This window comes from Flavobacterium kayseriense (assembly GCF_014305095.1).
Taxonomy (GTDB): domain Bacteria; phylum Bacteroidota; class Bacteroidia; order Flavobacteriales; family Flavobacteriaceae; genus Flavobacterium; species Flavobacterium kayseriense.
This window is the reverse complement of sequence record NZ_JACRUI010000006.1, coordinates 57672-115342: the sequence shown is the minus strand read 5'-3', so window position 1 is coordinate 115342 and position 57671 is coordinate 57672. Positions and strand designations below refer to the sequence as shown.

Below are 57671 nucleotides of genomic sequence, written 5' to 3'. Positions count from 1 at the left end.
TGTGGGCTATCCGCAAATTTCAACCAGATGTAATCATCAATCGTTTTGATCATCGTTCCCCAGGAACAACACACGGACACCATACCGCTTCGGCAATTTTAAGTGTTGAGAGTTTTAACTTAGCCAACAACGCTACCGCTTTTCCTGAACAATTAAAATACCTACAACCGTGGCAGCCCAAACGTCAATTTTTCAATACTTCGTGGTGGTTCTATGGAACTCAAGAAAAATTTGATGCAGCCGACAAAATTAGATTAACAACTATTAAAACTGGAACATACTATGCTAACCTTGGAAAATCAAACCAAGAAATTGCTGCATTAAGTCGCTCAAGTCATCAATCACAAGGGTTTGGTAGTACAGGAAGCCGCGGTGAAGATGTTGATTATCTTGAATTATTGAATGGTGATTCCCTAAAAGATAAAGAAAATATATTTGAAGGTATCGATACAAGTTGGAACAGAGTTGCTGGAGGAAAAGCTATTGGAGAACTAATTACGCAAATAGCAGCAAAATATAACTTCGCTGACCCATCAGCTAGTATTCCAGATTTGGCAAAAGCCTACACAATGATACAAGCTTTAAAAGAAGAACATTGGAAAAACATCAAAACCTCCGATATTAAAAAAATCATATCATCTTGCGCAGGTTTGTATCTTGAGGCAGCTTCGACTACTCAAGAAGCAAGTCCTGGAAGTAGCATCCGTATAAAACTTGAAGCAATTAACCGCTCTACAGTTCCAATGAAGCTAGTTAACATTACTACATTGCCTAATCAAAAAACAACGATATTCAATAAAACACTACAAAACAATGCCTTAGAGAATATAAATTTAGATATTCAAATTCCTGATAACAGTTCTTACACACAACCTTATTGGCTAAAAGATAAGGGAACTGTGGGTATGTATGTGGTAAATGATCAACAAAATATTGGAATTCCGGATATCATTAGAGATATAAAAGTGCAATTTACTCTTGATATTAACGGGGTTGAGATTCCTTTTGAACGAACTGTTATCTACAAATACAACGATAATGTAAAAGGAGAAATGTACAACTTTCTGGATATTGTCCCAGAAGTAACAACCGGAATCATTAATAAAGTTGTCTTTTTTAATGCAAACAATAGCAAAGCTATACGAGTGAAAGTAAAAGCGGGTAAAGATAAGGTTGCAGGAGATTTAAAATTAGACCTACCACCAAATTGGATTGTTACTCCTGCATCAATTGGTTTTTCTTTTGAAAAGAAAGATATGGAGCAAATTGTTTCCTTTGAAGTTACACCTCCAAAAACTAATGCTGAAGTAACTGCCAAAGCAATTGCTACTGTTAATAACAACAACCTTGACAAAGAACAAATTATAATTGATTACCCACACATCACCAAACAACAAATTTTAAAATCTGCAGAAGCAAAATTTATAAAATTAGACCTAAAAATTATTGATCAAAAAATAGGTTACATCATGGGTGCTGGTGACGAAGTGCCAGAAAGCTTGGTGCAAATGGGTTACCAAGTAACTATACTTACTCCAGAGGATATTACAGCGGAAAAAATTAAACCTTTAGATGTAATTATTACGGGTATCAGAGCTTACAATGTGCTTCCTAATTTACAAGCAAAACAACAAATCCTTTTTGATTTCATAAAAGAAGGCAAAACAATGATTGTTCAATACAATACTCCAGAAGGAGCTAGCACAGCTAATATAGCACCTTATCCACTAACTATTTCTCGCGATCGCGTAACAGAAGAAAATGCTGAAGTTCGCTTTTTAGCACCAAATCACCCTATATTGAACTATCCGAATAAAATAACAGCTAAAGATTTTGAAGGTTGGACTCAAGAGCAAGGTTTATATTACCCAAATACATTCGACAGCGCCTTTACCCCAATTATATCCTCTAATGACAAAGGAGAAAGCCCTAAAAACGGAGCTCTTTTAGTAGCTCCATACGGTAAAGGATTTTACATTTACACAGGCCTAAGTCTATTTAGAGAACTACCCGAAGGCGTATCTGGTGCGTATCGATTACTATCTAATATGATATCAATACAAAAAAGCGCTACGAACCTAAATAAATAAACAAAGACATAAAATAGTATTATGGAAATTAAAAAAACTAAAATTTGGAAAAAGAACTACACCTTAGTTCTAGTGGCAAATGCCATTTATATATTGGTCTTTTGTTTAATTATGAAACTATACTCCTAACCTATGCAACTATTTGATTGGATTGTACTTATTGTTACCTTATTATTTATTGTAGGTTACGGCTCTTGGAAAACGAAAGGAAGCAAAAATGTAGAAGATTTTATATTAGGAAATAACGAAACGCCATGGTACACCGTTGGTTTATCTGTCATGGCTACGCAAGCCAGTGCGATTACTTTTTTATCTACTCCCGGACAGGCCTATCATGATGGAATGGGCTTTATTCAGTTCTATTTTGGTCTCCCAATAGCCATGATTGTTATTTGTTTGACTTTTATTCCTATTTACCATAAATATAAAGTTTATACTGCTTATGAATACTTGGAGAAAAGATTTGATCTAAAAACAAGGTCACTTGCTGCGATACTTTTCTTGTTTCAGCGAGGTTTAGGAACTGGACTTACAATATATGCACCAGCAATTATTCTATCTGCAATTTTAGGTTGGAATCTTACCTATATGAATATCGTGATTGGTGTTTTGGTTATATTTTATACCTTCTCTGGTGGAACTAAAGCTGTAAACGTAACTCAAAAGCAGCAAATGTTCGTGATTATGTCAGGAATGCTAATTACGTTTTTTCTAATTCTACATTACTTACCTAATGACATGACGTTCAGTAACGCACTTCATATTGCTGGGGCTAATGATAAAATGAACATCGTTAATTTTTCTACAGATCCAGAAGAAAAATATACATTCTGGAGCGGTATTACCGGTGGTTTCTTTTTAGCTTTAGCATACTTTGGTACAGATCAATCGCAAGTAGGACGTTACTTATCTGGAAAATCAGTACGAGAAAGCCAAATGGGTTTGATCATGAATGGTTTGTTAAAAGTGCCTATGCAATTCTTTATTTTGCTAACTGGTGTTATGGTTTTTGTTTTTTTTCAATTTAATCCTGTTCCCTTAAATTTTAATCCTAACAATAAAGTTACTATTGAGAAATCAGCTTATAAAGACGAGTATAATACTTTAGAGAAAAAGCTAGACGCTTTATCCGAGGACAAAAAAGTAATTAATCTTCTATATATCGACCAACTTAATCAAGATTATGACAACCCGATTTTACGAAAGGAGCTAGTCGCATTATCCACAAAAGAAAAAGATTTACGCGATCGAGCTAAAGAAATTATTTTAAAAGCAGATAGCGGCAGTGAGACAAATGACAAAGATTATGTTTTCTTTCACTTTATTTTAAATTACCTCCCTAAAGGATTAATTGGTTTATTATTGGCCGTTATCATGTCGGCAGCAATGTCATCTACAGCGTCGGGATTAAATGCTTTAGCTTCGACTACAGCGATAGACATCTATAAACGAAATTTGAAGGTTGAAAAATCAGACAAACACTATCTCAATGCTACTAAGTTTTTTACTTTATTTTGGGGTGTCGTAGCAATCTTATTTGCATGTATAGGTACCCTCTTTGAAAACCTGATCCAATTAGTTAATATCATTGGTTCTATATTTTACGGTACAGTACTAGGAATTTTCCTTGTTGGTTTCTATGTAAAATACGTGAAAGCTAAGGCCATTTTTTACAGTGCACTGGTGAGTCAAATGACAATTTTTATCATCTATTATTATGCGATCTACATTTATCCTAGTGGTGAAGAAAAACTAGGTTATTTATGGCTCAATTTTATTGGAGCTACCTTAACTATCATTTTATCATCCTTACTTCAATGGACTATATTTAGAACTAAAAAGGAATCAATACTATAAATTATAGGCATAAAAAAAACCAGCTTTACAGCTGGTTTTTTTATTTCTTAATGAGATCTTAACTATTTTTCTTTAGTAAAAAGTATCTTTTGACCATCACTAATAATCATTTCAAATCCTGATTTATCATTATTAAATTGAAATTTAAGTCCTGCTCTTTTGGATTCGAATAAATCTTTTCCGATTGGCTCTAAGCTGAATGTTGGATAATTAGTAATCTCAGCATTTAAAGTACTATTCTTTTCTGAAAAAGTGATTTTCATTGGTGCCTTCGCTGTACTAAATACACCTAAATAACCATCTAATATTAGATCTTTTTCAAGAGTACTAGTAGCAGCCGACCAAACATTATTTGCTTCATTGCTATCAGGGAATGCACGATCTGGATCAAGAGTAATACTTTCTATTTCCTCTGTTGAATTGTGCTTGAAAGTCCATGAAGTGTTTCTCTGCCAGATTTCAACCGGTAATTTCACTCTTTCAACTCCGCCGCTTTTTAATTTAATATCTAAAACCACTGGCATCGGCATTTTTTCAAAATTCTCTACAGTAATAACCACACCTTGTTTTGGATCATTCTTTACATATTTGATTGAATTGATTCCTTGGTCAAAACGCCAGTTGTATTCAAACCAACCTCTCCAAAACCAACTTAAATCTTCTCCTGCAACATTTTCCATCGTTCTAAAGAAATCATCAGGTGTAGGGTGCTTGTATGCCCAACGTTCAACATAAGTGCGGAATGCTAAATCAAAGCGCTCTGCTCCTAAGACTTGTTCACGCAAAATAATCAATCCTGCACTTGGTTTAGAATAACATAACAAACCAATATTAGCCTCCTTCATATTATCAGGAGAACTCATTATTGTCTCTAGCTTAGGATTTGTGTACACTTCGGCCATTCTATGTAAATCAGATGGACCTTCCTTGAACTCTCCGTTATTAAAATCCTTTGAACTTAGGGAGTTGATAAAAGTATTAAACCCTTCGTCCATCCATGCAAATAAACGTTCGTTAGAACCTACAATCATTGGGAACCAATTGTGACCAAATTCATGATCTGTAACTCCCCACAAAGATTCTCCTTTAGCTTCCCATCCACAAAAAACGATTCCTGGATACTCCATACCACCTTCATTACCTGCTACATTTGTTGCTGCAGGATAAGAGTACTCTAACCATCGTTTTGAATAGTTTTCGATAGAATATTTAGTATATTCTGTCGAACGTCCCCAAGCATCATTTCCGTCGCTCTCCACTGGATAAGCAGACAATGCCAATGATTTTTTTCCGCTAGGTAGGTTAATTTTGGCACCATCTAATATAAATGCAGCTGAAGACGCCCACGATAAATCTCTTGCATTTTTTAATTTATAATGCCAAGTTTTTGTAGCTGTAGTAGCTATATTCGCTTTGGCTGCAACCTCTGCCGCAGTACGAATAAGAACCGTTTTATCACTTAATTTAGCTTGTGCTAATCTTGTTTGCTCAGCAGCTGAATATACAGCTGTAGGATTTACCAACTCTCCTGAAGAAACTACTATATGGTTTGCTGGTGCTGTAATATTTACATCAAAATCTCCATATTCCAAATAAAATTCCGAAGCCCCTAAATATGGGTTAGTATTCCATCCGCGTACATCATCATACACACACATACGAGGGTACCACTGAGCAATTGTAAATATTTTTCCATTTTTCGTATCCAAAACACCTGTTCTATCTGAACCTTCTTTTGGAGAGATATAAGAGAAGTCAATTTTTATTTTCACTGATCCACCTTTAGCTTTTAAAACCTCGGGTAAAAAAACTTGCATTCTAGTATCAGATATTACGTATTTGGCGTCACTTTCTGTTACTTTTCCTTTATTCGATGAGAAAATTTTAACCGACTTAATTTTGTGACCTCCGTCAAAAATCTCTCCTCTCGCTCCATTACGACTTCCTGTCATAGGTACAACAGCGTTACCGCGAGAATCGTCTCTGAAAAGATTTTGGTCGACATTCATCCAAACAAACTTCATTTGATCCGGACTATTATTAGTGTAAGTAATAATATCTGTACCAACAATTTCATTGTTAACCTCATTCAATTTTGCTGTTAAAACATAATCAGCTCTATTTTGCCAATATTCAGCACCTGGCTGGCCACTAGCAGATCGAGTTGATGTTCCATTTTTAGAGTAGAAAAATGGAGCAAAAGCATCGTGATAATTGTAATTAGAAATTGGTGTAACCACAGAACTAGCAGGTGTTTGCTGCGCCCACAGGGAAGTAACACCCAATAATAAAGCCATTTGATAAATAGCCTTGAAGCGAAATTTTTTCATAAGTAGAAATGTTTATAAAGCAAATTAACAAAAATTATGCAGCACTAAATTAAATTTTATAAAAGAAGTACAACTAGCTATAAGTTGCTAGAACAATTAGAAAGTTACAAGAAACAGCAATTGATTTACAAAATTAAAAAATATCTTTACCTTATTTAATCAACAAAACTTAAAAACATTCTTTTTGAAAACAACAATAAGCAGCGGTAATTTTAGCGCCTCTATAAATCATTTAGGAGCAGAACTTTTTTCATTAAAAAACACCAAGACCCGTTTAGAATATATCTGGGAAGGAGACACTGCGTTCTGGCCAAAACACTCTCCAATATTATTTCCAATTGTAGGTACTCTAAAAAACAATAGTTACCAGCATAAGGGTTTGAATTATAACTTACCTAGACATGGTTTTGCAAGGGACACTACTTTTGAAGTTCTACACAAAATAGAAAATAGTGTTACTTTCTCGCTTCAATCTTCAATAGAAACTTTAGCGATTTATCCCTTTCAATTCGAGTTACAAATTCAGTACGTACTAAACGCTTCGGAATTAACTTTTAAGTATATCGTCATTAATAAGGAGAATTCGAACTTACCTTTCAGTATTGGAGCTCATCCAGCAGTTGCACTCCCAGGAAATTTTGAGGATTATTCTTTAGCATTTGAAAGAGAAGAAGTACTGACATACAACCTTCTTGAAAATAATTTAATTGTTGACAAAACTTCTATTTTAGTTTCGCAAGACAAAAGTGTTCCGTTAAACTATGAACTATTTAAAAACGATGCCCTAATATTTAAACAACTAGAATCGAAATCTATCACGATTTTAAAAAACAAGCATCCATATGTTAAGATAAAATTCCCTCATTTTCCTCATCTAGGTATCTGGACGAAAATAAATGCCCCTTTCCTATGCATTGAACCTTGGTATGGCTACTCTGATACAGAAAATAGCACAGGGAATCTTTTTGAGAAAGAAGGTATTCAACTGCTGGAACCAAATGCACAGTTTGAAGCTACCTTTTCAATAGAAATACTATAATTCAATTAAAAATGATCAATATAAATTTTAAACTATTTCCTATTCTTGAAACAGAGCGATTAGTTCTTAGACGAGTGGTTTCTACTGACGTAAACGAAATGTTTGTACTACGCTCTGACACCGAAATAATGAAATACATTCCAAGACCACTTGTTACAAATTTACAGGAAGCACTTGATCACATTGCCTCTATAGATTCGAAAATAGAATCATCAGAAGGAATCAACTGGGGAATTACACTTAAAGGAAACAACACTTTAATTGGTGTTGCTGGTTTTTATAAAATAAATGCAGAAAATTATAGAGCTGAAATTGGTTATATTTTGCATCCTACCTATAGTGGCTTAGGATTAGTCTCAGAAGCTGTTAAAAAATTAATCGAATTTGGCTTCAAAACAATGAATTTACATTCGATTGAGGCTGTAATAGCTCCAGAAAATTATGCTTCCGCAAAAGTATTAGAGAAAAATGCCTTTGTACAAGAAGGACTTTTTAAAGAAAATCAATACTTTGAAGGTCGCTTTTTAGACTCGGCTGTATATTCGTTGTTAAGAAAGTAGTAAAAGTCAATTATTTTCTAATTATCAAAAAAGAATTTTTATCCTAATTAGAAATAAAGAACGCACAAAAACTAGTCTTGAAATTTGGTAATTGAATCAACATATAATTCTTCTACCTTTTTTCTAGCCCAATCGGTTTTGCGCAAAAAAGTGAGACTCGATTTCACACTAGGGTTATCATTAAAACATTTTATGCTTATTAATTCGCCTAGGGTATCAAAACCATAATGAGCTACTAATCGTTCTAAAATAAATTTAAGAGTAAGTCCATGCAATGGATCTTTTGAAGCTTGATTTTCCATGGCACAAATTTAAATCAATTTTACAAAAAATAGTGATGATTTATTCATTTGTTCCTACATTTGTATCCTATGCTTAAAACAATCAACATATTAAATAAAAGAGCTCGATTTGATTATGAAATAATCGAGAAATTTACTGCTGGAATAGTATTAGCAGGTACTGAGATCAAATCAATCCGTCTAGGAAAAGCAAATATTACAGAAAGCTTTTGTGAATTTAGCAATAATGAACTTTTTGCCATTAATACCTATATAGAGGAATATGCTTTCGGTAATCAATTCAATCACAAAGCACGCAGCGAACGAAAGTTACTTTTAAATAAACGAGAATTAAAAAGCCTGGCTCGCAGTGTACAAGCCAAAGGGTTAACAATTGTTCCTTTAAAATTATTTACTAATGAAAAAGGAATGGCCAAATTAGAAATTGGTCTATGCCGTGGTAAAAAGACGTATGACAAACGGGAATCTTTAAAAGAGCAAGACACTAAACGAGATATAGACAGAATCAAAAAGGTGTACAACAACTAACATAACAAAGTGCTTTATCTCCTAAAGTACTTTTTTTTCACACCAACTGATGACTAAAATTGTCAAGACGTACTAAAGCATCACTAATGAAGACCTTACTTAAAAATGGCCGGGAACAAAAAGGGCTCAAAACTCGAGAGTTAGCGCAGTTAATGGGAATTGATCAAGCCTTAGTTAGTAAATTTGAAAATGGATCGCGTAAACCTACCAAAGAACAGGTAATTAAATTAGCAGCTATTTTAGAAATAGATTACGAAACAATAATGATTACGTGGCTAAAAGAAAAAATCATTCATGAATTAGGTGATGAAAAATTAGCTCTAGAAGCTCTAATTGAAGCACAAGAGGAAATTAAGAAACTTAGAAACAACTCTTTAAACAGCATATCAAAGCCATTACAAAAACTTTTAGATGAAATCGACTTACTCAAAGCAAAACTTGATACATTTCGTCAATTTGAATCTAATAAAGTCATACAGCTACTCGATTTAGAATTCACTTTTGATAATAATCGTCTGGAAGGCAATACCTTAACTTTTCAAGAAACTGATCTTGTTATCAATAAAGGATTGACTATTGCCGGTAAAACTATGAAAGAGCATTTAGAGGTTATTAACCACGTTGAAGCTATTACTTATGTTAGATCATTGGTAGAAATAAACAGTGCTTTGACAGAAAAAGAGTTACTTTCAATTCATCACCTTTTAGCAAGAGGAATCCAATTAGATGATGTAGGAAAGTATAGAAATACGGAAATTAAAATGGAAACAAATGCCACTTCAGTATGTCATCCTGATCAACTTATAAAGGAAATGGACACCTTTTTTAATTGGTATGACAGTCATAAAAACACAATTCATCCCGTCATTTTAGCAGCGGAAACACATTTAAAGTTGTATCGAATTCAACCGTTTGGCACTAGTAATGGTAAGACTGCGCGCTTAGTACAAAGCTTTATTTTACTGCAGCATGGCTACGTAAACGTAAATAGTAAAGGAGATAACCAAAATGAAACTATCTATGAAAAACTGTTATTTCAAGCAATAAGCACTGATAATAAAGAAGCATTTATATCCTTTATTGCTCAAACAGAGAAAGAATGTTTAGAGCGTTATATTGGTCTAATAGCGCAATAAAAAAATATTCTGATCAATGGTAATGTTTTAATTTTTATCTTCAAGTAAAGGAACAAATCGAAATTCACCTAGTTCATGTTTCTCAAATTGTGTTTCATTCTTGCGAATAAGTAAGGTCATAATTTGAACATCCTCACCCAACGGAATAACGAGCCTACCTCCTATTTTTAATTGCGCCATCAAAGGCTTCGGAATTAAAGGTGCACCCGCAGTAACTATAATACTATCAAATGGCGCATAGGTTGGTAAACCTTTGTATCCATCACCAAAAGTGAGATGCTTAGGTCGGATTCCTAATTTGGGTAATAAAGTTGAAGTTTGTTTAAATAATTCATTCTGCCTTTCGACACTATATACCTTCGCTCCCATTAAGCATAAAACAGCGGTTTGATAACCAGAACCCGTGCCAATTTCTAAAACTTTATCATCTTTTTTAATTTGTAAAAGCTCAGATTGAAAAGCAACAGTATAAGGCTGCGATATAGTTTGCCCCGCTCCTATAGGAAAAGCTTTATCTTGGTAGGCATAATCCTCAAAGCTAGAATTCAAAAACAGATGTCTAGGTATCTTTTTTATTGCCGCTAGCACATTTACATCAGTGATTCCCTTCTGCTGTAAAACACTTACTAATTGATTTCTAAGGCCTTGATGTTTGGATGTGTCTTTCAAAATTAAAATTTTATTTTTTGTAAAATTAGAAGTTAAAATGGCAATAAACAAGTTGCAAAATTCAAATGAACATATTAGCATATTAAAATGGATTTTGGGATTCTAAAAAACAGAAATTTAATTTTAATTGCTATTTTTGTGGAAAGAACATTATTATGCTAAAAATTGGAGTATTAGGTGCTGGTCACTTAGGAAAAATACATTTGCGTTTATTACAACAATCTGAGAAATATGAATTAGTTGGATTTTACGATCCTAATCAAGAGAATGCTGATAAAATAGCAAAAGAATTTGGATACAAACACTTTAGTACGATTGCTACTTTGATTCACGCTGTAGACGTTATTGATATTGTAACACCAACGCTTTCTCATTACAAATGTGCTAAAGTTGCTATCAAGTCAGGCAAGCACGTTTTTATCGAAAAACCGATTTCTAATACGCTTGAGGAAGCCGAAGAAATTATTGCTCTATCAAATGAATACAAGGTAAAAGGCCAGGTAGGACATGTGGAGCGTTTTAATCCCGCTTTCATTGCTTCGAAAGACATGATTGAAAATCCAATGTTTATCGAAACCCATCGACTGGCTGAGTTTAATCCTCGCGGTACCGATGTACCTGTAGTATTAGATTTAATGATACACGATATTGATGTGATTTTAAGCGTGGTAAAATCAAAAGTTAAAAATGTTAGTGCAAGCGGTGTATCCGTTATAAGCGATACACCTGATATAGCAAATGCTCGAATCGAATTCGAAAATGGCTGTGTAGCTAATCTTACTGCCAGCAGAATCTCGATGAAAAATATGCGCAAAACTCGCTTTTTTCAAAAGGATGCGTACATCTCTGTTGATTTCTTAGAGAAAAGATGTGAGGTTGTAAAAATGAAAGATGCTCCAGAAGTTCCTGGTGATTTTGATATGATTTTACAAAATGCAGAAGGTGTTAAAAAACAAATCTATTTCTCGAATCCAGATGTGGAGCAAAATAATGCAATCCTAGATGAATTAGAAACATTTGCTGATGCTATAATAAATGACTCTACCCCTATAGTTACGTTAGAACAAGCAACAGAGGCCTTAAAAGTCGCTTATCAAATTATTGATTGCTTCAAAAAATAATAATCAAATTCGAATTTAAAAGTTAAACGAGAAGACTTTAAAATTAAATATACTTTACATGAAAACAATAGCTGTAATAGGTGCAGGAACAATGGGTAACGGAATTGCTCATACATTTGCACAAAGCGGATTTACCGTTAAATTAATAGATGTTTCAGAAAAATCATTAGATAAAGGAATGGCTACGATTGCCGCAAATCTAGACAGAATGATAACCAAAGGAACCATTACTGCCGAGGACAAAGCAAAAACAATTACAAATATAATAACCTATACTGATATTAAAGATGGTGTTGTAGGAGCTGATTTAGTAGTTGAAGCTGCAACTGAGAACGTGGAGCTTAAGCTAAACATATTCAAGCAGTTGAATGAGGCTTGTTCTCACGAAACTATTTTAGCAACAAATACTTCTTCTATTTCCATTACACAAATTGGAGCTGTAGTATCCTATCCGGAACGTGTTATTGGTATGCACTTTATGAATCCAGTGCCAATTATGAAATTAGTTGAAATCATTCGCGGGTACAATACTAGCGATGAAGTTACTAAAACAATCATGACCCTATCTGAAAAATTAGGAAAAACTCCGGTGGAAGTAAATGACTATCCTGGTTTTGTGGCTAACAGAATTTTGATGCCAATGATTAATGAAGCGATCGAAACCTTATACAACAAAGTAGCTGGTGTTTATGAAATTGATACTGTGATGAAATTAGGAATGGGACACCCAATGGGACCGCTACAATTAGCTGATTTTATTGGTTTAGATGTGTGTTTGGCTATTTTGAATGTAATGTATGATGGTTTCAAAAACCCAAAATATGCCCCTTGTCCTCTACTAGTAAATATGGTTCGTGCTGGTAAACTAGGCGTGAAATCTGGAGAAGGATTTTATGATTATAGCGAAAGTAAAAAAGCGGAAAAAATTTCGAAACAATTTAACTAGTTTAAATACTTTAAAAGCAGCAAGAACAAAAACCATGTTTCTTGCTGCTTTTCTGTTTTTTAAACCAAACCCAATATGGCAAAAATAATTCCTTTTAGAGCAGTTCGTCCTACGCGAGATAAAGTTTGTTTAGTAACCTGCCGTTCTTATGAGGAATATGTAACAGCAGAGTTAGCTGCCCAATTGGATTTTAATCCATTGTCGTTTTTGCATGTCATAAAACCTGCCTACAACAATCAAGAAACGGTAACCTTTGAGAAAAGATACCGCCAAGTACATCAAAAATATCAAGATTTCAAAACTGAGAACATCTTGGTGAAGGATGATCAACCAGCAATTTACATTCATAAAATTGTTACAAAAACACAATCTTACACCGGTATAATAGTTGGAACATCTATTCAAGATTACCGCAACAATACAATTAAAAAGCATGAAGAAACGCTTGCTTTTAGGGTTCGGTTGTTGAAAGAATACATGCATCATTCTGAATTCAATACAGAACCGGTTTTGATGACCTATCCTGATAATAAAGAAATAGAAAGTTGGATTTATAACCAAACTCAGCAATTGGCTGATTTTGAATTTTCGACCACTAAAAAAGAAATTAACTATTTATGGAAAATTGATGATGCTGAACAAATCAAATGGATGCAAAATACTTTTTTGAAAATTGATTCCTTTTACATCGCAGATGGTCACCATCGTTCGGAGGCGGCCCGATTATTATCTGAAGAAAATCCTCAAGATGAGAATAAAGCACATTTATTGAGCTATTTGATCGCCGAAAATACAATTAAGATATATGAATTTAATCGGTTAATTAAGGATTTAAATGGATGGAGTAAAACCGAATTTATTCACAAATTAAGTGAAAAATTCATTGTCGAAAATAAAGATCAACAGCCTTACCAACCTGTTACCAATCATGAATTTGGAATGTATCTTGACAATGAGTTCTATCGCTTACGTCTGCGTGAAAGTGTAGAAAATTCTAACAATGCTTTACAAAACCTAGATACGCAAATCTTATATAGTTCCATTTTACTTCCTATTTTAAATATTGAAGACTTACGAAATGACGAAAGAATCGAGTACCTATCTGGTAAACAGTCCATTTTAGAATTAAAAAAGCAAATTGATGAAGGAGAATTTAAAGTTGGATTTATCCTCTACCCTTCAAACATCAACGAAATAAAAGCATTAGCTGATGCTAATCTGATAATGCCTCCAAAAAGTACGTATATTGAACCTAAGTTTAGAAGCGGAATAGTTATATATGAACTTTAAGCTAAAAACATTTAAAAACAGCATCAAATGACAATAGCAAATAACATCAAAGCAATAAAAGCAACACTTCCTGAAAACGTGACACTTGTTGCCGTATCAAAAACGAAACCTGTTTCGGATCTATTGGAAGCTTATGAAACTGGTCAACGCATTTTTGGCGAGAATAAAATCCAAGAAATGGCTGATAAGTGGGAAGAAATGCCCAAAGATATCCAATGGCATATGATAGGACATGTACAAACGAATAAAGTGAAATACATGGCTCCATTTGTACAACTGATCCATGGCGTTGACAGTCTTAAACTTTTAAAAGAAATCAACAAGCAAGCCGCAAAAAACAACCGCGTGATTGATTGCTTACTACAAATACATATTGCCGAAGAGGAAACGAAGTTTGGTTTAGACCAAGAGGAATTAACTGTCATACTTACTTCTGCTGATCTGCAAGAAATGCACAATATTAAAATTGTGGGAGTAATGGGAATGGCGACTTTCACTGATAATCAAAACCAAATAAAAAAGGAATTTCAGCAACTAAAGAGTATTTTTGATCAAGCAAAGACGCAACAAACTAATAACTGCCATTTGGAAATTCTCTCCATGGGAATGTCAGGAGACTATCCCATAGCAATTGATTGCGGTAGTACTATGATTCGTGTTGGAAGCAGTATATTTGGTGGTAGAAATTAAATAGCGCGGCAAAGCATCAACAGTTAAGCTTTAATTTGAAAATTTAATTCTACCATTACACCCCATTTTAAATAAAACAATTTGTACGCAATATTAGATATAGAAACCACAGGCGGTCAGTTCAACGAAGAAGGAATAACAGAAATCGCCATTTATAAATTTGATGGACACGAGATTGTCGATCAATTTATAAGTCTGGTCAACCCCGAAATTCCAATTCAACCTTTTGTCGTTAAACTAACAGGTATTAATAATGCTATGCTAGTATCTGCTCCTAAATTTTTTGAAGTAGCAAAACGTATCATAGAAATTACCAGTGACTGTATTATTGTAGCACACAATGCCTCCTTTGATTACCGAATTCTGCGAACAGAATTTAGACGATTGGGTTACAATTTTGAAGCTAAAACAATATGCACAGTTGAACTTGCTAAAAAATTAATTCCAGAGCAACCCTCTTACAGCCTTGGAAAACTTGTTCGCGCCTTAGGAATCCCCATGGCAGATAGGCATCGCGCTAGTGGAGATGCTGTTGCGACCGTAAAATTGTTTAAAATGCTTCTTGAAAAAGATGTCGAAAAAACGATCATTTCTGATTATATAAAAACTGAAATTGAAAAGGGAATTTCTCCAAAATTGACTGAGATTATTTCTGGTTTACCGTCTCGAACTGGCGTCTACTATATTCATGACGAAAAAGGAAATCTAATCTACATTGGCAAAAGCCGTAACATAAAAAAAAGACTCAACCAGCATTTTACTGGAACAAATGCTAAATCTAAAAAAATACAAGCACAAGTCTTTCGTGTAACCTACGAGGAAACTGGCAGTGAATTAATAGCATTACTTAAAGAAAGTGAAGAAATAAAGGTCAATAAACCCATATTAAACAGAGCACAACGAAAAAGTATTTTTCAGTGGGCATTGTACTCAGAATTAGATAAAAAGGGATATCTGAATCTTAAATTACAAAAGGCAGATGGACGAAAAAAGGAAATAACTTCGTTTTCGACCTTGCAAGAAGGTAAAAATGCTTTATTTAGAATCACTGCTGAATACAATTTATGTCAAAAGTATACTGGTTTATATCAAACCAACAAAGAATGCTTTCAATACAACATTAAAGAGTGCGATGGTGCTTGCGTAGGAACTGTTTCACCACTAGAATACAACCAAAGAGTAAATGAATTTATCACTAAAAATAGTTTCGAAAATCAAAATATGATTATTGTTGATAAAGGACGTACCATCAATGAACGAAGTGCCGTTTTAATCGAAAACGGAATCTACAAAGGGTATACTTTTTATGATTTAAACTATCAAGTACATAAAATTGATATTTTGAAAACCATCATTATTCACATGCAAAACAACCGTGACGCAAGAAATATCATTCAAAATCAACTTCGAAGAAATAAAATGCATAAGATTATCAAGTTTTAGTACAAATCTAAATTAACTTCTTATGAGTAATATAAAAATGAATTATATCAACTTTAGACGAAAAACACATATCATTATATATGGTACAAATACTAAAGCAGGACGTTTATTTGATTTAATTTTATTAGGCCTAATTCTAATAAGTGTTTTACTTGTTATGATGGAGACTGTGAAAGGTTTTGACAGCAAATACCACGAATCCCTTGTACTCATAGAGTGGATTATCACAGCTTTATTCACGATCGAATACCTGCTTAGAATTTTTAGTATCCAAAAACCTTGGAGCTATATTTTTAGTTTCTATGGCGTGATCGACCTTCTTGCCATTTTGCCAATGTATTTATCATTTTTTTTTATTGGGACAAGCATTTTCTCAGTAGTTCGCGCGCTCCGTTTATTGCGATTATTTAAAATTTTAAACAATCCACAATTCACAAGTCAATCATTACAGCTACGAAAAGCAATTAAGGCCAGTCAAGGTAAAATAGTGGTTTTCATCTATTTTGTATTAATCAGTACCATAATTATAGGTTCTATTATGTACTTAGTCGAGGGAGAGCAAAGTGGTTTTACAAGTATTCCAGCCAGCATCTACTGGACTATCGTCACACTAACTACAGTGGGCTATGGTGATATTTCACCTATCACACCATTAGGACAATTCATAGCGTCTTTTGTAATGATATTAGGTTACGGTATCATCGCAGTTCCCACCGGTATTGTAACTGCTGAAATTGCTAAAAGTGTACATCATAATGATAAAAGTACAGACACCTTAATATGTAAGGGCTGCGGCGCAACTACTAATCCTGAAAAAGCAAATTTTTGCTCCAATTGTGGAGCCTCTTTAAAAATGAATAAAAATTAGAAGCCAATCCAGCTATCCACTTCAACTCCTCCTATTGCAGTTGTATTTCTAGCGCATAAAAGGAGCTCCAATGGACGCTCTTTTACACTTAGAAATACTAACTTGCAATCGTCCGGGGTTTACGCTTTTATCTGGGCTAAAATAAATATGAAATACCTAATTACAATTATCGGACCTACAGCTATCGGAAAAACCACTCTGAGTATTCTCCTAGCAAATCATTACCAATGCGAAATTGTGTCATGTGATAGCCGTCAATTTTTTAGAGAAATGACAATAGGAACTGCGGTTCCCTCTAAAGCTGAGCTTAGCGCTGCCAACCACCATTTTATTCAAAATAAGTCAATTAATGATCCCTACACGGTTGGTGATTTCGAAAAGGAAGCTATCGCTACAATTGACAAATTGTTTCAAACAAACGATTACGTAATTCTGGTAGGAGGTTCTGGACTGTATGTAAATGCAGTATTACAGGGTTTTGATGAATTCCCTGAAATACCAACTTCAGTTCGCGAGCAGGTAACAAAGCAGTACGAAAAACTGGGAATAACCTACTTGCAAGATCAGCTGCGAGCACTCGACCCAGAATATTTTGAAAAAATATCGCTCGAAAATGCACAAACACTTATGAATCCGCAACGAATGATGCGATTTGTAGAAGTTTGTATCGGTTCTGGTAAACCGTACTCTACCTTTTTAAATCAAAAAAAAAACGATCGAAACTTCACTCCTATTCTCATAGGATTGGAAGCAGACAGAAAACTGATGTATGAACGAATTAATCATCGTGTTGACATTATGATGAGTGGAGGTTTATTGCAAGAAGCAAAACAACTATACACCCAAAGAGATCTAAATGCTTTACAAACCGTAGGATATAGAGAACTATTTAGTTATTTTGATAGAGATATAAGCTTAGAATTTGCCATTGAAGAAATAAAGAAAAATACACGCCGATTTGCAAAACGACAACTAACATGGTTCAAACGCGATGAAAAAACAAAATGGTTTGACTTTGAAACCCCTATCCCTAAAATTATTGATTATATCAATAAAACAAGTAAATAAGAACTAATTATTTACTAATCAATCATAGTACTATTTTAAAAAATAACATAATGCCTATAAGTCCAAACTTCAGTTCTGTTTTTAGTAAAGAATGGGAAATCAATTTTACGCAATGCCTACCCAATGGCTACTTAAAATATACTGATCTATGTAATATTTTACAACTTACTGCAGTAGCACACTCTGATGTAGGTGGCATCAGTTTTTCTGATATGCAGGAGTATGATCAAGCTTGGGTATTAAGCAGAATGCGTGTCGAGGTTCAAGCTCTTCCTAAATGGCGTGATGTTATAACCGTAAAAACTTGGATCAATACCTTAGAGAATTCCAGGTCCGTCCGTGCTTTAGAGATGTATATCAATGACGTTAAAATAGTGGGTTGCGAAACGTTCTGGGCAGTCTTTAATACGCAAAAAAGGCGTCCAGAAGCTTTAGCGCTACCTTATGACCATTTTGAACTTTATCCTGAATTAAGAGCTACAACCGAAGGTTTTTCAAAAATAAAATTCAGTTCAGAAAAAGAAATGCTTTTTAATCGTAAAGTAAATCTATCTGATCTCGATATTGTAAATCATGTCAATAATGTCAAATATCTAGAGTGGTGCCTTGATTTAGTAGACACAGACCTACTTTTAAAGCAAAAAATAAAAAGCTTTGAAATGAATTTTTTAAAGGAACTTTCAATTCAAGACCAAGTAATCATTCACGAGAATGAATCAGAAGAAGCAACCGTTTTTAGCATTACAAAAGAGGACAATACTTGTTTTGCATTGCAGTTAAATTGGTAACAAAAAAAAAGTATGAATTTACAAAAAAGCAACCTCTATATAATTCACAAAAAAAAAACAGCTTTAGAAATTTCTAAAGCTGTTTTTGTATTATTTGTTCTTACGACTTGTTTTTTACAACTAATCTAAAACCTTCACCATGAATATTCAGAATTTCTACATCTTCATCTAATTTAAGGTACTTTCTTAATTTAGCGATGTAAACGTCCATACTTCTTGACGTAAAGTAATTATCATCTCTCCAAATTTTTGTTAACGCAAGTTCTCTTGGCATTAAATCATTTTCGTGAAGGATCAACATTTTAAGTAATTCATTCTCTTTTGGAGACAATTTAATAGGCTCTTCACCATTAAAACTCAAGAATCTTAACTTTGAGTTTAAATGGAACTTCCCAATATTAAATTCAAATTGAACCTGCTCTGCTTTTACGTCAGAAGATTTTCTTTGAATAATCGCCTTTATTTTCATTAATAAAACCTCAGAATCAAATGGCTTGTTCAAGTAATCATCAGCTCCCGCCTTGTATCCTTTTAAAACATCCTCTTTCATAGATTTAGCAGTTAAGAAAATAATAGGCACTTCGCTATTTTTCTCTCTGATTTCCTTAGCTAAAGTATATCCATCTTTATAAGGCATCATCACATCAAGAATACACAAGTCATAGGTGTCCTTCTTGAATTTTTCAAAACCTTCCATTCCGTTCTTAGCTAAAACTACTTCAAAATCATTTAGCATTAGGTAATCTTTTAGAACTGCTCCAAAATTAAGATCATCTTCTACTAGTAAAATTTTTTTATTTATATTTTCCATATACTAATTTATTAGTGGTATTTTTATTATAAAGGTACTTCCTTTTCCTTTTTCACTTTCTACATAAACTTGACCGTTATGGTCTTCGACTATTCTTTTTACATACGCTAAACCTAACCCGTGCCCTTTAACGTTGTGTATATCTCCTGTATGCTCTCTATAGAATTTCTCAAAAACTCTTTTCTGAGCAATCTTACTCATTCCTAACCCATTATCTTTAACCTTAATAAGAATCATATCTTTAATATTCTCCGTATAGATGTTAATCTCAGGTGTGTCTGGTGAATATTTAATAGCGTTTTCTAGAATATTTACCAAAACATTGGTAAAATGCACCTCATTAACCAATACCGTCTTACGCAAGGCATCAAAATGAGTGGTAATTTTTCCTTCCCTGTCTTCAAGAATTAAGTTTACATGCTCAATAGCTTCCTCAATAATATCTTCTATATTGCTTGATTCTTTTTCAATATCAAGCTCTTTCTTTTCTAATTTAGAAATTCGTAAAACGTTTTCGACTTGCGCATGCATTCGCTTGTTTTCGTCGCGAATCATCTGTAAATATTTAAACACCTTTTCCTTGTCTTCAATAATCTTAGGGTTCTTAATCGCATCCAACGCAAGATTTATCGTCGCTATAGGTGTTTTGAACTCATGTGTCATATTATTGATAAAATCTGTTTTTATCTCTGATATCTGCCTTTGACGAATTAATTGATTTAAAGCACTAGAATAAGTAATAATAATAATCAAAGTAAAAACTATAGATAATATTGTAATACTCACTAGCTCAGACAATAAGAACTTTTTCTTATGCGGAAAAGTAACTAATAGCTTATATTTCTCATTCCCCTCATTGTCGGTAAAAACAGGAATGGAATAAGTAGCTTCTTTATCATACTTAAATTCATTTGATTTTACTTTGGTGGCAATACCATTGTTGTATATCGCAAATTCAAATTTAGTTTTAACTCCATACTCCTCTAACTCTTTTTTGATAAGCTTTTGTAAAGTCTGATTCGAAACACGCTCTTGTAAAGGCATTGCAGAAGCTATATCTTTAAAGAAAATTTCAAACTGTGCATTATCTAAAATATCTAAATTACCAGATTTCTCAATTTTAACGTCTGGTATAACGTTCTGTTGGATTGCTGACTTATCAATCCCATTATTGTTATAAACCTCTGTTACACGTTTAGCACTGAAGTTTTTAAATCGTTCGCTACTAAATTTTCTGTCAAAAAGCGCTGGTGATATACTATACTCCTCTGATATAATTCCTGACGAATAAACAATTGTTTTATTAGTTCTAGGATTTTTTTGAACGTAGTAAAATTCCATTAAATCTTCCTTCTTAGGAACTTTACCTGTACTATCCTTTATGTGATTGTATCTATCATAAAAACTATAAGCTTCCTGCTTTTGAAGCTTTTCAGATACGTTTCCTATCACGGCCTTAACATGAAACTTAAATTGCTCATCATTATTTTTAAACGACGAGTTGAACCAATATACTTGCACAAGTATAATTCCTATGAGCGATAAGCTCATTAATAAAATAAGTAATCTAAAAAAAAGTTTATTCATCGATTCAAAATTAACATTTTAACAGTATGAATGATAATATATTAACCAAACATTAACATCTACTATTCATTTTGTTTAATCTTCAAAATTTTAAGAATATCCATTACTTTCAATTTACTATCGTCGAGATTAATGTTTTCTATTATAAAATCACTTTTTTTAATTCGCTCATCATCATTCCATTGCGCATTGACTCTACTCATAACTTGTTCTCGAGTTGAATCATCTCTTGCTAAAACTCTTGCTATCCTTGACTCTAGAGGGGCGATCACTGAAATAACATAATCGAATTCTTTGTAGTGACCGCTTTCAAAAAGAATCGCCGACTCGTAAAGCAGCAAGTCTTCACTTTCATGAACATGTACCCATTCTTTAAAATGCTTTTTTACCGCAGGGTGAACAATCGAGTTAAGTTTCACCAACATCGAAGGATCATTAAAAACAATTTCTGCTATTTTCGCTCTATCTAACATTTCATTTTTAAAAACTGTTTTGCCAAATAGCTCAAAAATTTCCTTTTTAATTTCTTTACTATCCATTAACGACTTTGCCTCTAAATCTGCAATGTAAATTGGAACTCCCTCTGATGCAAAGAATTTTGCAATCGTGGTTTTGCCGCTTCCTATTCCGCCTGTTAAACCTATTATCTTTGCCATCTTATACTTTAAAAAATAATTCCGGAAATGCCTCCTGCGGCTTTTGTTTAAAAATAATAATTTTAAAAAAGGATTCTATAAAACCAGTCCCGTACCCATAAAATTGTTTCCACACGGCAATCACTGATAAGTAACCTATTTTTAGACTTTTATTTTGAAAAGAAGACACTAAAAACACTAGTAAAAAATAGATAAAATAAAGTTTCAATAAATAATCTAAAGTCAAAACTAACAGCAGTATTGCCAAGCCAAATCCCAATATAAAGACAGATGGAAAAAAGAATGTTAGTTTAGTATGTTCTGGATACCAACTATTAAGTATAGGCCTTGCTTTTCCAAATTTATTGACTTGCATTGAGAATCTTTCCCAATCAATCCTTCTCTTATGATATACATACGCATTTGGTATAAGTTTAGTTTCAAATCCTAAATTCCAAAGACGTATGGATAAATCAGGATCTTCACCAGGATGAATATTTCCAAACCCTTTAGAGGCTTCAAATGCTTTACGAGAGATTCCCATATTAAAGCTTCGTGGTTGAAACTTATCAATTTTCTCTGATCCTCCTCTAATGCCCCCCGTTGTCAAAAATGAGGTCATCGCAAAATTTATAGCTTTTTGAATGTCGCTAAAACTATCTAAAGCTTTATCTGGACCTCCAAAACAATCAACATAATTAAGTTTTAAGGATTGATCTACTTCTACTAAATAATTTGCTGGTATGATGCAGTCAGAGTCGAAAATAATAAAATAATCACCCTTGGCATTTTTCATTCCAAAATTTCTAGAATCACCAGGCCCTGAATTCGGTTTGTAAAAGTAGGAAATAGCAAGTTTTGAGGTATATTGTGCTACAACAGTATCTCCTCTTAATGTAGAACCATCTTCGACGATAACGACTTCAAAATCTTCTTTATAATTTGATTTTGATAAACTTTCTAGTAGTTCTGCTAATTCATCTGGGCGGTTATAAACAGGGATAATTAAAGAAAAAAACATAGTTTTCTACGGGATTTCAATTAAAAAATTAAAACGATATAAAGACAAAGATATACTATAAATAAATAATGCACCCTGATTTTAAAATGCTTTTATACATTTAAAAATCAGGATGCATCTATATAAAATTTTAGAGTATTAAGCTATACTTTCTACATTTACCATCTCATTTGCCTCGGCCTTATAGTCTACACCTTCAAAACCAAAACCAAATAGATTATGAAAATCACTTCTATACCCTTCTAGGTCTGAAATTTCAGGAATATTTTCGGTAGTAGCTTCTAACCATAGTTTAGCTACTTTTTCTTGCACTTCAGGTCTCATTTCCCAATCGTCAATACGAATTCTACCTTTATCATCTACAGCTACCTCTTTACCAGTATATAATCTTTCAGAATAAAGACGCTGAATTTGTTCAATACATCCTTCATGAATACCTTCTTCTTTCATGATCTTATACAAAAGTGAAATATACAAAGGAATTACAGGAATAGCTGAACTTGCTTGCGTAACTAGAGCTTTATTTACTGATACATAAGCTTTACCACCAATGGATGCTAAACTATCCGTTATAGTAAAAGCAGTAGCCTCAAGATGATCTTTTGCTCTACCAATAGTACCTTTTCTATAAACCGCCTCTGTTAATGATGGCCCAATATAAGAATAGGCAACTGTAGTCGCTCCTGGAGCTAATAAATTCTCCGCTTTTAAGGCATCGATCCACATTTCCCAATCTTCACCGCCCATTACTTTTACCGTATTTTCAATATCATCACCATTACTTGGTTCAATAGAAACTTCCGATACTTTTCCTGAATGAAAATCGACTGTTTTATTTGTAAAGGTATCGCCAATAGGTTTTAAAACTGAACGATGTAACACACCTGTTTTAGGATCTAAGCGTACTGGAGAGGCTAAACTGTAAATTATTAAATCTACTTGACCTAAGTCTGCTTTAATCAAATCTAAGGTTTGTCTCTTCACTTCGTCAGAGAAAGCATCACAGTTTACACTTTTTGCATAGAGTCCCGCTTGTTTAGCTTCTTTTTCAAAAGCGGCAGAATTGTACCAACCTGGTGAAGCAGTTCTTCCTTCTGTTGGTGGCTTTTCAAAAAATACACCAATAGTTGCAGCATCAGATCCAAATGCACTTGAAATTCTAGAAGCTAAACCAAAACCAGTTGAAGCACCAATTACTAAAACTTTTTTACCTCCAGCAATTGCTCCTTTTGACTTTACGTATTCAATTTGATTTTTTACATTTTGTGCGCATCCATCTGGGTGTGATGTCAAACAAATAAATCCTCTCATTCTTGGTTCTATGATCATTTCTATCGTATTTATTCAATTATTTTTTTTCCTACTTTACTATAGGATTAACTCTTATTTCTATTTATGATAACAAATATAATCCAAAATTCTAGTTGAGCAAAGCTTTGGCATGATTAAGGGCTGAATCAGATATAACTGTTCCAGAAAGCATCTGAGCAATCTCTACCACCCGCTCATCAGCTGTTAAAACCTTTAGTTCTGATTGCGTATCATCGCCTACTGTATATTTAAACACCTTAAAATGTACATTCCCTTTGGCCGCAATTTGTGGTAAATGAGTTATCGCAAAAATTTGCATATTAGAGCTCATTTCCTTCATAATTTCGCCCATTTTAATAGCAATTTCGCCAGAAACTCCTGTATCAATTTCATCAAAAATTAATGTAGGCAACTTTGAATATCGGGCTAGTATCGCTTTTACAGCTAGCATAATTCGGGACATCTCTCCACCAGAAGCAACTTTTTTTAGCAAACCAAAATCAGTTCCCTTATTAGCAGAAAACAAAAATTGGAGTTCATCTTTACCATTAGCAACATAAAAGTCGCGTAGCGTAACCTTAATATCAAAACGAACATTAGGCATTCCTAAAGTATCTAATATTGCAATCATCTGATTGGTAAGTAAGGGCACTGCAACTTCCCTATTATCATGTATTTCTTGAGCAAGCACATCTAGAGCTATCTCCTTATCTCGAATACTACTATTTAAAGTTAAAATTTCCTCCTCCATGTTTCCTAATTCTAAAACAGAATTTTGTAGTCGAGACTGCACTTCTACTAACTCCTCTACAGTCGCAACTTGATGTTTTTTTTGTAGCGTATAGATTAATTGTAACTTTTGATTGTAAAGTGCTAATTTTTCTGGGTCATTTATTAATTTCTCCGAAGACCGATTTAACTCCTGACAAATATCATCTAGCTCAATCGACAAGCTCACAAAGCGTTCCAAAAGCGTCTGATATTCTAAAGAAAAAGGGGCTATTTTTTGAATAGAATTTTTAATTTCTTTTAGGTTTTGCACCACTCCTACTTGCTCGTCATTAGCAATAGCTAAGGACTTATCAATAGATTCCTTTATAACTTCGACATTATTTAATTGCTCAAATTCGCTTTCTAGTTCTTCTTGCTCTCCCGCTTTTAACTTTGCATCAACTAATTCACTCAGTAAGAAAGTATTGTACTCTTGTTCCTTAACTGCATCGGCTTGCTTTTTTAAGAGACTATTTAGTTTCGTTTTATCAACCTTATACTTTTTTAAAAGGTTTTGAAAGTCTAAAACAGAACCCTGATTGTTTACAATAGCATCTAATATTTCAAATTGAACATTTTCATCTGAAAGTTCTCTTGTTTGCTGTTGCGAATGAATATCTAATAAAAACAACCCTAACTCTTGAAGTTCTTGCAGGTTAACTGGGCTATCATTGATGAAAGCTCTCGATTTTCCAGAGGGTAAAATTTCTCTACGAATAATCGTATCCTCTTCATAATCTAAATCATTCTCCTCAAAAAAAGGAGCTAAATTGTATTTAGAAATTTCAAAATGTGCTTCAATGATACATTTTTCTTCTTTGTTCTTTAATGAACTCAAGTCTGCCCTTTTTCCTAACACCAAACCCAGTGCACCCAAAATTATAGATTTTCCAGCACCGGTTTCTCCTGTAATGATAGAAAATCCTTTTGAAAAATCAATTGATAATTTCTCAATTAAGGCATAGTTTTTTATTGATAGCGCAGTTATCATTTATTTTGATTTTATATAATAAAATTTGATTTTTAAAGAACCATTCAAGTAGAAAATTAATACTTGATATTAGTCCATTTAGCCGAGTTTAATGGCGATACCGTATTTAAAGTACTTACTAAATCAGAAATTGTAATACTAGGTCCTGCAGAAAATATAGATACGATTTCATCTGATTTAGCATCGAAAAAAATTCGAGTTAAAAAGGCATTTGGCTTTGTAGCATTCAATTTACTAATATCGAGTATAGACGTTTTGACTTTTTCTTTAGCTGATTTTAAATCTGTGGTCATCATATCTAAGCCCTTATGGTATTCGAAAGATGATTTACGTAGTATTGAATAAGTAGGAGACAGCATATCATTTATTAGAAAATATCTATTTTGATTTCCGTCGTTTTGACTCCAACCCTTGGAACCACTTTGTTGTGCTACATTAGCAATATTTTGAGCAATTTCAAAATTGTTGCGACCCGCCTCTAATTCAAAAGTATCAGCATCCAAAGCTAAAATTACATAACTGTAAAATGCAAGCACGGACACTAAATTAGATTCGAAAGCTGTTGGACTGAAAATAAGATTTTCAAATTCAGTATATCTAAAATTAAAGTCTTTATCATTAAAGTTTAAAACTGGCGAAGAATAGGAAGAGTTGTAAATAGGTCTAGATGATTGTACCTGGATGCTAGCAGTAAATTGGTCACCACCATTAGACAAAATGGTTATAAACATGGAGCAATTAATTTTTTCACTCTGCTTGTAGGCTTGACCGGTCCAGTCTGTTTTGTTTATAAATTCGTTTAGGGATGTTTCTAAAGTTTTAAATACTTGCTGATTTGAATTTGTTAAGCTTTGTGCATTTACTGACACTGTACAATTCAATTGTTGTGCTTGTGACTGACCAAAAAACAAAAGGAATAAAACGATAAAAAATTTATACATCAAAATAGGCTCTTACTTTGTTAATAATATCATCTGCTACCGCTTCCTTGGATTTTAGTAGCATTGGTTCTATTTTAAAATTCTTATCAATAAAGGTCACTTTGTTTGTTTCTTTTCTAAAACCAGCACCTTCATCTTGCAATGAATTCAAAACAATCAAATCTAAGTTTTTTTTCTGAATTTTAGCCTTTGCATTTTCAATTTCATTCTCTGTTTCTAAAGCGAAGCCTATCAAAAACTGTTGTTTTTTTTGCAAACCAAAGGAATACAAGATGTCTTGCGTTTTTTCTAACTCAATGACAAAATTATCCGCAGCTTTTTTAATTTTTTGTGACGCAATTGTTTTGGGTCTGTAATCGGCTACAGCAGCAGCAGCAATCGCTACATCAACATCATTGTAATATCGATGACAAGCATCATACATATCTTGAGATGAGACTACGTTAATTACCGTAATAAAAATATTATTAACCTCTAAATTTGTAGGCCCTGTTACTAAAATAACTGATGCACCTAGGTGAGCGGCGCTTTTAGCAATATCAAAACCCATTTTCCCAGAAGAGTGATTCCCAATAAACCGAACTGGATCTATTGCTTCGTAGGTAGGACCAGCAGTAATTAAAATTGTTTTACCTTTAAGTGGCAATTTGTTTTCTATATCCGTTTCAATAAAAGAAATTATATTTTCCGGTTCCGCCATTCGACCTTGACCTGACAAACCACTTGCTAAATCACCCGTTTCAGCAGGGATAATAAAATTGCCGAAGGATTTTAGCGCAGTAAAATTTTGTACCGTTGAAGGATGAATGTACATATCTAAATCCATGGCAGGCGCAAAATAAACCGGACATTTAGCAGATAAATAAGTGGCAATTACTAAATTATCACAATTACCATTTACCATCTTAGATAAAGTATTAGCTGTAGCAGGAGCTATTACCATTAGATCTGCCCATAACCCTAAATCCACATGATTGTTCCACTCTGCTTCTTGTTCCTCATCATTGTAGAAACTAGAATAGACTGGATTTTTAGATAATGTAGATAAAGTAAGTGGAGTGACAAAATCCTTAGAAGCAGGTGTCATTATCACTTGGACATGTGCACCTGCTTTTATAAAAAGTCGTACTAACGATGCCGTTTTATAAGCGGCAATTCCACCAGATATTCCCAGTAAAACATTTTTTCCGCTTAAAACTGACATTGTAGTATTATTTATTTGAATCTCTGTGATAAATTTTACCGTCTAACCATTCTTGAACTGCTAAAGCGTGTGGCTTAGGTAGTTTTTCGTAAAATTTAGAAACCTCAATTTGTTCTTTGTTTTCAAAAACTTCTTCAAGACTATCATTGTAAGTAGCAAACTCTTCTAATTTCTCTGTCAATTCTTTTTTAATTTCAGAGTTGATTTGATTAGCTCTTTTGGCCATAATGGTTATTGCCTCATACACGTTACCAGTAGGCTCTTCAATAACAGTTTTATTATATGTTATTGTGTTTACTGGAGCATTCGTCTTTTTTAAATCCATCACTTTAATTATTTAGTAAATTTTTGTAAATCTTTTTCAACTCGAGCAATCATTTCATTTGCTTGCTCTTTATATTTTGTATCTGCTTTGTATTTTATTAAACCTGAATATGCTGTTTTAGCAACATTTAAACGCTCTTCCATTTTAGCAGGAACACTATTAATTCCTAATTGGTAAGCTGAATCAAATTTTAAAAACAATGCATCTTCTTTAAAACGTGTTCCTGGAAAATCAATGATAAAATTATCTAAGGCTACGATTGCAGATTTAAAATCTGAAATTGTATTGTAACCTTTTGCATTTTCGTAAACTTTTTTCTCAATTTTTTCAGACAAAAGCCTTAAGCTTTCATTTGCTTCACCTATATACTCTGAGTTAGGATATGTATCTATAAAATTTTGTAATTTATCTATAGCCTTAAATGTGTCCGTTTGATCTAAACTATATTCTGGTGACAACATAGAATAGCTTTTAGCACCTAGGTAAGCAGCTTCTTGTACTTTCTCACTTTTAGGATAACCTGAAACAAAACTTTCGAACTGATATCCTGATAAAGTATATTGTTTTGTTTTATAATAAGATTGCGAAAACATATAAAATAATTTCTCCGCTTGAGGCTTCCCTCTATATTGTGGTGCAATTTGTTCAAACAATCGAATCGCCTTAGAATACTTTCCTGCATCGTACATTTGTGTACCTATTTCGAACTTGGCAGCGATATCCTCTTTTTTCAACGCTTTTTGATACTCATTACAAGAAGTGAATAAAGCAATTAGAACTAATAGAGATACAATTTTTTTCATTTATTTATTTTTTTTTAATCTTATAGATTAATGATAACCCACAAAAAATCATACCGAAGTTTCGGTGGCAAATTTAGTTATTAATTTAGCTACTACAAAATATTTCTTTAGTTAAAAAAAAGTGCCCGATTTAGCTACTATTTGTCAACTTTTTTAACAAAATTATCAATTCTCTCTGACAGTGACTCATCAACAGAAACTAATGGTAAACGAACCGTATTATCAGCAATACCAAGTGATTGAAACACTTGCTTGATACCTGCTGGGTTTCCTTGTTCAAAAATCATATCAATACAGTCCGATAAAAGGTATTGTTTCTTGAAAGCCTCGTCTACCTTGCGATTCAATCCTAGACGTATCATCTCAGAAAATTCCTTTGGAAAACCCTGACCAATAACAGAAATCACACCGGCACCACCAGCTAAAACCATTGGTAAAGCAATCATATCATCACCCGATATTACTAAGAAATCTTCAGGCTTATCTTTTAAAATCTGCATTGCTTGTACCATATCCCCAGCTGCTTCTTTGATAGCAACAATATTTTCAAAATCATTAGCCAATCGCATAACAGTTTTAGGCAACATATTACTAGACGTCCTACCTGGAACATTATAGATTATTACAGGAACTGGAGAAGCCTCAGCAACTCTTTTAAAATGCTGATAAATACCTTCTTGCGTTGGTTTGTTATAAAAAGGAGAAACAGACAAAATGGCCACAAAGGGAGAGAAATCTCTTGATTGAAGTTCTTCTACCACCTTCATAGTATTATTACCACCTACACCTAAAACTAAGGGCAATCTTCCGTTATTGCACTCTACAACGGTAGTAATCACTAACTCTTTTTCCTCTTCAGTCAGCGTAGCGTTTTCTGCTGTGGTTCCCAAAATGACAAGGTATTCGATTCCTCCATCCACAGAAAAATTAACTATTCTACGTAAAGCTTCAGTATCAACTGAAAAATCTTCTCTAAATGGAGTTACAAGAGCAACACCGGTACCAATTATTGATTGCATGATTAATTAAATTATAATTTGTTTAATATTTTTAAATACTTGACTATTTCCTGAGTAAAAACAACATGATTATCAACTGTAGTATTGATTATAAGATCGTTTAAGCGCTTGTCAACTGACGCTAAACCAACTTTAAATTTCGCATTTGATTGATTAGTAAGCAATAATAGTCCTGCTTTCTCTACATCATAATAACTTATTAAAAGATCGAAGTCAGTCACTATAAAATCATTGACATTTGTTGAACTAAATGTAGCATTCCAATTTAAATCCCTTGCACTGAATAATGGGTAACTTACAGCGCTACCTTTTTTTACTTTATCTCGATATACAATGACTACTATGTCTTGATTTGCAATACCCTGTTCTCTAAAACGTTTAATAAGCTGCTCCACTATCTCTAAACTACTTTCCTCTACAACAACACCAATGGTTCTGACAGTGCTAGAATCTGGATTTCTCCTATCGTTTTGCAAACTATTTTTTAATATTCTTTTTACAGAAAAGGCTTTTATATAATTTAAAAACATAGTATTTTTACTTGCTTGCAAAATTAATTATTTAAGTCATATTATAAATGGTAAATCTAAAAAAGTATAACGACGTTTTCAAACTTTTTGTTATATTCTTAACATTTTCTACAATTGTTTCTTGTTCAAACCGTACTTACACAGTAACAAGAATTGAAGGAAAGCAACTTCCTATCACAGCAGCTAATGCCGATGAGAATGATAACACTATCGAAAACTATATATCACCTTATAGATCACGCATTAATAAAGATCTTGACAGCGTACTTGCTTTCTGCCCAGTGACGCTTGATAAAAAAGCGATAAACTTGCAATCGACCATAGGTAACATGATGGCTGATGTAGTATTGGAGTATGGTAACAAAGTTTTTGAAAAGAGAGAAAACAAAAGTATCTCTATATGTATTTTAAACAATGGCGGAATTAGAGCCATTCTACCCAAAGGGAATGTAACGGCACGCAATGGATTTGAAATCATGCCCTTTGAAAACAGTTTAGTTGTAATCGCTTTAAGAGGAAGAGAAATTCGAGAGTTAATCGCTTATTTTGTAAAAGAAAGACAAGCGCACCCACTCGCCGGCTTAACCTTTACAATTGATAAAAATAATGTAGCTAAAAACATTTTAGTACAAGGAAATCAACTACAAGATGATAGCCTTTACTACGTAGGAACTAACGATTATTTAGCCAACGGAGGTGACAATATGAGTTTTTTTAGTAAAGGGGAGCATACCTATGACTTAGATTACAAACTTAGAAATATTCTAATAGACTATTTTAAAAACGTTACCACTGTGACTGCTAAGCAAGACAGCAGGATTATTGTTGAATAAAAATTTATAGCTCACAAAAAGCAATACTATAGCCCCGATAGCAGTGAAAATCCTTATTTATCTTTTTTAAGATAAATAAGATTGTAACGAATAGCGGGAAATAGCTCCAAATAACACACACATGAAAAGAAGAGATTTTATAGAAAAGACGGCTGCTAGCGCTGCTTTGGTTACTATTGGTGGTTCATTAACTGGTTTTCAGACCACCACTATTAAGCACTTAACAATATTGCACACGAATGACGTTCATAGTCACATTGATCCTTTCCCTGCAGATGATCCACGTAATGCAAACATGGGAGGAGTATCTCGAAGAGCTGCTTTGATTGAAAACATTAGAAAAGAAAACCCAAACGTACTTTTACTGGACGCAGGAGATATTTTTCAGGGTACGCCCTATTTCAATTACTATGGAGGAGAGCTAGAATTCAAATTAATGAGTATGATGCAATACGATCTATCTACGATAGGAAACCATGATTTTGACAATGGAATTCAAGGATTATATGCACAGATGCCTCATGCAAAGTTTGAATTCATATCGGCTAACTACGATTTCAAAAACACAGCAATGGATGGTTTAGTTAAACCCTATAAAATTTTCAATAAAAATGGAATCAAAGTTGGAGTTTTTGGTATAGGAATTGAACTAGACGGACTAGTTGATAAAAAAATGTATCAAGAAACGGTCTACAGTGATCCAGTGGAAGCCTCACAAGAAATGATCCGAATATTAAAGAAAGAACAACAGTGTGATGTTGTGATTTGTTTGTCTCATTTGGGATATAGCTATAGAAATGAACCAAATAAAATTTGTGACTTAAAATTGGCTGCTCTAACCAAGGACATTGATTTGATTATAGGTGGTCATACACATACTTTCTTAGACAGGCCTACTGTCGTTAAAAATCTAGAAGGCAAAGAGGTACTCGTAAATCAGGTGGGCTGCTATGGTATTAACCTAGGAAGGATTGATTTTTATCTAGATTCTAGTAAAAGTAAAACGTCTGAAGGAAAGTCTATTTTGGTTTAATACCTTTCCTTTCAATTCCTTTAGTATAAAAAATTGTACTAAAAAATAATAAGAGAATACTTGAGTAGAAATTTGCACAAAATCAAAAACAGAAGAGGATAAATAAAATTTATCAATAATAGAAAAACTATCTGAAAAATAGAAAAAAAGACAAGCAATAAGCAAATTCAAAGTAATTAATGTACTTCTTCTAAAATAGTGCACAACTGAAATTAGTAGTAAAGCGGATAGGAAAAAACTGTATACAGCTAAAAAAGTTAAACTAGACTCTAATTTTTCGAATTGCAATGACAATATAAAGTAATCTAATACAATTAGAGAAACGGCAGTTGCAACTATTAAAATTAAGTTATGGTAATCACTCCACTTTATTTTTAAAAAATCAGGCAATAGGTATAGTAATAGTAGAAAATAAGCAGCCAAAAAAGATAAAATAGACACAGTAACATATTCTTTTGAACTTACCAAGACATATATTTCTCCTATGTAACAACTCAAAAAAATGCTTCCTATAAGCCAATTTTTTTTATTATTTACTACAGCTAAATAATAACATGCAATTGCTGGAATTAGTACTACTTTTGACCACAACATACCTTGCTTCAATCCAACAGTATTAAATACTATTGCGGAAAAGCAAGCTGCGAAATATAGGGTTAGTACTATTTTACTTCTCATCAAGTAGTTTTATAAAATCTTCTTCAGATAATATTGTAATATTTAATTTACTTGCTTTTTCCAACTTAGCTGGCCCCATATTTTCTCCTGCAACCACGTAATTTGTTTTTGCTGATATAGAGCTTCCTATTTTACCTCCATTATCTTCAATCGCTTTTTTAAGATCGTCTCTTGAGAATTTTTTAAATACTCCAGAAACTACAAAGGTATTTCCAGACAATTTTTCGGTTGCATTAAGGTTTATTTTTTCTATAACTTCGAAAGCTAGACCGTATTCTTTTAATCTTGATATAATAGAGGTATTTTCTTCATTTGCAAAAAAGTCTACTACACTTTGAGCAATTCGTTCTCCTATTTCATCTACTAAAACTAAATCAAGTAAAGAAGCTTGAGCTAAAGCATCTACATTTTTATAATGCTTTGCAAGCTTTTTGGCAACAGTCTCACCCACATAACGAATTCCTAACGCATACAAAACCCGTTCAAAAGGAATGCTTTTTGAATTCTCAACTCCTTTGACCAAATTTTCTGCTGATTTTTGCGCCATGCGCTCTAAGGGCAAAATTTGACTTACAGTAAGGGTATACAAATCGGCATAATTATGAACCAAACCATTAGCATACAACAAAGCAACTGTTTCACCACCTAGGCCTTCAATATCCATAGCTTTACGCGAAATAAAGTGCTGAATTCGCCCAATTATCTGCGGAGGGCAACCATAAAAATTAGGACAGTAATGATTGGCTTCGCCTTCGGTACGAACTAATGCTGTATGACACTCGGGACAAGACACGATATAAGTTGTTGGTTGGGAATCTAGTTTTCTTTTAGATAAATCCACCGAAATAATTTTAGGAATAATCTCTCCTCCTTTTTCTACAAAAACAGTATCACCTTCGCGAATATCTAGCTTTGCTATTTGATCTGCATTATGCAACGAAGCACGCCTTACTACGGTTCCTGCAAGCTGAACTGCCTCTAGATTAGCAACTGGTGTTATTGCCCCTGTTCGTCCTACTTGATAGGAAATTGATTTTAAAATAGTCGAAACCTGCTCAGATTTAAACTTATAAGCCATAGCCCAACGAGGAGATTTTGCTGTGTAACCTAATTCATCTTGGTATTGCAAACTATCAACCTTTACAACCACGCCATCTGTCTCATAAGGCAATTCATGTCTATGTTTATCCCAATAGTCAATAAACTCAAAAACTTCAGAAAGATCTTTAGCCAATATAGCTTCTTTAGGCACTTTAAAACCCCAATCTCTTGCTGAATTAAGTCCTTTGAATTGGGAGTCAAAAGGTAAGTTGCTACCAATTAAAAAATATAGTAAGCAATCTAATGGTCGCTTGGCTACCTCGGCACTATCTTGAAGTTTTAAACTTCCTGAAGCAGTATTACGAGGATTTGAATAAGGGGTTTCTCCTATCTCTATTAACTCTTGATTCATTTTTTCGAATCCTGCAAAAGGTAAAATAATCTCTCCTCTTACTGCAAATTCAGCAGGAAAATCACCTTTTAACTCCAAAGGGATAGAACGAATTGTTTTTATATTATTTGTAACATCATCTCCTTGAAAACCATCGCCACGAGTCACCGCACGTTGTAATTTTCCATTTACGTAAGTTATACTAATAGAAGCTCCATCGTATTTTAATTCGCAAGTATATGATAACTCTACATTCCCTAAAACTTTTTGAATACGTGTTTGCCAATCTTGTAAATCTTCCTTTGAATAGGAATTATCAAGAGAATACATGCGATACTCATGAGGAACGGTTTCAAAATTTTTAGTTATCATTCCCCCAACTCGTTGTGTTGGTGAGTTTTGATCAAAATACTCTGGGTATTTATTTTCTAGCTCTTGAAGCTCTTTAAGTTTTAGATCAAAATCATAATCAGATATGGTAGGATTATCTAAAACATAATAGTTGTAGTTATGATTGTTTAGCGCTACACGTAAATCTTCAATGCTTTTAAGAATGCTCATAGAAATAGATTAACAGATATTATTTTAGCCTTAAAAATAGTTGATAAAAAGTTAAAATCACAGGTAATTCAATAGTTTTTGTTTAAAAAAATAGCTTTTTTTTATTCCTTGCTATTTCATCATTTTACCCCTAAAAGACCCCCATTGAAAAAATAAAAATGGTTGTTTCAGCAGTCAAAATAAATGCACTGAAACAACCATTTAAAACCTATCACTAGTCGGTTACGACTCGATGATTGTATTTATTTGAGTATATAGTTGACCATCACTTAAGAAAGCACCTTGCTGAATCAAGGCAAAAAGTGAGCTGTTACGCTCTTCTGTAAACTCTTTTTTACCGGTCTTCATTTCTATATTATCTGTGAACATATTATCACTTAACCACTGTAACCCATCTTTAGTCAAAAAATCCACTTCGGGAACTACCGACTTAAGCACAATCGAATTAACATAAGTGTCGAAACAACGGAAAAGAAAAATATGGTTTTTAGAGAAATGCTCTAGGTATTCAGCTTTTGACAAAACACCTTCCCAAACTAAATCAGAAAAAACATCTAATTCTTGCTCAGCCACTTCTGGTTTGTTTGCTTTAATACTATCCCACTCGGCTTTATCTATTGCTTGAGTTGCTAAAAAATTGGTGAACTCTTGCGTTAATTCTTCGAATTGCTCTTTAGTTAATCTTGTATATTTCATCTTAATAGTTTTTGATTAAAATGCATAAGCATTTACATCACTCATAATTATAATTACAGTTAAATTCATCTATTACGTCGCTAAAAACTTACTATTAGTAAAAAACTTAACTACCCATAGACAAATATAAAAAGGATTATATTAAATAAAAAAAAATCACTCCGAAGAGTGATTTTAAAAGCGTCATTAACTTGTGAGCTAATAATACTGTATTATTCAGCTACGATTTCGTAAGGTAATTCAACAATCACATCTCTGTGAAGTCTTACATTTGCAGTATACTTACCTGTACGTTTTACGATTCCAGAAGTGATAAATTTTCTGTCAATTGATTGACCACCTTTAGCTAAAGCATCAGCAATATCAATATTAGTAATTGAACCAAATAATTTTTCTCCTCCTGCTTTTGCAGTGATTTTAATTTCGATAGCTTTTAAAGCTTCTGCTAATGCCTGAGCATCTGCAACAACTTTAGCTTCTTTGTGCGCTCTTTGCTTTAAGTTCTCAGCTAATACTTTCTTTGCAGAAACCGTAGCTAATTGAGCAAAACCTTGAGGGATTAAGAAGTTACGACCATATCCGTTTTTTACAGATACTACATCATCTTTAAATCCTAAGTTTTGAACGTCTTGTTTTAATATCAATTCCATGTTGTTGTCCTTTGTTATAGAAGTTAGGTTTCATTTTTCAGAAAACCAACAACTGTTATTTTTTTAATTATTTAAGTAAATCAGCTACGTAAGGCATTAAAGCCAAGTGACGTGCTCTTTTTACAGCTACAGAAACTTTTCTTTGGTATTTCAATGAAGTTCCAGTTAAACGACGAGGAAGAATTTTTCCTTGCTCATTTACAAATTTTAATAAGAAATCACCATCTTTATAATCGATGTATTTGATTCCAGATTTTTTGAAACGACAGTATTTTTTTTGTTTGTTAGTTTCTATATTTAAAGGAGTAAGATATCTGATATCTCCGTCTTTTTTTCCTGAAGCAGATTGTTGTAATGTTGCCATGATAATTATGCTTTTTGAGATTTAAGTTTTGCTCTTCTTCTTTCAGCCCAAGAGATAGCATGTTTGTCAAGACTTACAGTTAAGAAACGCATAACTCTTTCGTCACGTCTAAATTCAGTTTCAAAAGCGATAAGAACTTCACCTGGTACAGTGTATTCGAACAAATGGTAAAAACCAGATTTTTTGTTTTGGATTTCGTATGCCATCTTTTTAAGACCCCAGTCTTCTTTAGATACCATTACTGCTCCTCTACTAGTAAGAAAATCTTCAAATTTGCTTACTGTTTCCTTTACCTGAACATCAGATAAAACGGGATTTAAAATGAAAACAGTTTCATAATGATTCATAAATATATATTTATTTGTTATTTTGGCTGCGAAAGTAATCATTATTTTTTAACAAACAATAAAAAAGCATGTTTATTCGTTGTAAGGTAAAAAAAGCCGATTAACATTAGGTCTAACCAAAAATATAGTGTATTTTTACTACTCCAAATCTTTAAATACTTAATTATGAAATTGAATTGTGTAGTAGTAGACGATAGTTCTATACAAAGAATGATCATCGCAAAGTTAGTCAATAATCATCCCAATTTACACTTAATTGGAGATTTTTCGAATGCAATTGAAGCGAGAAGCTGCATGTCTGTGCATACAGTAGATTTAATTTTCCTAGATATCGAAATGCCAGTTATAAGTGGGTTCGATTTTTTAGATGGATTAAAAACGAAGCCACAAATTGTTTTCATTACATCAAAAGCAGAGTATGCTATGAAAGCTTTTGATTATGATGCCACTGATTATTTGCAAAAACCTATTGCAATTGATCGTTTTAATTCTTCTGTAAAAAGAGCGCTTGACCTACACTTGCTTAAAACAGATTCAAAAGAAGAAGAGGGTGAGCACATTTTCATTAAAAGTAATTTGAAAAAATTAAAGATTTATACTGCTAGAATTAAATGGATCGAAGCTTTTGGGGACTATGTAAGAGTAGTTACAGAGGAAGACAGCAATTTAGTTCTTTCGACCATGAAAGCTTTTGAGAATGATCTATCTAAGAAAAAATTTGTTAGAGTCCATAAATCATACATCATTAACATAGATAAGGTAGAACGCTTCAATAGTAAATTTGCTGAAATAGGTCCAACTAAAATTCCTCTAAGCCGTAATAAAAAAGAAGATCTTGTAAAGGCATTATCATTCGCATAAATATTTTAGTAAAAATCTACGTTTACTGAAACTTTAATAGCTCTATATTGAGCAACTGCATCAAAACTATTCAGCATTTTCTGGATAGTTTTTTTTGTATTTACAACTGAAATGGTTACTGGGATTTTGATAATTATTGTACGGATATACTCATTTCTAATTCTGCTAATTGCGGGTTCTTCAGGACCCAAAACTGGAATGTTCAAATTTTGCTGCATTACTTGGTACAACCACATTGATCCTTCCTTTAGTTTATCATAATCTCTATGCTTCAAGGTTAATTTTATGATTCTAAAATAAGGTGGGTACTTATAGATTTGTCTATCGTATAATTGTTCCTTATACATTCCGGCGTAATCTGCATGGGCAACTTGCTGAATGGTATTATGCTCAGGATTATAGGTTTGTACAATTACTTTTCCTTGCTTTTCTGATCTACCAGAACGCCCCGCAACTTGAGTCATCATTTGAAAACTTCTTTCAAAAGCTCTAAAATCAGGATGATACAACATATTATCAGCATTCATTATTCCTACCAAACTAACATTATCAAAGTCGAGTCCTTTAGCTAACATTTGAGTTCCCACTAATATTGAAACTTCTCTATTTTTGAAACTATCAATTATTTTCTCAAAACCAAATTTACCTCTTGTAGTATCTTGATCCATCCTACCAATTTTGTAATCTGGAAAAAGTATTGTCAATTCTTGCTGAATTTGCTCTGTCCCAAACCCTTTTGTGGTAAGCTGTAAACTAGAGCAGCTGTGACAATGCGTAGGTTTAGCTACTGAGTAGCCACAATAATGACAACGCAATTGATTTTTGTGCTTATGATAAGTTAAACTTACATCGCATTGCTGACACTGTGGAACATGGCCGCAAGTCAAGCACTCTAGTAATGGCGAATAACCTCTTCTATTTTGAAACAAAATTACTTGCTCTCCTAAGGTAACTGCATTTGTAATAGCTTCAATTAGTGTATCACTAAAATGTCCATTCATTCGCTTGCGAAAGTACTTATCCTTTAAATCTACTAATTCTATCTCAGGCATTAATACTTTCCCATAGCGCTCTTGAATAGATACTAATCCAAATTTTCCAGATGTCGCGTTAAAAAAAGTTTCTATACTGGGCGTTGCTGATCCCAACAAAACTTTAGCGTTATGAAAACTAGCCAAAACAATCGCTGCATCTCGAGCATGATAACGTGGTGCTGGATCTATTTGTTTAAAGGTTTGCTCATGCTCCTCATCAACAATAATACATCCTAGATTTGCAAATGGCAAAAACAAGGCCGACCTCGCTCCTATTACTATCTGAGCTTTATCACTATTGTTTAAAACCTGATTCCAGACCTCTACTCGTTCATTATTACTGTATTTAGAATGAAAGACAGCTACTTTATTGCCAAAATAAGTACGTAACCTACCTACTAATTGAGTAGTCAGCGCAATTTCAGGAAGTAAGTAAAGCACTTGCTTCTCTGCAGATAAATAATCTTCAATTAGTTTAATATAAATTTCTGTTTTACCACTAGAAGTCACACCATGTAATAAGCAAACTTCCTTTTGAACTAAACTAGTTTTGATGTCTAGATATGCCTTTTCTTGCACTTCACTTAATAGGAGTTCATTTTCATTTATTATTCCAGAGAAAGTAACTCTATCTTGTTGAATATGGTAATCCTCAAAAATTTCTTTATCTATTAATGCCTTAACAACTGTTGAGCTGCTATTTGCTTTTTCTATTAATCTTTTAACAGCAATCGGGGTCTTTTCAGAAGCACGTAATTGAAAGTATGTTAAAACTATTTCTTTCTGCTTCTGGGCATTTTTCAATGTTTCTAGTAGTAATCCCAAACCTTCATTTGAATCGTATTGCTGATGAAGTCGTATGTATCGAACCAATTTTGGTTTGTAACTCTCCTGCATCTCCTCTTGTAATACTAAAATATTTTTGTCTATCAAGTTTTGAATGACGGGAAAAATATTTTTTTTGTTCAAAATATTTATTATATCTTGAATTTTAAGAGAGGATTGTTGCTGCAGGGCTTGATAAATCAGAAATTCGTCATCAGATAAATCACTTTCAACAATAAAAGCATTTGTTTTTTGGGTTATAATTGTTTCACTTTCTAGCAAAAGAGCTGAAGGCATTGCGCCTCGATATACATCACCAATAGCGCACATGTAGTAGGATGCGATCCATTGCCAATGTTTGAGTTGCATTTGTGTCACAACAGGCTTCTCGTCCAGAATTTGATTAATTTCCTTTGCATCATACAAGCTTGGTTTATTCTGATGCAGATTTAATGCTAATGCAGTGTACACTTTGCTTTTACCAAAAGGTACCGCAAGACGCATCCCAATTTTAATATAATTGTATTCTGCCTCCGAAACTTTATAAGTGAAAGTTTTAGCCAGAGAAAGCGGTAAAATTACTTCAACAAAGTGCATTTGAATAAATTTAGAAATATAAATATGGACATTAGAATGATTAGCAAATCAAACCCATGTCCATATCCTAAAATAATAAATTAGTAGTAAACTAACTTTTAACTCTGTACCAATATTGTGTGCGGCCTATTAAAGAAAAACCAATATATCCTCTAACTTTTAGTTTGTCTTTCTCTTCCAAGGTCATTAAGCATTTGTATACCTTACCTGTTTGTGGATCAGTAATTTTACCTCCATTATACTCATCTCCATCTTTTTCAAGACCTTTTAAAATCACAAGGTTTAAAATAGCTTTACCTTTATCCTCACCTTCGCAGTTTTGACATAAATCCTTTTTACGGGCTGGATTTAAAATCTCAACTACCTTTCCATAAACTTTACCTGATTTTTCGTAAATCTCAATAATCGATTTTGCCTCGCCAGTTTGATCATCAATCGTTTTCCATTTTCCTAAAACGCCTTGACTCTGAGCAAAGAACACCGTAGTCATAAAAAGCAAAGCAACTGTTATTGTATTTCTCATATCTAATAATTTTATATTAATAACTAATTTGTTGCTAATCTACGAAGACTACACTAAGACTGCAATAATAATTAACCTATTTCAATATTTTTTTTCTTTTTAAGTTTATGAATTAGTGCATTCAACTCAAAACCAAGCAACAAAATCATACAGTTTATCCAGATATAAAACATAACTATTAACAACGTTCCAATTGAACCATATAGTTGATTGTAACTCGAAAATCGAATTACCCAAATTCCGAAAAAATATGAAATTATAATGGTTAATATCGTCGTAAAAACAGAACTTATCGATATAAAAGACCTGCTTTTATCATGCTTAGTTCCAAATTTAAACAAAATAGAAGTAGTAATTAAAATCATTAAAATTAGAAAGCTATAACGACCAAAAACTATGAGCGGAATCTTATCACTTAATACTTCATTCGCATTTAATTTTTGAATAAATATCTCAAAAGTAACTATTGTCGCTACAGTCACTAGTAATAACAGTGCCAAAACTACTGATATTCCTATCGCTACTAAGTATTGACTAAAAAAACCTCGTTTAATCAATACATGTTTTGAATTTTGAAAACCTCCTAAAATAGCATTTAATCCATTTGCCATTAAAAATATGGAAAGAAGAAAACCGGTAGATAATAAGCCTGAATCACTATTATGTAGAATATCATTTATGATATTTTCGATGGCATAAAAGGTATTTGGCGGAACACCCTCCTCGACAAATTTTAAAAAATCACCTTGAAAACCCGCTATTGGGATATATGGGATTAAATTGAGAATAAATAATGCGAAAGGAAACAAGGCCATAAAAAAGCTGAACGCAATTGCTCCTGCCCTGTTAGATAGAGCGCCTTCAGCTATACCAATACCGTACAGTTCGAGCAAGTCGTACAAAGTTAATCCCTCTAACCACGGTAACTCCACTTTTTTTAGAGATCGAGCTAGGTTTCTAATGACAGGAATTTTATCTATCTTATTTTCAATTTCTACTGACATTAATTACATTATTTGCTATCGCCAATTGTACATATAATATTTTAAAATATTGGTACCTATTCTCAAGGTTTTAAATCGCTTTCAAGCTAAGATCCATATTATAAACGGAATGTGTCAATGCTCCAGAAGAAATATAATCAACACCACATTCAGCATATTGCCTTATTGTTTCCTCATTAATATTTCCTGATGATTCCGTTAGGCAAGAGTTACCAATGTAAGCAACTGCTTCACGAGTCGTATCAAAATCAAAATTATCTAGCAATATACGGTAAACATCTCCTGCGGCAACTATCTCTTTCACTTCTGCTAGATTTCTTGCTTCAACAATTATTTGTAAATCTTTATTATTGTCCTTCAAATAGTTTTTAGTTTTAGCAATCGCTAATGATATACCTCCTGCGAAATCAATATGATTGTCCTTTAACATAATCATATCATACAGCGCGAAACGGTGATTCTCACCTCCTCCAATTTTTACCGCCCATTTTTCTGCAACCCGAAAACCAGGTGTTGTTTTGCGGGTATCTAATATTTTAGTCTTTGTTCCTGACAACAGATGTACGTACTTATTGGTTTTTGTTGCAATTGCTGACATTCGCTGCATCGAATTTAAAACCATACGTTCCGCTTTCAAAATAGATTGAGAACTACCCGCTACATGAAATACTACATCTCCATACTTTACAAAATCACCATCGTTGATAAATGTTTCAATAACTAATGAAGGATCTACATAATGAAAAATCAATTTAGCGAATTCAACACCTGCAATAATCCCTTCATCTTTAACTAAAAGCTTTGCTATACCAGAAGCAGTTTTGGGTATACATGCAAGGGAACTATGATCTCCGTCGCCTACATCCTCTCTGATAGCATTTTCAACTAATATATTTAACTCGTTTTTAAATTGTTTTTCACTAATCATTATTATGGGAATTTTATATAATGCTAAAGTAGAATATATTTTGTGGAATTGAAAATTTGTTTTGTCCTTCCCGCTCTACAACTAAAGGTCACATGTACTACTTTACTGCCTACTAGTGGCACAAAAATTTAAATTAATCTAATGATGAATATTGTTTAGAATATGCTTCTCCTAAATTTTATCACTAATTAAAACGATAGTAATTTCCAATAAAATGAACTAATTTAGTACCAAAGCTAATTTTATGAAAGAAAACATAACGCATATATTTCATCGGATACAAGAAAAACTATGGTTTAGGCCCGTTATATTTTGTTTAATTTCGATTTTAGGAGCACTGTTAGCACATGTTGCTGACACAACTACTTTACATGAGATAGTTCCTGATTTGAAAACAGAATCAATTACTGAGTTACTAAATATCATTTCTTCGAGCATGTTGGTGATCGCAACTTTTACTGTTGGTTCGATGATTTCAGCTTTTGCAGCAGCTAGTACCACGGCAACACCACGCTCTTTTAACCTGATAATCACAGATGACGTTTCTAGGAACTCACTATCAGCATTTATCGGATCATTCATATTTAGTATTGTAGCCTTGATTGCTGTTAAAAATGGGTACTATGGAAAGGCAGGGCTATTTACCTTGTTTATTTTAACTTTACTATTTTTCACATTGGTTATTCTAACCTTTTTAAGATGGGTAGAAAGAATATCTAGATTAGGTCGAATGGGGCATACCATAAAACTAATTGAGAACGCCACGCAAATAGCAATTACAAAAAGATTAAGCGCACCTATTATGGGAGGCATTAAAGTTGATCCCAACAATAGAAAAGACTTAAAGGTCTTTAGTGAGGACATAGGTTACATTCTAACAATTAACAGAGATAAACTCCAAGAAATCGCTGAAAGTTTAGATGCCATTTTTACTATAAATGCATTGCCCGGTAAATTTGTTTCATTGGATATACCTTTACTATTTATCCAATTTAATAAAATAGAAGAAAATCGAGAAATTGACCAAGAGGCTATTAGAAAGTCCTTTAATATGGGAGACACTAGATCGTTTGACGATGACCCGCGCTTTGGTAGTATCACTCTAAGCGAAATAGCTAGCAGAGCGTTATCACCTGCTATAAATGATCCAGGAACGGCAATTCAAATTATAAATAGTCATGTCCGATTATTTTCATTATTCGACCAAATTCAAAAAACAGAAAATCAACGAGAAGAAATTTACAATAGAATTGCAGTACCTGAAATAACTATCGACGATTTATTTGAAGATGCTTTTAGACCTATTGCTAGAGATGGTGCAGGTAACATCGAGGTGATGATCCGATTGCAAAAAGCTCTTAAGTCTCTTGCTAATTTTAAACATTGCGATATGAAACAAGTTGCTTTGAAACACTCAATGCAAGCTTGTTCTCGTGCTGAAAATGCGCTAACGCATAACCAAGATGTTATTGAATTAAAAAAAGAAAGCCTGTTTAATACAGAGCCATAGCGAAATGTTGACATTAGTAAGATATTTAAATCTAAAAGATTTTAATTAGTAGGGAATGTAAGCGACATGGTCTAACTAATGATCAAAATTACTTATTGAAAATACTTTAACAAACGTAAAATCTAGCTTCAAACCTTCAAAGTCGGCAACTACAATCTTCGCAAGCCTTTCAATAACGCTTTAAGTAGGTTAAAACACATTGATAAGTACACCTTTAAAAATGTCTAAAAGTATGATGCTGATAAAAATTGAGGCAAATTGAACAGCAAGACGTCAATTTCAGCTTGCCAATTCATCAAGCTTACTTATTAATTAACTGTGAATTTTACCTGTTTTTTATTAACTCAGAAACTCTTATCTTTGTCGCGTTTTAAAGTTATCGTTCGTCTATCTCACAAAAGACGTCAAAATTGAACTTCATAGACAATACTATTTACCTTTCTAAAACCACTTTATGAAATTATATATCGTTCTGCTTCTTTCGGCTACAATAAATTTAAGCTTTGGACAAACAACTACTACCTATTTTGAAAAAATAAGAAACAACGAAGCTGCTTTAACCGCATTTTTTAGTCAAATGCCCAAAGGAGGCGATTTGCACCATCACTTTAGTGGTTCTGTCTATGCTGAGCCTATGTTAGAGGACGCTATAAACGAAGATTTTTATTTAAACACGACTACAATGGAAGTGCTCAAAGAAAAACCTAGCTCAGGAAACTGGGAACTTTTATCAGAAATTGCCAAGCGTGGAGAACTATATGCATACAAACAAAAGATAATGGAAAAATGGTCTGCAAAGGACTATAATGGTGTTAGTTATCCCTCTGATAAACTATTTTTTGAATCATTCGGGAAGTTTAGTCCAACGCTACCCGGTCATTTTGGAGAAGGTTTATTAGAACTAAAAAATAGAGCTATATCTGAGAACTTGAGTTATATTGAAACACAATTATCTACAATCCCATCTAATATAAGCACTACCGAGTTAGTCCCTTTTAATTCACAATTGAGAAAAGCAGCAGGAAATAAGGATGAAAAAGCAGTTGAAGCATTTCTAGAAACACTTTACAAGACGTTCCAAAAAAGCAATGCCAAGAAAGATGTTCAAGATTTTAACACCAACTTTGTTGCAAAAATGCATAACGATTTAAAAATTGACGACGCTAATTTCACCATGCGTTATCAAAATTTTGTTTTACGTTTTATGGAACCTGTTGATTTATTTAAGAATCTTGTAATCGCTTTTATGTCAGCTGACTCAAGTAATTTAATGGCGGGAGTTAACATTGTTTCGCCTGAAGACGGTGAAACCTCCATGAAAGATTATTGGTTACATATGGTCATGTTTAAATACTGCCACAGCATTTTTCCAAAAGTAAAATACACACTACACGCTGGAGAACTTACTTTAGGTTTAGTTCAACCGGAAGATTTAACTACGCACATCAACGACGCTGTATATATTGCGGGAGCAAACCGAATAGGTCACGGTGTAGATATGGCTTATGAAAAAAGCGCGTATTCACTACTGAAATATATGGCTAAACAAGATATCCCGATTGAAATAAATTTAGTTAGCAATGAGTTTATTTTAAAGGTTAAAGAAAATCGTCATCCTATCACATTATACAAAGAATTCAATGTTCCTATTGTTATTAGTACTGATGACGCCGGAATATTGCGAACAAATATGACGGAGCAGTATGTTTTGTTAGCCAAAAGATATCCTGATGTAAGCTACGCAAATATTAAGCAGTATGTGTACAACAGTATTAATTATAGCTTTATCAAAGAGGTAAAAGTGAAGCAACAACTACTGAAAGATTTAGACCAAAGGTTCGCTAAGTTTGAAGCAAATTTTCCCATAAAGTAGACTAAATGAACATCAAACTAATTGCCATTGGCAAAACCGATAATAAAGCACTACAAACGTTAATAGATGATTACACGAAACGTTTGTCATTCTACATCAAATTTGATTTAGAGATAATTCCTGATATTAAGAACGTCAAAAACTTATCCGAAAGTCAACAAAAAGAAAAAGAAGGCGAACTGATTCTAGCAAAAGTCACTGCAACAGATCAACTTATTTTATTAGACGAAAACGGAAAAAACTTTTCGAGTGTAGGGTTTTCAGACGAATTACAAAAAAAGATGAACTCGGGCATCAAAACACTCGTATTTGTAATTGGTGGCCCTTACGGATTTTCAGATACGGTTTACTCTAAAGCGCAAGGCAAAATATCTCTTTCGCTGATGACGTTTTCTCATCAAATGGTGCGTCTATTTTTTATTGAGCAATTGTATCGAGGCTTTACCATATTAAGAAACGAACCTTATCATCATCAGTAAAATGTTAAAAATAGTCTGATTAATAAATACATTCTAAAGGAACTTCTTCAGTAAACGTATCTAAGTCTTTTACAATTATCTTAGTTTGTAAATACTCATCAAAGCTCATGTTTTTATCAAAAAGTAATATAATTTTTGGCTGTATCGCATAATTAATACTCTCAATGTAAGCCACTACTCTGTCCTTTGCTATTTCTTGATTGTGTATTACAACTGCATCTGAGTTTTTTTTGAAATGTAAAATTAGACTTCCGCTTAAAGGCTTTTGCATGCTGTAAAATACGTCTGTAAATGCGATAAAAGCCATATTTTTGCCAATGCTATCAGCGTAAGCGTAATAATTCTCGGCATTTTCATTTTTATGTGCTTTCTCTTCGCGCTTTTTTTGTTGCAATTTCATTACCTCCGGAATCACCAATCGCAAAGGCAAACGCCTGTCAATATTTAAAATCCAATTAGTCGAAATAATACTGTTTTTACGATTAACATCGGCTATAGTATCTTTTCCTTCAGTTCTAAAAAAAATGTAAATCGGTGAGTGATCAACAACATCAGAAACAACAGTAGTGTTTGATTTTGGCAACAAAACAGTTTCTTTTTTTCCACAAGATAGCAAAATAAATAAGGTAATTAGACTGTAATATTTCATCTTAGTTTTTTAATTTTTCATATAATTTTACTGCTTCAACTGCTTCTCTTACATCGTGCACTCTCAAAATAGAGGCTCCTTTTGAAAGCGCAAATCCATTTAAAAAAGTAGTACCGTTAAGCGCCTCCTTTGCATTAGAATCTAATACTTTATAGATCATAGATTTTCTTGAAATCCCTGCTAAAATAGGTAAATCTAAAATCTGAAATAATTCTAAATTTCGTAAAACTTCATAATTTTGGTCTAATGTTTTTGCAAAACCAAAACCAGGATCGATAATCAAATCATTTATTCCTAAAGTACGAGCCTTTGCAATGATACTCGAAAAATAAAAAAGCATTTCTTTTATAATATCATCGTACTTAGTTAAACTTTGCATGGTTTGTGGTGTGCCTCTCATGTGCATGACAATGTAAGGCACGTTATACTGTGCAATAACAGTAAGCATTCCTTCATCTAGATTCCCTCCTGAAATATCATTAATGATCGCAGCACCGTTATCGAGTGCTTCTTTTGCGACAGCGCTCCTAAAAGTATCGATAGAAAGTAAGGTATCTGGATAATGCTTTAAAATTAATCGAATTACTGGGACAAGCCGATTTATTTCCTCCTCCTCCGAAACAAAATCAGCACCTGGTTTACTAGAATAGGCACCTACATCTATGAAAGTGGCTCCATCATTTAACATTTTTTTTACTTGAGATAGTATTTCATCATCGTTTGTAAACTTGCCTCCATCGAAAAAAGAGTTGGGTGTAATATTTAAAATCCCCATTACTTTGGGTTGTGATAAATCAATAAGTTGTCCTTTGCAATTAATAGTCATAACTTCTTTACTTACAATTTTAGTTTTTTAATTCTTAGCTATTTCAAAAGTCTAGTAATTATTTTGAAGAAACTTTAAACTTTAAACATTAAACTTTTTTAAAATTTATCCCTATTTTTGAGCAAATTTTAGACAAATATACATCAATAATGAAGAATACTTCTCAAGAATATGATACCGTAGTGGCGATTTGTCGTTCCCTATTTATTAATAAAATGACTGATTATGGCAGTGCTTGGCGAATTTTACGTTTACCGTCGCTTACAGACCAAATTTACATCAAGGCACAACGAATTCGTAGCTTACAAGAAAACGAGATTCGTAAAATAGATGAAGATGAATCAGGGGAGTTTATTGGTATTATCAATTATTCAATCATGGCTTTGATACAATTAGAGCTTGGAGTTGTTGATCAACCTGACTTAGAGGTAACGAAAGCAACTGCCCTATATGACGCTAAAATTCAACTTACCAAGGAACTAATGGAGGATAAAAACCATGACTATGGTGAAGCTTGGAGGGAAATGCGCGTAAGTTCATTAACCGACTTAATTTTACAAAAACTACTTCGCGTAAAGCAAATCGAAGATAATAAAGGAAAAACAATTGTATCAGAAGGTATCGATGCTAATTATCAAGACATGATAAACTATTCAATTTTTGCATTAATCTTAATGGGCTTCGGGCTTCAAAATAAATAATAAATGAAAAATATCATTACTCAATTTTCTAGAATTTTTGTTGGAATTCTATTCATTATTTCTGGATTAATAAAATTAAATGACCCCATAGGTTTCTCTTATAAATTAGCAGAGTATTTTGGTGAACCTGTTTTTAATATTCCGTTTTTAGTACCAGCTGCATTGTCATTAGCTTTGTTTTTAGTAATTGCAGAAGTCATTCTAGGAGTAATGCTATTAATCGGCTATAAATCCACATTTACTATTTGGAGTCTACTGCTAATGATTGTATTTTTTACATTCCTTACCTTTTATTCTGCTTACTTCGACGTGGTAAAGGATTGTGGTTGCTTTGGAGACGCATTGAAACTGACCCCATGGGAATCATTTACCAAAGACGTAGTACTGTTGGTCTTAATCGTTATACTATTTTTAAACAAAAAACTAATTCAGCCCCTATTTGAAAAATCAGTTCAAAATGTAATTACTTATGCTAGTATAGTACTGTGTATGTTTATGGCTGTTTGGGTATTAAACCATTTGCCAATAATTGATTTCAGACCTTTTAAAGTAGGTAATAATATACAAAAAGGAATGGAAATTCCTGAAGGAGCACCTAAATCAGTAGTGGCAATGACTTTTATTTACAAAGTTAACGGCGTAGATACTGAGTTTTCTGAAGACGACTTAATGAATCTTCCTGATGGTGCAGAATTTGTTGATAGAAAAGACAAAGTAATAACGGAAGGCTACATACCACCTATTCATGATTTCACCATGATGAAAGATGATTCTGACTATAAAGATGAGTTATTGCTGGAGCCAAAATTACTTATGATAATTTCTTACGATCTAACTATTGCTGAAGTAGGCGGAATGGAAAAAATGGAAAAACTTAACCAAGATGCCAAAGCAAAAGGCTATAAAGTGATTGGTATGACTAATTCCTCTTTAGATGAAATACAGAAAGCACAAAAAAAATACGGGCTTACGTTTGACTATTATACTTGTGACGCTATTGCCTTAAAAACAATTGAAAGAGCAAATCCAAGTATTGTAATTCTTGATAAAGGTACTATTAAACAAAAAGTACATCACAATGATATAGAGGACTTAAATCTTTAAAAAAAACAATTTTAGCCCAAAGTCTCACCTGTGAAAACAAGTGAGACTTTTTTTTTGTCCAAATTAAATGCATTCTTTAGGATTTTTTTTCAAACATTAAATTGCCTCATTTGTAATTTGTGTTAAAAACACGTCAAAAAGATAGAAAAGGCGCAAGAAGTGCAAAAACTATTACGTTTTCATTTTTACAAAATGAGATAATAATTGCTTATTTTGTAAAAATAACTAGGACAGTCAAAAAGCTTTAATCTTTCGAGCCGATTCAAATTGTTTCCCTAACTTTGTTAAAATGAAAAAAATGAAAAAAACAATAATTCTCTTACTTGCCGTTTTAGGCATTTCTTGCTCTAAGACTAAAGATCAAAAGACTGAATTTTCTGAAAAAGCATTAGCTGAAACACTATTAGCTCCAGACGGATCTCAAGTTGCATTCCAAAATATTATCGAGCAACACAAGGGAAAAACGGTGGTAATCGAAGTGTGGGCATCGTGGTGCGCAGATTGTATCAAGGCAATGCCAAAATTAAAAGAGCTACAAGCAAATAATCCTGATGTGGATTATGTTTTTATATCGATGGATAAAGCTGCTGATAAGTGGAAAACAGGTATCGAAAAGCATGCCTTAATGGGTGACCATTATATGGCTAACGACCAGATGGAAGGTGTTTTTGCAAAAGCAATAGACCTAGACTGGATTCCAAGATACATCATACTTGACAAAACAGGAAAAGTAGTGCTTTACAGAGCTATTGAAACTGATTTTGATCTCATTAATGAGACCTTAAATGATTTAAAATAAAAAAACAACATTTAAAAAAACTAAAAACAACAACTAAAATGAGGAAAAAGATAGTTGCAGGAAACTGGAAAATGCATAAAAATGCAGAACAAACTGAAGATTTATTAAACGACTTGATTGCTAAATTACCAACAGAGACAGCAGTTCAAGTAATTGTCGCTCCTACTTTTGTAAATTTAGCATCGGCAGTAGCACATTTAGAGTTTACTAATTTAACTGTAGCGGCACAAAATATGCATCAAGCTGAAGGTGGGGCTTTTACTGGAGAAATCTCAGCAGATATGCTTCAAAGTGTAGGCGTTCAAACTGTTATTCTAGGACATTCAGAGCGAAGAGCTATTTTCCATGAAACTGATGCTATTATTGCTAATAAAGTAGACACAGCATTGGAGCATGATATGACTGTAATTTTTTGTTTTGGAGAGGAGTTAAAAGACCGTCAATCTAAAAATCATTTTAATGTTGTCGAAAATCAACTTAAAGATGGTTTACTACACATAAAAGAATCTGACTGGGGGAATGTTGTATTAGCATACGAACCTGTTTGGGCCATTGGTACTGGAGAAACTGCTTCTCCAGAACAAGCACAAGAAATGCATGAGTTTATTAGAGAAGTCGTTTTAAAAGCTTTTGGGAAAGAAATTGCTGAAAACGTTTCTATCCTTTACGGTGGTAGTGTTAAGCCTGAAAATGCGAAAGAGATTTTCTCTAAACCAGATGTTGATGGAGGATTAATTGGAGGAGCTGCACTAAAAGCAGATGATTTTGCGGCTATAGTAAATGCAATTTAAAAGGACTTATAATTGATAAGAAAAGCGGTGATTGTAATAAATCACTGCTTTTTTTTTAAATCCCTATTTCTACTTGAAAGCGAACATAAAAATTATTTTTTGTAGTACCATTAAAATAACTTAAAGTATCAAAGGTTAGCTCACTTTGAATTTTAAAGGTGTGTTCCCAAATGTATTTCGTAACACCAAAAGAGTACTGTTTTGTATTTGGTGCCAAAGCTTTGATGTCGTCCCCAACTGTTTGCGTGGAATACCTACCAATAATTTCATAGTTAGAAGGGAAAATATAACTTAACTGATGATCAAAACCAGAACCAACATATACAAAATTAGATTGTGTATTGTCATTCGGGTCGATGGTAATTGCATTTTTAGTGGTGCTTCTAGACATATAGCTTGACATTGCTGCCCAACCATTGTATTTTAGCATCGCATCCAGCATTAGTGATTTCATAGTTCGCGATTCAAATAAATCATTTCCTAACTGTCCTTGAGCTCTTTTGGCTTGATTATTTTGTTGAAAAGCACCTGAAAGTAGTAACTTAGGCTTTGCTTCTCTTACAATATCCCCTTCAAAGTAAGTACCATCCTTAGTAAAAGCACCTAACGGCATTAACTCGACTTTACCTGTAACTGCAACCCCTGCATCTGGGTTACTTGTAACATTACGTCCCTCACCTGTAGATACCGCTCCCTTAAAATTGTAAGAGAACGAATCTTTAAATTCGTTTAAATTATGGACTTGAAAACCAAAATCTCTATCTATTGTAAATTTCGCATTATTGATGGAGCGATCTGTTAACTGCAATGCTCCTGAGGAATTTACACGTTGACGGTTTCCTGGTAACTTTGTTTGACCAAAACTCATGTTCCAATGTTTATTTGGTCTATAAAAAACGACGGCATCTCTAATAATATTAATATTTTCTCCCTCTCTAATTTCGCCAACATCTCCTGGGGCAAAAGACAGTTGTATGGCGTAAAGAAATTTAGGACTTCCTACATATCCATCTAGCCTTAGACGCAGTCGGCGTATTTGAGCGTCATATGCTGCTTGGTCCCCTTCATTTTGAAGATAGGTAACCCTATTTTGCATTCTAAAACGAATGTTTAGTTGGTATAAACTATCAGGGGAGGTTATACCAATACCTTTCCCAAAGCTGTAATAAGGCAAGGCTGATAACTTTAAATCATTATCATGCTTACTTGGTTTAATCGTTACTTGCGCAAATCCTGTTGTACAAAGCAGAGATAAAAGAAATAGATAAATCTTTTTCATGTAGTTGATGTGTGTTGGTGTAGTATGTTAGTGTAGTATATTAGTGTAGTATGTTAGTATTGCAAATGTAAAATAAAATTTAAATTACAAATGCGATTTCGATGGTGATTGTTACCTTTGCAAAAAAAAGGTCATGTCAAATATATACATTGGTTACCACTTTACCATTGAACCAAAAGAATTAGGTTCTGAAATATTGATTGCAGAATTAGGGGAAACCGCATTTGAAAGCTTTACTGAAACAGAAACAGGTATCTCTGGATTTGTGCAAAAGGAATTGTGGGATGAACAAATTCTTGAAGATATACAAATTTTACAGTCAGCAGAATTTAAAATAGAATATACGTTTGAAGAGATCGAACAAGTTAATTGGAATGAAGAATGGGAGAAAAATTTTGAACCTATTGACGTAGATGGTAAATGCCATGTTCGTGCTCCATTTCATCCGAAAACGGAAGCAGAATTTGATATTTTGATTGAACCAAAAATGAGTTTTGGTACAGGACATCATGAAACCACACACATGATGATTCAGCATTTATTAGAAACTGATGTAACTGGAAAGAAAACTCTTGACATGGGCTGTGGAACTGCAATCCTAGCGATATTAGCTGAGATGAAAGGCGCACAACCAATTGATGCGATTGATATAGATAATTGGTGTTATTTGAATTCAATCGAAAATGGAGAACGCAACAATTGCAAGCACATCACTGTTTGCGAAGGAGATGCATCATTATTAATAAACCAAAAATACGATTTGATTATAGCGAACATCAACAGAAACATTTTGTTGAACGATATGCAAAGTTACGTAAACTGCCTGAACGCTGGTGGAACACTGCTTTTAAGTGGTTTTTATGAGGATGACATCACTGCTATCGATGCTTGTTGTACTGAAAAAGGATTGACATACGTTAAAAAGTTTGTGAGAAACAACTGGACATCATTAAAATACGTAAATTAGAGCATTATTTTTTATTAATCACGAAAGTACAAAAAACAGACAAAAATGAGTACTAAAGAAAAAATAAGAGAAAAAGTAAGTACCAGAGAAGTCCCTACTTTTAATAATGAAATTGTGGTATACAATGATGATGTCAATACATTTGATCACGTCATCGAAACCTTAATCAAAGTTTGTGAACATACTCCTGAACAAGCGGAACAATGCTCATTAATTGTCCATTACAATGGGAAGTGTACCGTAAAAACAGGGCCGCTAGACAAATTAAAGCCGCAATGTACTAGATTACTTCAAGCTGGACTTAGTGCTGAAATAATATAGTAAGCTTCCTTACGAAGTTAACAGTATAGCATTCTATTGTGGTCGTGAAACGAGCACAATAGAATGTTTTTCTTTAACACAATAGTTCCTTTACTGTACTAAGAAAAGACAACAATGATATCTTTTTACTTAGCAAATAAGACGCTTCCGTTACACACTCTGTTTATAGACTACTACAAGTGTCACTTTGTCCGGATTTAAAAACTAGTACTACATGTTGTTTTTAGTTGATAGGACATACTTAGTTAGGCTCTATTATTGTCGTTTTCTGGTCTGAAAACAACCTCTTTTCCTTTCTATTTTTAAGTTTCTTTCAGTAAACAATTCGGAAAAACTAAAATTAGTGTTTCTTGTATAACCCAAACAATTTTGCTGCCACTTTCGCATGAAAATTAAAAAAAAAATAGCACCTCCCTGCAGGAAAGTGCTATGTTTATGCAAATAAGAATAGGCTGTATTTAGTGAGGTAATTTATTTTTTAATACCCCATATATATAAGTTCCTAAAAGAGCACCAAATAAAACAATAAGTATACTCCAAAAACCTGCTCCGATCAATATGTAGATAGGTCCTGGACATGCACCAACTAAGGCCCAACCTAAACCAAAAAGGGTCCCTCCTATTAAATATCTCGCATTTCCATTCTCTTTATCAGCGATAGCAATAGGCAAGCCATCTATATCTTTTATATTCTTTCTTTTAATTATTTGGATACCTAATGCTCCAGTTACTACTGCGGTCATAATTATACCATACATATGAAATGATTCAAACTTAAACATTTCATAAATTCGGTACCATGAGATTGCCTCAGACTTTGTTAATACAATTCCAAAAACAAAACCTACAATTAAATATTTTATTACTTTCATCTTTTAAAAAATTAAGGGAAAAATTAAATATGCCATTATTAAACCACCTACAAAAAATCCTATCACCGCTTTTAGAGAAGGTACTTGTAAGTTACTTAAGCCTGAAATAGCATGTCCAGAGGTACAACCACCTGCATATCGTGTACCAAAACCAATAAGTAAACCACCCACTAATAGAATAGCAAGTCCTTTTGGAGATTCAAAAACTTGTTTCCCAAAAAGTGTCTCAGGTGCAAGTTTTCCATTAGGAGCATCAATGCCGTAAATTGCAAGTTGCTCTATTGTTTTTGGGTTAATAGATACATTTGATGGATCGCTCATGAAATTTACAGCTACAAAACCTCCCAACATCGCTCCTAGTACTACTACTAAATTCCAGCGTTGCGACTTCCAATCGAAATCAAAAAAATCTGTTCGCTTTCCTGCCCCCATGATCGTACACATTGATCTAAGGTTAGATGACATACCAAAACTTTTACCAAAATAAGTTAAAGCAAGCATGATTAAACCGATTATAAAGCCCGAAACATACCAAGGCCAAGTCTGAAAAATTAAATCCATAGTTTTATTTATTTTCGACAAAGATATACAGTATTTTTTAAAAAGAAACTTTGCTTCGATACAACATAGAACAGCATTTTACAAAAACCTCATTACAAATAGCTTAGACAATACAAGTTTGTATAGTAAAAAATACGTCTTTACTAAATATCTAAAAGTGTACTACGAATCAAAATCAATGTTATCTGATTAACAAAAGTTTTACCAAGTTTATCGGTCATTGCCATAGCTTTTCAACTACCACTTTTTCAGTATTATTCTACAAAACAACTTTATTATTTCATCTGTAACATATGTTACTGTATGGCCTAAACCATGCAACTATCTTTGCTTCACAAACTAGATAAAATAATTATGAAGAAAATACATTTTATACTGATTTTAAGCTCTTTACTACTAAATTTCTCGGGATACAGTCAGGATACTTTGACCATTTCTAGAAAAGATATTTGGTTGCGGGCTTCTGATGAAAATTTACAAATTAAGATTTCAAATCAAGATTTCAAATCCGCACAATCGGATTATAGACAATCGAATGCTATTTTTTTACCTAGTATTTCTGCTTCGCATACGGCAATTTCTACCACAAATCCATTAATGGCTTTTGGATCAAAATTAAATCAAGCCATACTAACAGCTGCAGACTTTAATCCAGCATTATTGAACAACCCGGATCGTACAACCAACTTTGCAACTAAAATTGAAGTGCTCCAGCCTTTAATAAATGTAGATGGCCTATATGGTCGCCAAGCTGCAAAAGCTAAAATGCAAGCCTTTGCATTGCAAACAGAACGAACTAAAGAATACTTAGAATTGGAGGTAAATAAGGCATTCATGGAGTTACAACTTGGTTATAGAGCTGTAAAAGTTTTAGAAAAAGCAAGCAAGACAGCAGCTGCTAATTTTACTTTAATAAATAATTATTACAGCCAGGGTATGTTACAAAAAACAGATTTACTGTCTGTACAAGTGCGCGTGAACGAAATAAAAAATCAACTACAATACGCCCGTAGCAATGTACAAAATGCGTCTGATTATCTAGCATTTTTATTGAATGAAGATCTTGGAGACAAAGTTTACAAACCACTTGAGGAATTAGACAACTCAATTTCTATTCAAAGCATTAGCAGTTTACTTTCGACTAATAGAAAAGACATCCAAGCGATGGACAAATCATCGGAAGCTTATCGGAAAATGTTACAGTCAAGCAAAATGAACTTCTTACCAAGATTAAATGCTTTTGGAAGCTACGAGCTTTACGACAGCCAATTATTTGGAACAAATGCAAAAGGATACTTAGTAGGTGCGCAACTTTCTTGGAGTTTATTCGATGGTTACAAATCGATTGGTAAAATGGAAAAAGCGAAAGCTGATTTCCAAAAATCAGAGATTGAAACCCAACAATACAAAGCAAAAAGTCAATTAGAATTAAATAAAGTGAATCGCCAATTACTAGATGCTGAAAATAAAGTCAATTTAGCGAAACTAGATTTTGAACAAACACAAGAAGCGTACAGAATTAGAAGTAATAGATTTGCTCAAGGCTTAGAAAAAACAACAGACTTACTACAAGCTGACACTCAATCATCTAAAAAAGAATTAGACTATTTGCAGGCGGTTTTTGAATACAATTACACCCAAGCTTATCTACAATTTTTAACAAAATAAACTAATAGAATCCCAGATAACAATAGGCTAAACCATAGCAGAAGCTTAAGATGAAGATCAGAATTCTCCTGATTTAAAAAAGATAAATAACCAATTATATAAATCTCATGAAAAAAATACTTGTTCCAATATTAGCTCTAGCAATATCGATAGTAACATCCTGCAACGGAGAGAAGAAAGAAGCTGTAGCTGAATCGCCTGCAATACCAGTTAAGGTTAGTGCTATTGCAG

At 33.3% G+C, this 57671-nt stretch carries 58 protein-coding genes (2 of these 58 cut by a window edge); 28 read left to right on the top strand and 30 right to left on the bottom strand.

Annotated features, from left to right (window positions below; genetic code table 11):
* On the top strand, nt 1–2090 hold the 3' portion of the coding sequence (locus H8R22_RS15135) for a PIG-L family deacetylase (protein WP_187011242.1). 430 nt of this gene lie to the left of the window's left edge; 2090 of the gene's 2520 nt are visible here — the last part of the coding sequence; its start codon lies beyond the left edge, outside the window; the stop codon is at nt 2088–2090.
* 132 nt (nt 2091–2222) lie between these two features.
* Nucleotides 2223–3947: a sodium:solute symporter gene (locus H8R22_RS15130; RefSeq protein ID WP_187011241.1), complete on the top strand. Its 1725-nt coding sequence runs from the start codon at nt 2223–2225 to the stop codon at nt 3945–3947.
* Nucleotides 3948–4009: 62 nt separating this feature from the next.
* Here the strand turns inward: H8R22_RS15130 and H8R22_RS15125 are convergent, their stop codons facing one another.
* Nucleotides 4010–6277: a M1 family metallopeptidase gene (locus H8R22_RS15125; protein ID WP_187011240.1), complete on the bottom strand. Its 2268-nt coding sequence runs from the start codon at nt 6275–6277 to the stop codon at nt 4010–4012.
* A 184-nt stretch (nt 6278–6461) separates the two neighbouring features.
* On the opposite strand from H8R22_RS15125, the gene H8R22_RS15120 reads away from it, so the two are divergent.
* Together H8R22_RS15120 and H8R22_RS15115 are read left to right on the top strand one after the other, a co-directional pair.
* Nucleotides 6462–7316: an aldose 1-epimerase family protein gene (locus tag H8R22_RS15120; protein ID WP_187011239.1), complete on the top strand. Its 855-nt coding sequence runs from the start codon at nt 6462–6464 to the stop codon at nt 7314–7316.
* An 11-nt stretch (nt 7317–7327) separates the two neighbouring features.
* Nucleotides 7328–7876 (top strand): GNAT family N-acetyltransferase, encoded by a 549-nt coding sequence (locus H8R22_RS15115; RefSeq protein WP_187011238.1) that lies wholly within the window; start codon nt 7328–7330, stop codon nt 7874–7876.
* Between the two features lie 71 nt (nt 7877–7947).
* Here H8R22_RS15115 and H8R22_RS15110 read toward each other — a convergent pair whose 3' ends face one another.
* Nucleotides 7948–8178, bottom strand: coding sequence for a VF530 family protein (locus H8R22_RS15110; protein WP_187011237.1), 231 nt, complete (start codon nt 8176–8178; stop codon nt 7948–7950).
* Nucleotides 8179–8247: 69 nt separating this feature from the next.
* Between H8R22_RS15110 and smpB the strand changes: the two genes are divergently transcribed.
* Both smpB and H8R22_RS15100 read left to right on the top strand, forming a co-directional pair.
* Nucleotides 8248–8706 carry an SsrA-binding protein SmpB gene (smpB, locus tag H8R22_RS15105; RefSeq protein WP_187011236.1) on the top strand — a complete coding sequence of 153 codons (459 nt, stop codon included), beginning with the start codon at nt 8248–8250 and terminating at the stop codon, nt 8704–8706.
* 86 nt (nt 8707–8792) lie between these two features.
* The gene (locus H8R22_RS15100) at nt 8793–9842 is read left to right on the top strand and encodes a Fic family protein (protein ID WP_187011235.1); all 1050 of its coding nucleotides are present in this window, start codon (nt 8793–8795) and stop codon (nt 9840–9842) included.
* 27 nt (nt 9843–9869) lie between these two features.
* Here H8R22_RS15100 and H8R22_RS15095 read toward each other — a convergent pair whose 3' ends face one another.
* Nucleotides 9870–10511, bottom strand: a complete 642-nt coding sequence (locus tag H8R22_RS15095; RefSeq protein WP_187011234.1) for a protein-L-isoaspartate(D-aspartate) O-methyltransferase — start codon at nt 10509–10511, stop codon at nt 9870–9872.
* A 155-nt stretch (nt 10512–10666) separates the two neighbouring features.
* Between H8R22_RS15095 and H8R22_RS15090 the strand changes: the two genes are divergently transcribed.
* The 8 genes from H8R22_RS15090 (at nt 10667) to H8R22_RS15055 (ending at nt 18725) form a co-directional block, all read left to right on the top strand.
* Nucleotides 10667–11632, top strand: coding sequence for a Gfo/Idh/MocA family protein (locus tag H8R22_RS15090; protein ID WP_187011233.1), 966 nt, complete (start codon nt 10667–10669; stop codon nt 11630–11632).
* A 58-nt stretch (nt 11633–11690) separates the two neighbouring features.
* The gene (locus tag H8R22_RS15085; protein WP_187011232.1) at nt 11691–12578 is read left to right on the top strand and encodes a 3-hydroxyacyl-CoA dehydrogenase family protein; all 888 of its coding nucleotides are present in this window, start codon (nt 11691–11693) and stop codon (nt 12576–12578) included.
* Nucleotides 12579–12653: 75 nt separating this feature from the next.
* A complete protein-coding gene (locus tag H8R22_RS15080) occupies nt 12654–13868 on the top strand; it encodes a DUF1015 domain-containing protein (protein WP_187011231.1) in 1215 nt (404 codons plus the stop codon).
* 27 nt (nt 13869–13895) lie between these two features.
* Nucleotides 13896–14558 (top strand): YggS family pyridoxal phosphate-dependent enzyme, encoded by a 663-nt coding sequence (locus tag H8R22_RS15075; RefSeq protein WP_187011230.1) that lies wholly within the window; start codon nt 13896–13898, stop codon nt 14556–14558.
* Nucleotides 14559–14639: 81 nt separating this feature from the next.
* Nucleotides 14640–16001 carry an exonuclease domain-containing protein gene (locus H8R22_RS15070; RefSeq protein WP_187011229.1) on the top strand — a complete coding sequence of 454 codons (1362 nt, stop codon included), beginning with the start codon at nt 14640–14642 and terminating at the stop codon, nt 15999–16001.
* A 22-nt stretch (nt 16002–16023) separates the two neighbouring features.
* Nucleotides 16024–16869 (top strand): ion transporter, encoded by an 846-nt coding sequence (locus H8R22_RS15065; protein ID WP_187011228.1) that lies wholly within the window; start codon nt 16024–16026, stop codon nt 16867–16869.
* A 147-nt stretch (nt 16870–17016) separates the two neighbouring features.
* Complete coding sequence (gene miaA, locus H8R22_RS15060) at nt 17017–17937, top strand: tRNA (adenosine(37)-N6)-dimethylallyltransferase MiaA (RefSeq protein ID WP_187011227.1); 921 nt, start codon at nt 17017–17019, stop codon at nt 17935–17937.
* A gap of 50 nt (nt 17938–17987) precedes the next feature.
* The gene (locus H8R22_RS15055) at nt 17988–18725 is read left to right on the top strand and encodes an acyl-[acyl-carrier-protein] thioesterase (RefSeq protein WP_187011226.1); all 738 of its coding nucleotides are present in this window, start codon (nt 17988–17990) and stop codon (nt 18723–18725) included.
* A 100-nt stretch (nt 18726–18825) separates the two neighbouring features.
* Here H8R22_RS15055 and H8R22_RS15050 read toward each other — a convergent pair whose 3' ends face one another.
* From H8R22_RS15050 to H8R22_RS14995, 12 genes are all read right to left on the bottom strand, one after another.
* Nucleotides 18826–19536: a response regulator transcription factor gene (locus H8R22_RS15050; RefSeq protein WP_187011225.1), complete on the bottom strand. Its 711-nt coding sequence runs from the start codon at nt 19534–19536 to the stop codon at nt 18826–18828.
* 3 nt (nt 19537–19539) lie between these two features.
* On the bottom strand, nt 19540–21123 hold the full coding sequence (locus H8R22_RS15045; RefSeq protein ID WP_187011224.1) for a sensor histidine kinase: 1584 nt from the start codon (nt 21121–21123) through the stop codon (nt 19540–19542).
* 62 nt (nt 21124–21185) lie between these two features.
* The gene (gene coaE, locus H8R22_RS15040; protein ID WP_187011223.1) at nt 21186–21779 is read right to left on the bottom strand and encodes a dephospho-CoA kinase; all 594 of its coding nucleotides are present in this window, start codon (nt 21777–21779) and stop codon (nt 21186–21188) included.
* 1 nt (nt 21780) lies between these two features.
* Nucleotides 21781–22779: a glycosyltransferase gene (locus tag H8R22_RS15035; RefSeq protein ID WP_187011222.1), complete on the bottom strand. Its 999-nt coding sequence runs from the start codon at nt 22777–22779 to the stop codon at nt 21781–21783.
* Between the two features lie 138 nt (nt 22780–22917).
* Nucleotides 22918–24108, bottom strand: coding sequence for an enoyl-ACP reductase FabV (gene fabV / locus H8R22_RS15030; protein ID WP_187011221.1), 1191 nt, complete (start codon nt 24106–24108; stop codon nt 22918–22920).
* Between the two features lie 91 nt (nt 24109–24199).
* Nucleotides 24200–25852: a DNA repair protein RecN gene (gene recN / locus H8R22_RS15025; protein WP_187011220.1), complete on the bottom strand. Its 1653-nt coding sequence runs from the start codon at nt 25850–25852 to the stop codon at nt 24200–24202.
* Between the two features lie 56 nt (nt 25853–25908).
* Complete coding sequence (porD, locus tag H8R22_RS15020) at nt 25909–26793, bottom strand: type IX secretion system protein PorD (RefSeq protein ID WP_187011219.1); 885 nt, start codon at nt 26791–26793, stop codon at nt 25909–25911.
* Nucleotides 26786–27997: a bifunctional phosphopantothenoylcysteine decarboxylase/phosphopantothenate--cysteine ligase CoaBC gene (coaBC, locus tag H8R22_RS15015; protein ID WP_187011218.1), complete on the bottom strand. Its 1212-nt coding sequence runs from the start codon at nt 27995–27997 to the stop codon at nt 26786–26788. Before coaBC ends, porD begins: the two co-directional genes overlap by 8 nt.
* 7 nt (nt 27998–28004) lie before the next feature.
* Nucleotides 28005–28322 carry a DNA-directed RNA polymerase subunit omega gene (locus H8R22_RS15010; protein WP_026709525.1) on the bottom strand — a complete coding sequence of 106 codons (318 nt, stop codon included), beginning with the start codon at nt 28320–28322 and terminating at the stop codon, nt 28005–28007.
* Nucleotides 28323–28330: 8 nt separating this feature from the next.
* A complete protein-coding gene (locus H8R22_RS15005) occupies nt 28331–29125 on the bottom strand; it encodes an outer membrane protein assembly factor BamD (RefSeq protein WP_187011217.1) in 795 nt (264 codons plus the stop codon).
* Between the two features lie 137 nt (nt 29126–29262).
* On the bottom strand, nt 29263–30144 hold the full coding sequence (gene dapA, locus H8R22_RS15000) for a 4-hydroxy-tetrahydrodipicolinate synthase (protein ID WP_187011216.1): 882 nt from the start codon (nt 30142–30144) through the stop codon (nt 29263–29265).
* Nucleotides 30145–30155: 11 nt separating this feature from the next.
* The gene (locus tag H8R22_RS14995; protein ID WP_225876036.1) at nt 30156–30695 is read right to left on the bottom strand and encodes a DUF6913 domain-containing protein; all 540 of its coding nucleotides are present in this window, start codon (nt 30693–30695) and stop codon (nt 30156–30158) included.
* 26 nt (nt 30696–30721) lie between these two features.
* Between H8R22_RS14995 and H8R22_RS14990 the strand changes: the two genes are divergently transcribed.
* Together H8R22_RS14990 and H8R22_RS14985 are read left to right on the top strand one after the other, a co-directional pair.
* Nucleotides 30722–31507 (top strand): 5'-nucleotidase C-terminal domain-containing protein, encoded by a 786-nt coding sequence (locus H8R22_RS14990; RefSeq protein WP_187011215.1) that lies wholly within the window; start codon nt 30722–30724, stop codon nt 31505–31507.
* A 121-nt stretch (nt 31508–31628) separates the two neighbouring features.
* Nucleotides 31629–32540: a bifunctional metallophosphatase/5'-nucleotidase gene (locus H8R22_RS14985; protein WP_187011214.1), complete on the top strand. Its 912-nt coding sequence runs from the start codon at nt 31629–31631 to the stop codon at nt 32538–32540.
* On the opposite strand, the gene H8R22_RS15735 is transcribed toward H8R22_RS14985, so the two are convergent.
* The 6 genes from H8R22_RS15735 to rpsF all read right to left on the bottom strand — a co-directional run bounded on the left by H8R22_RS15735 (nt 32490) and on the right by rpsF (nt 37268).
* A complete protein-coding gene (locus H8R22_RS15735) occupies nt 32490–33134 on the bottom strand; it encodes a lysoplasmalogenase family protein (RefSeq protein WP_225876041.1) in 645 nt (214 codons plus the stop codon). The genes H8R22_RS14985 and H8R22_RS15735 overlap by 51 nt on opposite strands.
* Before the next feature lie 73 nt (nt 33135–33207).
* On the bottom strand, nt 33208–35211 hold the full coding sequence (ligA, locus tag H8R22_RS14975) for an NAD-dependent DNA ligase LigA (protein WP_187011212.1): 2004 nt from the start codon (nt 35209–35211) through the stop codon (nt 33208–33210).
* Nucleotides 35212–35433: 222 nt separating this feature from the next.
* Nucleotides 35434–35907, bottom strand: coding sequence for a DUF6495 family protein (locus H8R22_RS14970; protein ID WP_187011211.1), 474 nt, complete (start codon nt 35905–35907; stop codon nt 35434–35436).
* 212 nt (nt 35908–36119) lie between these two features.
* Nucleotides 36120–36557 carry a 50S ribosomal protein L9 gene (gene rplI / locus H8R22_RS14965; RefSeq protein ID WP_187011210.1) on the bottom strand — a complete coding sequence of 146 codons (438 nt, stop codon included), beginning with the start codon at nt 36555–36557 and terminating at the stop codon, nt 36120–36122.
* A gap of 67 nt (nt 36558–36624) precedes the next feature.
* The gene (gene rpsR, locus H8R22_RS14960; RefSeq protein WP_073017581.1) at nt 36625–36921 is read right to left on the bottom strand and encodes a 30S ribosomal protein S18; all 297 of its coding nucleotides are present in this window, start codon (nt 36919–36921) and stop codon (nt 36625–36627) included.
* 5 nt (nt 36922–36926) lie between these two features.
* On the bottom strand, nt 36927–37268 hold the full coding sequence (rpsF, locus tag H8R22_RS14955; RefSeq protein ID WP_187011209.1) for a 30S ribosomal protein S6: 342 nt from the start codon (nt 37266–37268) through the stop codon (nt 36927–36929).
* 165 nt (nt 37269–37433) lie between these two features.
* On the opposite strand from rpsF, the gene H8R22_RS14950 reads away from it, so the two are divergent.
* On the top strand, nt 37434–38129 hold the full coding sequence (locus tag H8R22_RS14950) for a LytR/AlgR family response regulator transcription factor (RefSeq protein ID WP_187011208.1): 696 nt from the start codon (nt 37434–37436) through the stop codon (nt 38127–38129).
* 5 nt (nt 38130–38134) lie between these two features.
* Here the strand turns inward: H8R22_RS14950 and priA are convergent, their stop codons facing one another.
* From priA to nadC, 4 genes are all read right to left on the bottom strand, one after another.
* On the bottom strand, nt 38135–40585 hold the full coding sequence (gene priA, locus H8R22_RS14945) for a replication restart helicase PriA (protein ID WP_187011207.1): 2451 nt from the start codon (nt 40583–40585) through the stop codon (nt 38135–38137).
* Nucleotides 40586–40676: 91 nt separating this feature from the next.
* Nucleotides 40677–41108: a DUF2147 domain-containing protein gene (locus tag H8R22_RS14940; protein WP_187011206.1), complete on the bottom strand. Its 432-nt coding sequence runs from the start codon at nt 41106–41108 to the stop codon at nt 40677–40679.
* 71 nt (nt 41109–41179) lie between these two features.
* The gene (locus tag H8R22_RS14935) at nt 41180–42112 is read right to left on the bottom strand and encodes a YihY/virulence factor BrkB family protein (RefSeq protein ID WP_187011205.1); all 933 of its coding nucleotides are present in this window, start codon (nt 42110–42112) and stop codon (nt 41180–41182) included.
* A 70-nt stretch (nt 42113–42182) separates the two neighbouring features.
* A complete protein-coding gene (gene nadC / locus H8R22_RS14930; protein ID WP_187011204.1) occupies nt 42183–43040 on the bottom strand; it encodes a carboxylating nicotinate-nucleotide diphosphorylase in 858 nt (285 codons plus the stop codon).
* Between the two features lie 244 nt (nt 43041–43284).
* On the opposite strand from nadC, the gene H8R22_RS14925 reads away from it, so the two are divergent.
* From H8R22_RS14925 to rlmH, 3 genes are all read left to right on the top strand, one after another.
* Nucleotides 43285–44550, top strand: coding sequence for a DUF2254 domain-containing protein (locus tag H8R22_RS14925; protein ID WP_187011203.1), 1266 nt, complete (start codon nt 43285–43287; stop codon nt 44548–44550).
* 454 nt (nt 44551–45004) lie between these two features.
* Nucleotides 45005–46423, top strand: coding sequence for an amidohydrolase family protein (locus tag H8R22_RS14920; protein WP_187011202.1), 1419 nt, complete (start codon nt 45005–45007; stop codon nt 46421–46423).
* A gap of 5 nt (nt 46424–46428) precedes the next feature.
* Nucleotides 46429–46902, top strand: coding sequence for a 23S rRNA (pseudouridine(1915)-N(3))-methyltransferase RlmH (gene rlmH, locus H8R22_RS14915; protein WP_187011201.1), 474 nt, complete (start codon nt 46429–46431; stop codon nt 46900–46902).
* 19 nt (nt 46903–46921) lie between these two features.
* Here the strand turns inward: rlmH and H8R22_RS14910 are convergent, their stop codons facing one another.
* On the bottom strand, nt 46922–47551 hold the full coding sequence (locus H8R22_RS14910; RefSeq protein WP_187011200.1) for a hypothetical protein: 630 nt from the start codon (nt 47549–47551) through the stop codon (nt 46922–46924).
* A 1-nt stretch (nt 47552) separates the two neighbouring features.
* Nucleotides 47553–48377, bottom strand: a complete 825-nt coding sequence (gene folP, locus H8R22_RS14905) for a dihydropteroate synthase (RefSeq protein WP_187011199.1) — start codon at nt 48375–48377, stop codon at nt 47553–47555.
* A gap of 149 nt (nt 48378–48526) precedes the next feature.
* Between folP and H8R22_RS14900 the strand changes: the two genes are divergently transcribed.
* The 4 genes from H8R22_RS14900 (at nt 48527) to tpiA (ending at nt 51772) form a co-directional block, all read left to right on the top strand.
* Nucleotides 48527–49078, top strand: a complete 552-nt coding sequence (locus H8R22_RS14900) for a DUF1599 domain-containing protein (protein ID WP_187011198.1) — start codon at nt 48527–48529, stop codon at nt 49076–49078.
* 3 nt (nt 49079–49081) lie between these two features.
* On the top strand, nt 49082–50182 hold the full coding sequence (locus H8R22_RS14895; protein ID WP_187011197.1) for a BT_3928 family protein: 1101 nt from the start codon (nt 49082–49084) through the stop codon (nt 50180–50182).
* A gap of 298 nt (nt 50183–50480) precedes the next feature.
* Nucleotides 50481–50981: a TlpA family protein disulfide reductase gene (locus H8R22_RS14890; protein WP_187011196.1), complete on the top strand. Its 501-nt coding sequence runs from the start codon at nt 50481–50483 to the stop codon at nt 50979–50981.
* Nucleotides 50982–51019: 38 nt separating this feature from the next.
* Complete coding sequence (gene tpiA, locus H8R22_RS14885) at nt 51020–51772, top strand: triose-phosphate isomerase (RefSeq protein WP_187011195.1); 753 nt, start codon at nt 51020–51022, stop codon at nt 51770–51772.
* A 55-nt stretch (nt 51773–51827) separates the two neighbouring features.
* Here tpiA and H8R22_RS14880 read toward each other — a convergent pair whose 3' ends face one another.
* A complete protein-coding gene (locus tag H8R22_RS14880; RefSeq protein ID WP_187011194.1) occupies nt 51828–53051 on the bottom strand; it encodes a porin in 1224 nt (407 codons plus the stop codon).
* A gap of 133 nt (nt 53052–53184) precedes the next feature.
* On the opposite strand from H8R22_RS14880, the gene prmA reads away from it, so the two are divergent.
* Both prmA and H8R22_RS14870 read left to right on the top strand, forming a co-directional pair.
* On the top strand, nt 53185–54018 hold the full coding sequence (prmA, locus tag H8R22_RS14875) for a 50S ribosomal protein L11 methyltransferase (RefSeq protein WP_187011193.1): 834 nt from the start codon (nt 53185–53187) through the stop codon (nt 54016–54018).
* A gap of 45 nt (nt 54019–54063) precedes the next feature.
* A complete protein-coding gene (locus H8R22_RS14870; RefSeq protein ID WP_187011192.1) occupies nt 54064–54339 on the top strand; it encodes an ATP-dependent Clp protease adaptor ClpS in 276 nt (91 codons plus the stop codon).
* Between the two features lie 458 nt (nt 54340–54797).
* Here H8R22_RS14870 and H8R22_RS14865 read toward each other — a convergent pair whose 3' ends face one another.
* The gene (locus H8R22_RS14865; protein ID WP_187011191.1) at nt 54798–55211 is read right to left on the bottom strand and encodes a DUF6691 family protein; all 414 of its coding nucleotides are present in this window, start codon (nt 55209–55211) and stop codon (nt 54798–54800) included.
* Between the two features lie 3 nt (nt 55212–55214).
* Nucleotides 55215–55772, bottom strand: coding sequence for a YeeE/YedE family protein (locus tag H8R22_RS14860; protein ID WP_187011190.1), 558 nt, complete (start codon nt 55770–55772; stop codon nt 55215–55217).
* 354 nt (nt 55773–56126) lie between these two features.
* Between H8R22_RS14860 and H8R22_RS14855 the strand changes: the two genes are divergently transcribed.
* The gene (locus H8R22_RS14855; protein ID WP_187011189.1) at nt 56127–57440 is read left to right on the top strand and encodes a TolC family protein; all 1314 of its coding nucleotides are present in this window, start codon (nt 56127–56129) and stop codon (nt 57438–57440) included.
* A 107-nt stretch (nt 57441–57547) separates the two neighbouring features.
* Nucleotides 57548–57671: the 5' end (the start) of an efflux RND transporter periplasmic adaptor subunit gene (locus tag H8R22_RS14850; RefSeq protein WP_187011188.1), read on the top strand. The gene runs 965 nt beyond the window's last position; 124 of the gene's 1089 nt are visible here — the first part of the coding sequence; the start codon lies at nt 57548–57550; its stop codon lies beyond the right edge, outside the window.

Coding starts and splice junctions, on each gene's coding strand:
- H8R22_RS15130 (WP_187011241.1), top strand. CDS start 2,223: ATGCAACTATTTGATTGGATTGTACTTATTGTTACCTTATTATTTATT.
- H8R22_RS15125 (WP_187011240.1), bottom strand. CDS start 6,277: ATGAAAAAATTTCGCTTCAAGGCTATTTATCAAATGGCTTTATTATTG.
- H8R22_RS15115 (WP_187011238.1), top strand. CDS start 7,328: ATGATCAATATAAATTTTAAACTATTTCCTATTCTTGAAACAGAGCGA.
- H8R22_RS15110 (WP_187011237.1), bottom strand. CDS start 8,178: ATGGAAAATCAAGCTTCAAAAGATCCATTGCATGGACTTACTCTTAAA.
- smpB (WP_187011236.1), top strand. CDS start 8,248: ATGCTTAAAACAATCAACATATTAAATAAAAGAGCTCGATTTGATTAT.
- H8R22_RS15100 (WP_187011235.1), top strand. CDS start 8,793: ATGAAGACCTTACTTAAAAATGGCCGGGAACAAAAAGGGCTCAAAACT.
- H8R22_RS15090 (WP_187011233.1), top strand. CDS start 10,667: ATGCTAAAAATTGGAGTATTAGGTGCTGGTCACTTAGGAAAAATACAT.
- H8R22_RS15085 (WP_187011232.1), top strand. CDS start 11,691: ATGAAAACAATAGCTGTAATAGGTGCAGGAACAATGGGTAACGGAATT.
- H8R22_RS15080 (WP_187011231.1), top strand. CDS start 12,654: ATGGCAAAAATAATTCCTTTTAGAGCAGTTCGTCCTACGCGAGATAAA.
- H8R22_RS15075 (WP_187011230.1), top strand. CDS start 13,896: ATGACAATAGCAAATAACATCAAAGCAATAAAAGCAACACTTCCTGAA.
- H8R22_RS15065 (WP_187011228.1), top strand. CDS start 16,024: ATGAGTAATATAAAAATGAATTATATCAACTTTAGACGAAAAACACAT.
- miaA (WP_187011227.1), top strand. CDS start 17,017: ATGAAATACCTAATTACAATTATCGGACCTACAGCTATCGGAAAAACC.
- H8R22_RS15055 (WP_187011226.1), top strand. CDS start 17,988: ATGCCTATAAGTCCAAACTTCAGTTCTGTTTTTAGTAAAGAATGGGAA.
- H8R22_RS15050 (WP_187011225.1), bottom strand. CDS start 19,536: ATGGAAAATATAAATAAAAAAATTTTACTAGTAGAAGATGATCTTAAT.
- H8R22_RS15045 (WP_187011224.1), bottom strand. CDS start 21,123: ATGAATAAACTTTTTTTTAGATTACTTATTTTATTAATGAGCTTATCG.
- coaE (WP_187011223.1), bottom strand. CDS start 21,779: ATGGCAAAGATAATAGGTTTAACAGGCGGAATAGGAAGCGGCAAAACC.
- H8R22_RS15035 (WP_187011222.1), bottom strand. CDS start 22,779: ATGTTTTTTTCTTTAATTATCCCTGTTTATAACCGCCCAGATGAATTA.
- fabV (WP_187011221.1), bottom strand. CDS start 24,108: ATGATCATAGAACCAAGAATGAGAGGATTTATTTGTTTGACATCACAC.
- recN (WP_187011220.1), bottom strand. CDS start 25,852: ATGATAACTGCGCTATCAATAAAAAACTATGCCTTAATTGAGAAATTA.
- porD (WP_187011219.1), bottom strand. CDS start 26,793: ATGTATAAATTTTTTATCGTTTTATTCCTTTTGTTTTTTGGTCAGTCA.
- coaBC (WP_187011218.1), bottom strand. CDS start 27,997: ATGTCAGTTTTAAGCGGAAAAAATGTTTTACTGGGAATATCTGGTGGA.
- H8R22_RS15010 (WP_026709525.1), bottom strand. CDS start 28,322: ATGGATTTAAAAAAGACGAATGCTCCAGTAAACACAATAACATATAAT.
- H8R22_RS15005 (WP_187011217.1), bottom strand. CDS start 29,125: ATGAAAAAAATTGTATCTCTATTAGTTCTAATTGCTTTATTCACTTCT.
- dapA (WP_187011216.1), bottom strand. CDS start 30,144: ATGCAATCAATAATTGGTACCGGTGTTGCTCTTGTAACTCCATTTAGA.
- H8R22_RS14990 (WP_187011215.1), top strand. CDS start 30,722: ATGGTAAATCTAAAAAAGTATAACGACGTTTTCAAACTTTTTGTTATA.
- H8R22_RS14985 (WP_187011214.1), top strand. CDS start 31,629: ATGAAAAGAAGAGATTTTATAGAAAAGACGGCTGCTAGCGCTGCTTTG.
- H8R22_RS15735 (WP_225876041.1), bottom strand. CDS start 33,134: ATGTTGTGGTCAAAAGTAGTACTAATTCCAGCAATTGCATGTTATTAT.
- ligA (WP_187011212.1), bottom strand. CDS start 35,211: ATGAGCATTCTTAAAAGCATTGAAGATTTACGTGTAGCGCTAAACAAT.
- H8R22_RS14970 (WP_187011211.1), bottom strand. CDS start 35,907: ATGAAATATACAAGATTAACTAAAGAGCAATTCGAAGAATTAACGCAA.
- rplI (WP_187011210.1), bottom strand. CDS start 36,557: ATGGAATTGATATTAAAACAAGACGTTCAAAACTTAGGATTTAAAGAT.
- rpsR (WP_073017581.1), bottom strand. CDS start 36,921: ATGGCAACATTACAACAATCTGCTTCAGGAAAAAAAGACGGAGATATC.
- rpsF (WP_187011209.1), bottom strand. CDS start 37,268: ATGAATCATTATGAAACTGTTTTCATTTTAAATCCCGTTTTATCTGAT.
- H8R22_RS14950 (WP_187011208.1), top strand. CDS start 37,434: ATGAAATTGAATTGTGTAGTAGTAGACGATAGTTCTATACAAAGAATG.
- priA (WP_187011207.1), bottom strand. CDS start 40,585: ATGCACTTTGTTGAAGTAATTTTACCGCTTTCTCTGGCTAAAACTTTC.
- H8R22_RS14940 (WP_187011206.1), bottom strand. CDS start 41,108: ATGAGAAATACAATAACAGTTGCTTTGCTTTTTATGACTACGGTGTTC.
- H8R22_RS14935 (WP_187011205.1), bottom strand. CDS start 42,112: ATGTCAGTAGAAATTGAAAATAAGATAGATAAAATTCCTGTCATTAGA.
- nadC (WP_187011204.1), bottom strand. CDS start 43,040: ATGATTAGTGAAAAACAATTTAAAAACGAGTTAAATATATTAGTTGAA.
- H8R22_RS14925 (WP_187011203.1), top strand. CDS start 43,285: ATGAAAGAAAACATAACGCATATATTTCATCGGATACAAGAAAAACTA.
- H8R22_RS14920 (WP_187011202.1), top strand. CDS start 45,005: ATGAAATTATATATCGTTCTGCTTCTTTCGGCTACAATAAATTTAAGC.
- rlmH (WP_187011201.1), top strand. CDS start 46,429: ATGAACATCAAACTAATTGCCATTGGCAAAACCGATAATAAAGCACTA.
- H8R22_RS14910 (WP_187011200.1), bottom strand. CDS start 47,551: ATGAAATATTACAGTCTAATTACCTTATTTATTTTGCTATCTTGTGGA.
- folP (WP_187011199.1), bottom strand. CDS start 48,377: ATGACTATTAATTGCAAAGGACAACTTATTGATTTATCACAACCCAAA.
- H8R22_RS14900 (WP_187011198.1), top strand. CDS start 48,527: ATGAAGAATACTTCTCAAGAATATGATACCGTAGTGGCGATTTGTCGT.
- H8R22_RS14895 (WP_187011197.1), top strand. CDS start 49,082: ATGAAAAATATCATTACTCAATTTTCTAGAATTTTTGTTGGAATTCTA.
- H8R22_RS14890 (WP_187011196.1), top strand. CDS start 50,481: ATGAAAAAAACAATAATTCTCTTACTTGCCGTTTTAGGCATTTCTTGC.
- tpiA (WP_187011195.1), top strand. CDS start 51,020: ATGAGGAAAAAGATAGTTGCAGGAAACTGGAAAATGCATAAAAATGCA.
- H8R22_RS14880 (WP_187011194.1), bottom strand. CDS start 53,051: ATGAAAAAGATTTATCTATTTCTTTTATCTCTGCTTTGTACAACAGGA.
- prmA (WP_187011193.1), top strand. CDS start 53,185: ATGTCAAATATATACATTGGTTACCACTTTACCATTGAACCAAAAGAA.
- H8R22_RS14870 (WP_187011192.1), top strand. CDS start 54,064: ATGAGTACTAAAGAAAAAATAAGAGAAAAAGTAAGTACCAGAGAAGTC.
- H8R22_RS14865 (WP_187011191.1), bottom strand. CDS start 55,211: ATGAAAGTAATAAAATATTTAATTGTAGGTTTTGTTTTTGGAATTGTA.
- H8R22_RS14860 (WP_187011190.1), bottom strand. CDS start 55,772: ATGGATTTAATTTTTCAGACTTGGCCTTGGTATGTTTCGGGCTTTATA.
- H8R22_RS14855 (WP_187011189.1), top strand. CDS start 56,127: ATGAAGAAAATACATTTTATACTGATTTTAAGCTCTTTACTACTAAAT.